Below are 57671 nucleotides of genomic sequence, written 5' to 3' on the forward strand. Positions count from 1 at the left end.
CATATTAGTTAGCTTTTCGCAAATCAAAATATTGAACTGTTTTACCATCTCGATCAATCTGCTTTTAAAGTTTTATTCATCTAAAGCCACCGTGTGACTTAGATACCGACAGCTAAACAGTTCGCCCTCTACTTGTAGAAACATATTTGAGACTGGTTGGACATAGATCTCGTATAACAAGCGAAGCTATGACACTGCAAGAAGGATTAGGGGTACAGTTGAATTATTTGTTGGAGGAGGAGATTTAAAAACGAATCCAGTCGTTGGTCTGGATGTAGCAAAACCTCCGGCATTGTTATCAGTATTAATAAAATCAAAAAGGCTCGGATTAAATACCAAGCCTTTTTTTGTAATGACATCGCAAATATAACGTTAATAGTTCTTTCTACATTAGAAGACTATATCTTCAAAATTATTAATAACGTGACCTATTTTAGTCATTTCGGTTCGCTCAATTGGATCATAATTTCGTAAGTTTCCAAAGTCAAGACCCGTTAAGCTTTCAATAGTCGCAATTCGAACTTGATATGTTTTATATTTTCCATATTCAAATTCCAAATCCTTTATTAAACTTTTTTGAGTCTGCAAATATGCTGTCGCAGATAATTTTCCGTCTTTCTTAGCTATGACAACGACCTTCCAAAATTCTGCAGGTATTTGAACATTTCGATATATTATATCGTCAGCCCGAAATACTGGACCAGTAAACACTGTTACTTTTAAATTAAATTTATCTGCGTTTTTTAAAATGTAATCTTCTAGCTCCAGCCATGTTTTTTGATTTAAGTCTTTATGTTGAGGAGAGGCATTCGTATAATAAAATGTATCTTTATTTGCCTCATTTGCGACTTCTCCCCAAACAGGGTCTCTTCTGCGTACCAGATGTCCTTTATCAATATCATTATCATCGTAAAGTTCTTTACCACATTGATATTCCTTACTAATGCGTGGGTCAAGCTGCCATTCGTTTTCACGACCAATACTCACTAGTTGGTTTCCGTCAATATTAACTGCAGTATAATAAGCAAGACGACGGGACTTACTCATAACAATTGAAAAGTGTGTATAATTTAACACGGAATTACCGTTACTCAGTGTTACTATGTCTTGTTTAAGGTCGGATCGAAATTTCGGATGGGGAACTTCATAGTTATCCCCAAGAAATTTAGTGTCATAACCAGTTGAACTTTCGCGCCATTCTTCGGATTTTGGATCAATAATTCCAAAATTCTTCACGATGCCATTAATTAAATTTTTCTTCTTATCACTTAAGTTTGAGCTTTGCTCCATAATAAATTTTAGGATACTACTTATTCGAATACCTTCGTTAGAAATGTACATAGTATTGTCATTTGGGTCTGGGACTCCGGCATGATGGAGAGCAACAACCATCCATTCATCGTTAAACACAGGAGAGCCAGATGATCCTGGTTGGGTATCTGTAGAGTAATGAATATAATCATCAAATATATCTGTAATTTTGTTTTCTCTAATGGCTACAGCTTTTGGTGCACCTGATGGATGTTGAATAACTGATCCATATTCACCAACTAAAACTTTCCCTCTCTGCGGTAGAAGCGGTAAAAATCCAAAATCACTTGATTTTGTTCCATCAGCTGACACTTCTTCTATCGCTACTAGTGTAAAATCCAATTCCTGATTAGTAATAAATAAACAATTTGGCTTAAATCGGAAGCTTTTAATCGGACGTTCCTTTCGATCTAGATCCAATTCATAGTTAAATTGTGCAACACTAAACAAAGCTGAATCTTCGTTTTCTAAGACATGATTATTTGTCAATAATAAAGAGGATGAAACAAGAAAACCTGTACCGTGTCCGAGAATTCGTCCTATGCTATCACGTACCTCAATTCTACAAATAGGTTTAGCTGCTTTAAGCCCTGCCTCAAGAAAAGAGATAGGAAATAAATCGTTCTTACCAATGAGACGTTCAAAAGCCAGCCCATCACGTGGATTAATGATTTTCGTTCGATAAGCAACTCGCTCTGGTGTAGCTATTTCTAAAGGATTTTTAGTTTGTAATTCATCAGCAATTCGTTCGCGTTCGCCAGAGCGTTCAATATAGCGTTTTAATGCTTGTTGTTGCTGCAAATCTACAAGCTCTCCATTCATGTTTTTAAACTCATCAAATCGTATAATTGACATGTTTACTCTCCTTAAAGTACGTAAATATATATTTTAGATTTATTTGTTATTGTAGACAGTTTTTTTCTATTACTAATGAGGATACATTTTTTGAATAAATTCCTTGTCCTTTTCGGAGAGTATTACACCTCCAACAACCTCATAGTCGCCAATTGTATGCTTGTTAGGAATAGTATAAAGCATAATAGATGTCGGATCAAAATCTGTAAAGCTAGTGATGTCTGTACTGTATCTAGCAAAAAGATTATTATCTACTTCTTCTTTACTCCAATTATTTGGAGGTCCCATATAGTAGTTATAAACAGCCTCTTTATCCCATGGTATATTTGCGGTAGGGTTTTGATGTTCATGGATACATCCTAATGCATGCCCAAATTCATGTAATACAACTCTTGAATATTCTGTGTCAGGAGTATTTGGATCTAACCATCCATAATTCATTGTAGCTTTATCAATATCAATTTCCTTGCAATATGTTCCAATATAAGACCAACTGCCGTCATTCTCATCAAAAGAAATACGTATTTCAGCATCAGGTTTATTACCAAATTTAAACTTAATGTTTGCGTATTCTTCCCATTTTTTTGCATATTTTTTAACCTTTTCTTGTACTTCAGGTATTCCTTCCAGGAAACGAACATGAATCGTTTGTCCTGGCTCCCATAAATATTTGTTTACTGCTGCTATTTCTTTATAGGATTCAGGAGAAAGTTTATCAATACAAACTTTTACTTTTTCAGGCATGAGACCAACCTCCTTATTAAATGACTTAAATATTTTATTACGTTATATAGAATGTTCAATATAATTAAAAATAAATTGGAGTATTTAGGGAAATGTTGTTCGCGTAATCATTTAGAAGATACAGAAAATAAGAAAGTAATGGGGTTTGTACAATGGGCTTTTGGTTTTGGAATAGCATCGATATTTTTGAACTTAATCGGGTGGACGGTGTCATTGATTATAAGAGCAACCTTATTATATTTTTAGTTTGATCTACATTTTTTCAACTGTGGGTGACAATCCTCATTTTGACTAAGAAGTTATTTGTCTGTACCGAATTGTTGATCTTGAACACGAACAAATCGGGTCGTATTACTTGTGCCACTTTGCCCAGCCCAAGTAATCTAGCTGCCAGTTGCAAAGTAGTGGGAGAGGATTTCATCAATGTCTGTATTTTCTTGTATCATAGGGCTGCATTCCTTTACTATGAATTCTATTGTGTTTGAAGATAGTCTATCATGTGATAAAACACATGACTACAATTAATAAAGGTGCCTGATACTTGTCGGAGGTGACTAAATTCGACTAGTGACACAGGTGCCTTTTTAAATGCGGATACATTTTTTCTATGATAATTTTCATAGAAAAGGATAATCTGAAGCTTTATATAAAAATATACAATATAGGAAATCTTTACCTTATAATCACAAAATAAACAAATTAAAATAGAAATAGTTAATTATTGGCTGCGGTTAATCCTATGAACAAAAAAAAGATCAAAGGAGCTAGACGATCATCTGCCAATTAAACTTGACCGAATAGCTCGTCTGATAAAAGATGGACGATTCAGCTTAACGCCACTTTTATAAGCACTAAGACAATAGAATGACACAGAGAAGCTGGCGCTATTTTCACCATCCTACCTAGAGTTGCTATTGGAGCACCGCTAGCCTTTGCTTTATGACTAGACCGAACTAAGGAATGTAGGCAAAGAGACATGGGAGGGTACGTCACCATAAGCTGCGCAGAGATCTATTGTGCATCACATACTGATCCACCCACCACAAACCAAGTTTATCCGATGGCGTTGGAGTAGCGTACATAGCTACTGTAATAGTTTCACAGATTTATAAAATACTGTTGATCAGGTGTCGAAAAATATTATTTTGACACCACTCCAACGTGGAAAACCGTTGATAGATTACTATTTATAGAGGGAGGTGATTTAATGCCATAATCTCAAGGATTTTGACAGTTTTTCTTCGGATGGGAACGACTATACCGTATGCTTCGATCATTAAACCAAATAAGTTTTATATGTATCCACCATAGTAAATGCATGCAGCTTCTCTCAATACAGTTATATTTTTATAGCTTAAATGAATATTTTAATAAAGGAGATTTTCATGTTGAAAAATAAAGTAAAAAGTATGGTGAATATTTTTTTGAGCTCTGCCATTGTTTTCGGCGGAATTGGGCAAACAGTGGTGGCCAAGGGTAATAACGATGCTAAGATTCCTAGTGAGGAAAATGTAAAACAGTGGTTAAGTGAATATGAATTCTATGAGGATACTAGAGATGGATTAATCTATGAGAAGGTAGCAATAAATGAATTAAAGCGTTTCGTAACAGTCATAAAAGAAAAGAATGCTAAGTTAGATTCTAATACACTAGATAATCTGACTGTGGAATTTGAGAAGACCGGAGACTTTAAGCAAACCGATATGAATGAACTTGAAATGTTTGAACAATTGATTAACCAATATGAACAAGCAGTTCAAGAGGAGTATATAAAAGAGGTTGTTCCAAAAAGTGATCTGCTCCTGAATATCAAACATAAGTTAACAATATATCTATGGGGCTATGCATCAAATAACGATTTTAATGAACCAACTGAAGTATTACTTGCAGATATACTCTTTAATTTTTATTTATCGGATAAAATTGTCAATAAAAATGCTATTGGCATCTTAAAGGATATCTCTGATCAATCGGATGAAAATGGAAATAAAATCAACGCTCATTTGGATAACGCTATGAAAATGTCTGAAAAAGGTAATGAGTTTCTAGAAAAAGATCTAGGTATCCCTGCAGCAAAGTCCTATCAAAATGCATATAAACAAGCGTTATTCGGACTTGAAAAAGCAGGCTATACATTTAACACAGAATTCTTTGAATCTACCTCTGACACGGACGGTGACACGATAACAGATGGAATAGAATTCCAAGAAGGAATGAATCCATTTAAAATGGATACAGATGGGGATGGATTAAAGGATAATATTGAATATGAGATTAAATCATCTATTTCACCAACAAAATATGATACAGATCAAAATGGCATAAGTGACGCAGATGAAGATAGCGATGGAGACGGCCTGATTAATAAAGATGAGCAGGTTTATCAAACAGCTTTGATGAAGAAAGATTCCGACCAAGATAGTTTAACGGACGGATTTGAAGTACAACAGTTTGATTCATTACCTAATAAGGATGATACAGATAGCGATGGATTAAGTGATGGAGATGAATTTGCTTTAAAGACAAATCCGAATGCTGCAGACAGTGATAATGACGAGACCACGGATTCACAAGAACTCCATAAACAATCTATTCATCAATCATTTAATCAGCCTGATAAATCAGAAATTACTAGTGTAGAAGTTAGTTTTAGTGCAAAGGATAATATTAATAAAACTACTAGAATTACAACAAACAAAGGCAATATGAAAACAGCTAATTTATACGGTCTCATTGGTTCTCCTGTAAGGATCAATACTCAATCAGAATTTGATAAAGCAAGCATTATCTTTACTTATGATGAAGCACAGCTAGGGGACACATCGGAACAAGATTTAGGCGTCATTTGGTATAATGATGAGAAGGAAATGTTTGAAAGCCTTACCTCTGTGTTAAATACAAGTAAGAATACAATCAGTATAGAAACTACTCAGCTTAGTGAATATATGATTGTTGATAAGAAAAAATGGCTGGAGCTTTGGAATAAGGAAACGGGCTCCTCCAATAAGCTTGATGTTAATAGAGATGATCCAGGTGATGGAGAGCTAGATTCAGATGGGGATGGATTATCCGATACTTATGAAATAGAAGGAATGAAAACACCATACGGAATCATCTACACGAATCCTGGCATGAAAGATACTGACGGAGATGGATTAACCGATGGGCAAGAAATGGGTCCATTCAGAACATTCACGTTTGAGTTTTTTGGAATTACGATTCATTTTGAAGGTTTCTTTCCAACCAGTTTACCTGACCAAAAAGATAGTGATGGAGATGGAATTTTTGATAATGAGGATTCAAGACCGTTGAACTCTGATTTATCCAATTTAGTCATTTTTCAATCAGATCGACCAGAAGGCTATGATGAAAATGGAAATGTAGCGAATGATATGACAACAAATGATTATACAGGAGATGAAATGACAGACATTAGCTGGATGTTCAATTTTCAATTACTAGAATCATATTTCCCAGGTATTCTCTTTGATGAGTTCGAGACCATGTCCACAAGCTTATTTTCTACGGGGGAAATGGAAGATGTTGTTTTAGATATGATTGATCATTTTGAGGAGGGAACTGGTACACCGTATAGTAATCAGACTTTAACTAAAAAAGCTAGAGAGCATGAGACAACAAAAGCCTATGTTGACTATGTCAAAAATGCTTTAGTTGATGAGCTAAAGAAAAATGGAGGAAATTTGGGAGCACTTCGGTTTGATAAAAGTACAAAAGCAACGAATACATTTTATCAAAATATACAGGATAATGCTTCTTACCCGACGTTTAGCAGCTGGGGTGATAGAATAGGCGGACTTACCATTACGGTAAATGATACGTGGGGGAATACGATATCCGTAAAAGATTTTTCAGTAGAGAACAATCACTTTGAAGGTGTCATGCATGTTCGTTTATATGATCATTTTGGGTTAGATCAGCCAGATGTAGAGAAAATGTATGTCAACTTAGCAGGATTTCGTTCTTGGTTTGTCTTACAGCATTATGAAGATTATGATGGAGAATATAAACCTTTTGTTAGTTTAATGGAAATGGATATACCATTCGAGGGGGAATTGAGCAATTAAAGTTAATTTAAAAATTCTAGTTTTGATTATTGGTATATTCTTCATTGTATTATACTTAATTGGATGTACAAAGAATGAGGAATCAAGCGGGGATACAAAGATTTTTGAAATTGCCAATACAGAACAGGTCGTTGGTAAAAAGGATGAAGAAGTGGTGACTCTTAGAAAGCATTACATGATTCTGAATCCACCAAAAGATTTAAAAGATTTGAAAGAATTAGTTGAAAAATACATTAAGAATCATCCAGTTGAAGGTGAAATGAAAGTAATAGAAGGAAAAAATAGATTTTTTTATATGTCCTTCTATAGGGAAAGTGACGATTTGCCAAGAGACTGGCAGCCTGATGAAAGTTACATGAATACGGATCGGATGGAACATCATAAACATGATCTCATTGCATCAATCATTTGGTCAGATGCTGAACCACAAAAAGAGTACAATGTTTATGATAAGAGTAAGGAAGGAAAGGTCCTGAAGCGGATGCATTTTATTGAGGATAAGCTTGTTGAATGATACACTATCCAACATATAAAACAGATATGCTAAACACAGACCACCGGTACTTTTGTACGATTTATCGGACTATAGCACGAGAATATGCCATAATAACAAGTGTTTTCTACTTCAGTAGAAGGCGCTTTTTTTTATTATTAATACGTTTATCGTACCAGGAGGTGGTGCTGTTTTATATGCGTTGTTTGAATACCGGCTTACCCTTGTTCAATAATAGGGGGCTTTTATTTAGGATGACACAAGCCCATTCGGATTGACAAGAATGTTGGATGCGTTAAGATCGCCGTGAATGAGTTGATGTGGTAATTGCTTTAACATGGGAAATTGCTCCATCAAGGTTACAAGCTGTTCGGAAATAACCCGTAATTCTGAAACACTACTGTGACAATAACCATTGTCATGATGCTATTTAAGTTGTTAAATTGGTTGCTAATTAAATATTGATTTTAACTTTTGGTTAGTAAATCAAAAAGTGGTTCAATTCTTATAAACAGAATTGAACCTTTTTTTGTGTTCTGTTAATGATCAAACTTGTGATTTTCCCTTTTTCATTTTAAATAGTAGGTGAAAGTAATGACCCATTCGATGGAACCCGAAATTTAAGTTTTAACATAATTGACATATATGTAATGTGAATGACATATAATCTAACAATCACGTAGGAAGGAGGGGGAAAGATGGATAATCGAATTTTTTTATTCCTTGCTGCAATTTTTTCAGGTTTTGCACTTATTAAAGCTCCTTTAGCTGATTCATTTCTTGAAAGCATTTCACCATTTACTAATATTCTTGGCTTACTTACTGTTCTAGTCTTCTCACTTGTTTTAATTTATAAGGGTGTAAGAGGTTTGTTTAGTAAGTAAAAAAATTATGGTACCAATTTAAAAGAGGTCCCAGGGAACAAATCCTGGGACTTCTTTTAATCTATAGTAAGATCATAGGGCCTTCGAATCTAATTTTATGTTTCCAAGTTAAATGCAAGATAGTTGATATTTTTTTCAGATGAGGCCAGTGCTCATGTCTAAAAGCTACACAGTTATAACATTTTGGTGTTTTTTATTAATGTAAGCGCATACATTGTTAGTATACAATGGAGGTGAAACCTTAGATGTATATTTATGGAAAAGATTATATCAAATATTTAAACGATGACAGTACTGGACTATTAACATACGACCAATGGAAAAATAAAAGCAGTCCACAGGGCTCCGATAAACAGATTTCATCCGAAAGGGTCGAAACAACTAGGTATGCTGAAGGATACTATTCTCCAAATGTTCAAAATAAAAATAAATAGTTTGATTGAATGACATGGCGGAGCACTCGTGATGATTGGAAAATCCATAGAAGAAAATGAGGTACTGAATAATATTGTACAAGCCGAGCCCATTCTGAATCAATCACTAATAGAAGTGATCAACGATTTAGAAGAATCGTTTTCCGATAGACTTCTCCGGTTTATTGACGAAAAGGGAATGACAGATGTTCAGACATACAAACGGGCCACTATCGATCGACGTTTGTTTTCTAAGATCCGTAATGAAGAGGGATATACTCCTAAAAAGAAAACCGTGATCGCTTTTACGATTTCCTTGAAGCTTAACGTGGATGTAACGAATGAATTGCTATCTGCTGGTGGTTACACTTTGTCCCACAGCAGCAAGTTTGATGTCATCATTGAATATTTTATTAAAGAAGGCAGCTACAGCATCCATGAAATTAATGAAGCATTGCTTACCTTTGAAAAGCACAAATTGAGCATGCATTAAAGCTCTTAAACCCTTTATATATAATCATTCGAAACCTCTGACAATCATAATGTCAGGGGTTTTTCTTGCTTTTTTGACGGGCAAACCACCCCTTTTTTATCACCAAAAAATTAGGTAAGAAAAAATTCTAGAGTGAGAAGAGGATAAACAGAAATTTAATAGGGAATTGTAAACTACGATTAAGGTGAGATAAAAGAATGGCATATACTTAATAATTAATCAAAAAGCAATGATTAACATGAAAAATAGTATAGGAGAGATAAAAGAAGATGGAAAAACAACGAAAAAAAACATTTAGCTTGTTACTCATTCTGGTAATGAACTTTGGTCTTTTTACTTTATCTAATTCAAGCGTTTCGAATGCGGCCCAAATTATTTCGATTACAGAAACCACTGCTAATAACAGTGGAACCTTAACGAGGGAAAGGGTTCAGGATATAAAAGCCTCTCCTGCTCCAGGAACAGTTGCACCCGGGACTGAAGTGACATTATCAACTGAGACCCCTGATATTATCATCTATTATACAACCGATGGCAGTACTCCAACGGAATCAAGTACAAAATATACCGGTCCAATAATTATAAAAGAAGCAGTACAAATTAAATCCATCGCTGTAAAAATGGGCCTAGAGAATAGTGAGATAGCTTCTTTTCATTACACCATTGAAAAGGATGTTATCAGCATTCATGACATTCAGGGGGAGGGGCATTACTCCCCATATGCAGGGCAAAATGTAACAAATATTGTTGGGCTAGTGACCTTTGTAGCAGATAACAATAACTTCTATATACAGGAATTAAAGCCTGATAAAAATGATAAAACAGCTGAAGGTATATTAGTTTATCAAATGCCTCATGGAGTTAAGGTTGGAGATGTCGTAAAAGTCAGCGGCCAGGTTAAGGAATGTATATTAGAGGGCTACGAGGATAAACTTAAAACCGATTTGCCTGTAACAAAAATTAATGCAAACGCCATACAAGTTACCACAAGCAACCAGAAGCTCCCCTTACCAGTTGTTATCGGGAAAGACCGTATCCCGCCTACAGAGGTAATCGATAATGACAGCTTCTCTGTTTTTGATCCTGATGAAGATGGGATTGACTTCTATGAGAGCTTAGAGGGGATGCTTGTCCAAATAGAAAATGCAAAAATTGTTGCGCCACAGAAGCACGGTGAAATTGTTGTTATTCCTGGAACAATGAAAACAAATACAAAGGCTGGGGGTCTGCGTATATCTGAAAATGACTTTAACCCCGAAAGAATCGCTATCAATATAAATGACAAAAGCTTTGTTACTAAAATGGGCGATCGCTTTGAAGGTCCGATAAAAGGAGTTATTAGCCATAGCTACAGTAACTTTAAAGTACTAAGTAAAAAAGAGGAATTACCTAAGCTTGTACAAGGTTCAAATGAAAGGGAAATAACGACAATTATTCCTGATCCTAAAAAAATAACTATTGCATCTTATAATGTAGAAAATTTTTCAACCCGATCCAAAGACTCAAAAGTCACAAGACTAGCAGAAGCTATTGTAAAGAACATGAAACAGCCAGATATTATCGGCCTGATTGAGGTACAAGATAATGATGGACCAACAGACAGCTGCACGACTGATGCAAGCAAGAGTGCAGCAGTATTGATAACTAAAATTAAGTCACTAGGTGGACACGAATACCTCTATACGGATATCGAACCAGAAGACAAAGCGGATGGTGGGGAGCCTGGAGGAAATATCCGTGTAGGATTTCTGTATAATCCAGACCGTGTATCGCTTATGAAAGGCACAAAAGGAACTGCGACACAAGCAATCGGCTTTGAAAACCATAGGCTGACTCTAAACCCTGGCCGTATCGACCCAACCAATTCAGCCTTCCATTCAAGTCGAAAACCATTAGCAGCTCAGTTCAAATTTAATGGGAAAGACGTTATTGTAGTTGCTAACCATTTTAACTCTAAGGGTGGGGACAATCCGTTATTTGGAAAAGTACAGCCTCCTGTATTTCATAGTGAAGAGCAGAGAATTAAAATGGCAAATGTCGTCAATAGCTTTGTAAAGGATATTCAGTCAAAGAAAAAAGATGCGAATATTGTTTTATTAGGGGATTTTAATGATTTCGAGTTCTCTAACCCTTTATTAACATTAAAAGGAAAAGAATTAATAAATATGATTGAGAAGGTTCCAGCAGAAGAGCGTTATACCTATAACCATGAGGGAAATGCACAGGTGCTTGACCATGTTCTTGTATCAAATAATATGGCGGCAAATACGCAGGTGGATATTATCCATATTAATTCAGGATTTATGGAGAAACATGGCCGTGCAAGCGACCATGACCCTGTTTTAATTCAAACTCTTGTGAAATAAGGAGATTGATTCCTGTTTAAAATAGCGAGGATTTAGGTTTGATAAAGGAAAAAAGCTTTTAGACATTGCCATATTGGCTCTATGTCGATAAGCTTTTTTTCCTTTCTTTGATTAGGATAGCTTTTTTTTAGGTGCTACTAGACTCGAGGTTCGTGAAATATATTCAAAAAATATCAAAGTGATTAGAACATCATTGGAAGTATAAATAATATCTGAAAGAAAAATGACACGAGTGACGTAGTTATGGGCATTGTGCGTTCTAGCACCAATCCCGCTAAATAGAGTAACAAACCTTCATCACGCAACGGACCAAAACCTGCCGTGATCACGAGCGCTGGCGGAAGTCCGCTTAAGTCTTCTGCCAATAATGGCGAAGCATACGGATTTCCATCAGGCAGTAAATGCTCTTAAGCAAGCTTTAATGCTGTAAACACTATATAGATAGAATATGAGTTTAGTAGGTTGACTCAAAAGCCGTTTCCAGTCAGGCAACGGCTTTTTGGTTTGAAGAACAGTTACTACAACTAAAGTTGTAGTAAGAATTCAATAAAATTATTGATGGGAAAATGTATTTAATTCAGTAAGATGTAATTACGAGCTAAAAGATATTTATTCATTTAAAAAAATTTGAATTTAAATACTGAATAGAAATGATCAAATTGAGGGAGGTGAACGGAGCCATGATGCTTAATATTTTCTATTTAACCATCACGGTCCAAAGACGTGAAATAAGCGCAGAAAAAGCTTTCCATCAAGAACAGGTTGAAAAACTTTATGAGCAAAACAAAGAATGGCAGGTTATGGTGCATCACTTATTATAAAATGGCTTGGTCCAATAATAATTTTCCTAACGTGTCTTCTGGAGACACTTATCATGGAGAGTGTGCAAATACTCACTAGACTTTAAACTCCCTAGTTATTCTGCTTACAATGTGACAGTTAATACTGACAGACATTAAGACTTTTTTTTAATAAGTATTTAATTGAAGGGTGGTTATTGAAAATGGAAAAGGAAGAATTTCAACAGACTGGAAAGAAATTAATGAGCATTTTGATGTTCACACTTGTCCTATCAGCGATGAGCGTATTGATGTTCAACTTCGACCTTCCCGAAATTAGTAAAGCTTTTGATCTTACTACTGCTCAAGTAAGCTGGGTCACTTCATCGTACGCTTTGATTTACGGAATAGGAACGGTCATATACGGGAAGCTGGCAGACCGATATAAGCTTAAAAATTTGCTAACGTTTGGATTGTTATTATTTGCTGTCGGTTCAATGATTGGCCTTGTATCCCAAACTTTCGGAATGGTGCTAGTTGGAAGGTGCATCCAGGCAGTAGGAGCTGCTGTTATCCCAGCAACAGCTATGATGATTCCATTGCGCTACTTTCCTCCTGAGCGGAGAGGTTCAGCTATGGGTACAGCGTTTGTAGGTTTGGCTCTCGGCAGCGCTCTTGGTCCGGTTATTTCTGCATTCATTGTAAGCTTTGCGCATTGGCGCTGGTTATTCTGTATTCCTCTCTTGATTTTAATTACATTGCCCTTTTATCGTAAAAATTTGGGGGATGAACAGGGGGAACCCGGAAAACTTGACTGGGTTGGCGGAGGTTTTCTGGCTGCTGCATTAACCTTGCTTCTTTTGAGCGTTACGACTGGTACCTGGTGGTTTACTATTGGCGGATTACTCGCTTTAGCGCTGTTCATCATACGGATTCGTTCGGTTTCCGAGCCGTTTATTAAACCTAAGCTTTTTACAAATAAGGACTATACTCTAAGACTTGCCATAACTTTTCTAATCAGTGGAATTGGATTTTCCCTTTATTTTCTAAGTCCATTGCTTTTAGCTCATGTGCATCATCTGTCATCTAGTTGGATCAGTTTTGCGATGGTTCCTGCTGCAGCAGCCTCAGCAATTCTTGGGAGAAAAGGTGGTAAACTGGCAGACTTGAAAGGGAATTCGTATCTCTACTTTGTTGCATCTGGATTGTTATTGACCTGTTTTATTTTGCTTTCGACCTTCACGGGAATATCTCCCGTATTCATTGCTATCTTTTTGATTTTCGGTAACGTTGGGCAAACCTTTATGATGATTGCGATGTCGAATTCAGTCTCCATGACCTTGCCAAAGGAACAGGCTGGAGTGGGAATGGGACTTTTATCCATGCTGAATTTCATTGCAGGGGGAATGGCTTCTGGGGTTTACGGTAAGGTGGTGGATTTTGGTTCCAATGAAAATTGGAACCCGGCAAATATCTATCCAAACGGTATCATTTACGGCAATATATTTCTCGTTCTTGCGGTATTGCATGTAGGCATACTGTTATTGTACTATTTCAAGTTTGGAAGAGCAGAGAGAAAAAGCATCCAGTTTGAAGGCTGAAGTTAGATTAAATTAGCTTCACTCTTACTCATTTTTGGAGGAGATTAAAATGACAACAATTTAACATTTGTTTTCGTTGGTAGCCATATCAATATAGAAATCTATTATTAATAATCATTTTAAATGTAGAAAGGTGAGGAGAAAGATGATACTTGATTCGTTAAGACAGGAGCTTCTTAGCTGGGAAGGTGTTAGCGAGCACGAGCATCGGTTTGGTGGAGTGGAATTTCGCTTTAAAAATAAAGAATTAGGTCATTTGCATGGTGAGAAGCTTGCTGACTTTCCTTTTCCTAAATCCGTTAGAGATGAACTCATTCAGGCAAAACTAGCAGAACCACATCATGTTCTTCCGAACTCTGGATGGGTAAGTTTTCGGATCAAAGGAGAGCAGGATATTCCTCATTTATTTAAATTGTTCAAAATGCAATATGACAGAATCGCAAATAAGGATGCTCGAACATGATGTTAAGAAGTAGAGTCATCGTTTAGATTTAACGACTCTTGTTTTATTTTTAAGTGGTGAAGTATTTTTACATTAAAAATTAGCTGTTTTTTATAACCCCGTCCTAACTTAGAACGGGGTTATGCTTGTTTGAGGTTTTAAATTTAATAGCATTATTGTCACTTTACACTAGTACCAAATAGTTACTGCTTTTTTATAGGCGTCACTATTAGGAATCGCGTGTATTCCCTGAGCTTGTGCTTTGCGCGGGTCTAAGTCATATACCATTGGTGTATAACATGAAGATGGCCCCTTGTTAACGACCCCATTTCCTCCTGACTATCAAAAAAGAGGGAGTGAGAAGGATGACTGAAAACAACAAACGTAATCGTGATGGTGGAGACCCTGGTGAAGCTGTAGGAACCGGGGTTGGTGCTGTTGCTGGTGCTGCCGCGGGTTCAGTTTTAGGTCCCATTGGCACCGCTGCAGGTGCTGTTGCTGGTGGTGCCGTGGGCAACAAGATCGGTGAGCGTGCCAACGACGACGACACGAACCGAACCAGATAGAACTAAGTATAGTTCCCTGTAACCTAAAGATTAGAAACGGTAATTTATAATTACCAATAGCAGCTAAAAAGCTTGAGGGAAATTTATCCTCAAGCTTTTTGGATTATGTCTATATAGGTTCACTTGTGGTTAATATAATCTTTGTTGAATTTAATTTCCTTGAATAATATTTCTGTTCCTCTTGTTAAAATTATCATCACAGCAGCAAAAGCATAGTTAACAAAAGTCCATGTGTAGCTTTAAAAAAAGGTCGGTAATTTATAAAAAAATTTGATCAAAAATCCTGTTTTGAAATGCAGGATTTTTTTGTTCAGTGATCGGGCCATTTTATTGCACAACACCTTTAAAGAAATTTGGTAATCTATGTTAAAGTTTAGAAGAGATTGTGAAGGTTTTGACATTCTATTATTCTCAAATAGATAGGTTTCACAGACAATGCTATGCATCAGCATTTTGTAAGTTTTAGTATATTAGACGATATTAATCCATCTCTGAAGAAAAGAATAATAAAATTAGCCTAACAATGGTAATTCAAAATCTTCGCCTCCCTAAATAGTTCATAAGAAGGTATATTTATGAATAATTGGAAAAATATAGGTAATAATTCCCGCCTCCTTTTTCAGCTTCTTAGTCTGATCTATTCATTTCCAAAAAAACGAGAGGAAACGGCGAAAAATTGTAGAATTCTCTCATTGCATTTACATAAAAAAGTGGGGGGAATTAGAATGAAAAAGGTTTGGAAAGTGTTAAGTTCAACGGCTTTGGCTGCATCTTTATTTGCAGTGCCGACAGTGGGTTCAGCTGATCCAGGGCCAAGTCCGCAGCAGGGGGAAAATCTATCGATTGAAGGCTTCATCAACTATGAGGAGCTCGGTAAGAAGCTAGAGCAGATTCAAAAATCGAGTCAAGGAAAAGTAAGTGTTGAAACAGCTGGGTATACGAATCAAGGTCGTGGAATTTATAAGGTGTCGGTTGGCCACGGCGAAAAGGTTGTGCTGATCCAGAGTGAAATTCATGGAAATGAGAAAACGGGTACGGTTGCGCTCTTAAACATTCTGCAAAATCTTGGATCCAGTAATTCTCCAGAAGCGAAAAAAATCTTAGACGAGCTTACAATTGTTTTCATTCCGATGATGAACGTGGATGGTTCTGAGCTGAGCCGCCGTGCGAATGATATGGATTGGGCGGAGGTAGTTGCTAAATTTCCTCAGCTTGCAAATGCCAAGCCTGCATGGAACTATTATTCCTATCCAGGAAGCTGGAATTATGATAAGAACCCTGGCTTTGACGTAAACCGTGATTTCAACCCAGATCTAAACTATGTTCCGAAGGCAGAGGATTTCCCGGGAGCATCCAATAAACATGGCTGGTATATTACGCCTGAAGCACAAACGGTAAGAGATGTGTACAAGGACTTGAAGGGACAATTCGGAAAGGTGGATGTATTCGTGGATCTCCACCACCAAGGATTCCCTTATGTAGAGGGAACTGATGATCGGGTGACAATGTCAATATCAGGAAAGTTCGTCACCAATCCAAACAGTCCTGGCGGTGAAAAATATGCTGCATACGCGGATAACTTCAATTACGACTTCTCACGCCAATTGAATTTAGCAGTCTATAATGCCTTACAAGCAAAGGGAAATTCGCTCTTTACAAATATTTCATTATATGATCAAACTATTGACCTGCCTGGCACTGCTCTAGGATCATTTGCATTAAATGGAAGTGGAACAGTCCTTTTTGAAGTAAGCGGCCAAACGCAAAACTTCGGGCAAAAGCAGAGAGGCCAGCTTGTAAAAACGGTTGAAACAGGTCTTATGGGCATTATTAACGGTGTGGCAGATGGATCTGTCAATCAATTAAATCCTGAAGATTATGAAGACATACCATTAAGTGTAAGGACTCCAGGTGGATTGTAAAACTGAGAACAGAGTGTAGATTGATCCGTCTGCAAAGAATGAATTCGGTGTACCATTACAACAAGTTCAATATTCTTTTAGTGATAGAGACCGTCAAACAGCTAACTTAGTTGCGCAAGGAAATAGTCAATCTGCAGATGCTATGGAAGTGACTCTTGATGAGTCTACTTTAGTTCTAAGACCGCCTGGCGCAGTTATGCATGAATCTTCCACATGCAGAATGGAGGATGACCCCGCAACTTCAGCGACAAATCGTCACGGTCAAATACATGGTGTTCAAGGTTTGTATGTAGCGGATAATAGTGTTCTTCCTACCCTGACAGCAGCTGGAGGTAAAAATGACCGTACAGTAGAGTACGGCCGAAAGGAAAAAGCAATTCTATTTTACTACTATAACAGCAGAGGAGTCTGATTTTTTTACGGGTAGGAGTTTATCGGAAACAACAAACAAAATGATAGCTCCACCTGCTATCATGAGACCGAGGTATGAAATAGAAGGGGAGGGGTAACCTTTTCACCTCATTATCTGTTATCCATGATGAGTGTGTGTGTGATATGGTAAAAAAAGAAGCAGAAATCCATTGATTTCTGTTTCTTTTTATGTTGGATATTAATAAATCACAACCGGATCGTATTGGCTGAGATTATTATAAATGGATGCCATCACACTGGGAGGGACGTTGACACAGCCGGCAGAACCTGATGATTGATAGGCATTACTTGCCCAATTTGTCCGCCAGCCGGCATCGTGGAACCCTTGGCCATCATTCGTAAACGGAGCCCAGTAATTTACCGGCTGTTCATAACTTCCTTTCCCAACTGCAGTGCCCCGAAGGATGGATGGCGATTTTTTATATAGGATGTACCAAACACCTGGATGTGTATCTTCTCCTGTACTTCGTTTACCTGTCACTACATTCGTTGTGACGGCCAATTTTCCATCTTTATAAATCCAAATCCGCTGTTCTGCAATCGATACTTCCGCATACGTGTCGCCAATGCCATTATTTGTAGTTCTTTCATATCCGATTTGCTCATAGTCCCAACCATTTCCATAAAGATTGGAAGCATCTATCGAGGTTTCTCCTTTTTCAAACGCTTCCTGAACACGTCCCGCTTCATTTTCAACTTTTAATGCCCAGCCAAAGCCTTTTCCTTTAACCGATATGACCGAACCTGAATGGGTTTTGAAGGTGAAATCTTTATTTAAAGTAGATTGGGTATTGTTAATTTCAGCAATCTTATTTTGTATAGAATTTGCTTCGATCGTAACCTGTAAGTCTTTTGACAAAGAGGCATTTTGAATCAGCTCGCTGGCTTTTAAAGAATATACTTTATCTTGTACTTTATAATCCACCGTTTGTTGAAGGAATTCCTGGAGTTTTTTCTCTTGATTTTTTACAACCGGACTGTCCTCTCTATTTGGCTGTATGTATACAGGATTCAAATGGATTTCGCTGCTATATATCTGTTTCCGATAATCCTCTAATAGACTATCGACATCATATTGTTCTCCATCCACGCTAGGGGAGAAGGCAATTTTTCCTTGTTCCAAACGGGCCTGTGCATCCTGGGGCTCTTTTAAACTCTTATTCATGGTAATTAGTTTTTCTTCTACCAGCTTTTGCAACGTTTGGTTTCGATATTGATCCATATCTTCCGCAATCAAAGAATATTTTTTCTCCTTTGAGGATGGAAAAAACGTCCACTGGCTTTTCAATAATTTCTTAACACGAGGCAGATCTTTATCTGTAAATCCCATTCGTGAATCTTTTTCATCTAAAAGTTGTTGTTCCCCGACAAAGACGGAATTTTTTAATTGGGATGCTTTTAATTTTTTTAATGCTTGTTCAGCACTCAACCCGCCGACTTTAACATTATTAATCATCACATGTGAATTAAATTGAGTTGCCTGAAAATAGCTAATGGCCCCAATAATAAGTACAATTGCAATGAAAATACTAATGGCAATAAATTTTGGATTTGACAGCAGTTTGAATGAGTTCCCGTATTTTTTATCCATTTCCTCCATTCTTGCATTTGCTGTGCTCATAAACATCCCCCTCCGGATTGGTAACCCATCAATCCATGTCTTTCAACATTAAAACTGATGCATTGCCACCTGAATTTTTGAATTTAATTGTCTATTTTTTTACAAATTTATTTTACTAAATTTTGGAGTGGAAAATTGTAAAAATTTGTATAAGAATAAAATATTTAATATGCTTTTGTCCTATATTCATGCTCACTTAAGAAAATTTAATAAAAGGTTCATATGCGCCTAGCCCGTTGTTCTTTTTGTCCCATTAGCACTTGCCATACAATCTTCTCTTATCGCCAACATTTTCTTGCTTCATTTTTTCGTCGATCATTCCTTACTTCCATTAGCCACTATACTTGTTATTGTTTATGGGTATATGTTGTTCTATTATAGAAATAACTTCTTAAGTATCTTTGAGAAAAAACCTTCACGTTAAATAAGAGTAATCAACTAATGTCCAAAGTGAAACAATTCATGAATAGGGAGGAAAACAGAAGTGCAAGAAAAGAAAGTTACATGGTTAGAGCTTTTTTATGATTTATTATTCGTGGCGTCTGTTTCGGTTGCTACCCATGTTTTACTTCATGTTGAAGACGGATATATACATGCAGAGTATTTAATAAAGTTTGGGTTGATTTTTATTCCAATCTGGTGGGCTTGGGTAGGGCAAACCATGTTTGTGAACAGGTTTGGACAAGATTTGTTTCATCAACGGCTATTTTTGATCCTACAAATGTTCTTTGTCCTAGTCATGACATCAAGCTTATCGGTTGATTTTGATACATATTATCTTTCTTTTTTAATTGGTTATATCGGATTGAGAGCCATAACGGCAATCCAATATCTTGTTGTCCGGCGCTTAGAAACGGGTTTTCGTAAAGAGGCAGCACAATATTTGGGAAGGTATTTTTGGATAGGAATCATTATTTCATTATGTTCACTGTTTTTTGATACTTGGGTCCGATATGTTTTATTATATTTTGGTATTTTTATTGATATTATGGTCCCAGTGTTTGGCAGAAGGTATTTAGTAAAAGTGCCCACTAATACGGCACATTTACTGGAGCGATTTGGTCTATTCACTATTATTCTATTTGGTGAGTCTCTTATCAGCACCCTTGCGGTCATTCAACCTACACAAGGAGATTGGAATTCAATCGGATTTGCGGTTATTTCCTTTATCCTAATCATAGCGATGTGGTGGCAGTATTTTGATAATGTAGAAAAGAAAGTAGACAAGTCGATCCAAACTGCAGGCCAGACCATTATATACGGTCATTTGTTTATTTTAATGTCGTTGAGCATGATCGCAGCATCCATTAGACTATTGTTATTACATGAGGTCCACTATTTATTTATCCAATATTTCGTTTATGGCTCTGTATTACTTTATTTCTTCTCCACTACTTTTGTTTTCCATCAATATAGACATCAGCACCACAGATTGAAAATATATCATTTAGGATTATTTTTAGGGATCTTAGCTTTCTTTTTTATTATTAATCTGATTTTTTCAGTACCAAATATTATAGTCATAGGGGAAATAACCTTGTTTTTTATCGTTTATGCTAAATTAACTACAACTTAACTAAGGCTTTATTTTAGTGATACTCAAGCGGTGTAAGAGGGTGAGGATATTCGTTGCTCCTTAATAAACAAGCCGTCACAATTTGGTGTATTAAAGGCATAAAGATCAGATTCTTAGAAGTCCTCAGTCCTCTTGGTGAATTGAGGGCTTTTTTTATTCTCTTACGAACCTGAATTGCCTACGGTTACTATAAAGGTGGGGAGAAACTTGGCTATTTTTTAAAAAAAATTTGTATTGCATAGAATGGAAATACCCTGTTATATTTAGTGTAATATTACACTATTGGGGTTGATTTGTTGAAGCCATCACTAATAAATAACAATAAACAGGTAATACATAAAAATCCATGGTTTCTTGGATTTGTAGTATGTATTTTTGTTGTCTTCGTGTCATTAAATATCCCTATCGAAAAAAGAAAATATGGCCTCTCACAGAGCAATTTGACAACAGATTATGCAGGTCTGCTTCCAGAACGGATCGAAAGAATCGTAAAAGTAGGAGATCGGACCGAATTACAAAAAATGGTGAAGGAAGCGAATGAAAAGGGCCATCATATTTCCATAGCTGGACTGCAGCATTCCCAAGGCGGACATACCTATTACAAGGATAGCGTAGTATTGGATATGAAGACATTCAATAAAGTCCTGGAAATAGATAAACAGCATAAAACAATAAAAGTAGAAAGTGGAGCTACGTGGGAAGATGTTCAGGAAGCGATTCAACCATATGGGCTAGCTTTAAAAGTCACACAGTCACAATCGATTTTCACCATAGGAGGATCACTCTCTGTTAATGCTCATGGGCGGGATATTCGCTCTGGCCCAATGGCTGGAACAGTCAGGGGAATGACCATCTTGACTCCGACAGGGGAGATTAAAACAGTAACTCGGAATGACTCTGAGGAATGGATGAAGTATGTGTTTGGCGGCTATGGCTTATTCGGTGTCATTTTAGATGTCACTTTAGAATTAACGGAAAATGACGTTTACATAATCCATACAGAAGAACTTAAAACAAATGAGTATGAAGCCTATTTTGAAAAACTGTTAAGAAATGATGATGCATCTATGCATTATGCAAGAGTAAGTGTTGCTCCGAATTCCTTTTTGAACGAAATGTATGTAATAGATTACTTAAATACGGGAAAAAAGGATCATCAAACGCCGCTTAAAAAAGAGCGCGGTGCCCGGATTGGTAAACTGGCACTGGATATAGGCCGGCAAGGCGGGGTGTTAGAGGATCTTTTCTGGGAAAATCAAAAGCTGCTGATTAAGTCACTCGACGGAGACAAAATTACTCGAAATAACGCAATGCGTGGGAATTCTGTATTTATGGAATTTACTAAACCTGGTCGGGTAGAAGTTCTGCAAGAGTTCTTCATCCCAGTGGAGCAGTATGAAGAATATATTAGTGATTTAAAAAGATTTCTCCCAGCTAATGATAACAATGATGATTTTAAAATTCATAATATTACTGTTCGTTATGCTGCAAAGGACGACTACACTTATTTGAATTATGCCAAAGAAGATATGTTTGGACTCGTCATTTTAATCCAACATGGCTTAAAAGAAAAAGAGATTAATAATGCGAAAGCAATTATTCAAGGATGGACGGATTTGACACTCAAGCACGGTGGGGTATATTACCTCCCGTATTATCCTTATCAAACAAAAGAACAATTTAGAAAGAGTTATCCAAAGTGGGAGAAGTTTCATGAAGAAAAATTAAAAAGAGATCCAAAAGTTGTTTTTCAAAACATCTTTTATGAATATTATTTTTAATAAAGGAGCCTCGGATGAAGAGTTTGAGTGAACGCTATGTCCCTTTGGTTGTATCGGTCGGTCAGGTTGTCATTTTTCCATACTATATCCTTTGGTTAAAAGAAGCCTCACTGACATTTACCTTATTTACCTGGTTTTTTGCCTCTTTTTCTTTTAGTGCTGCCATGGGATATCGTCTTTTCCAAGCTGGAAAAAAGCCTGCCAATTCGTATATCCCTTATATTTACCTGGGGGTGGGTTGTGTTTATATACTAGTAGGGAATATAAGAAGTTCATTTGAAGTTCTTCCTTATATGGCTCTATTATTTCAGGTTATTTTGGGATTCTTACAAGGTTACCATCACGCGTGGCATATCGAGCAGAATGCCTATCGTTTACACGCCATTAATCACTATCTCCTAGTTGGGGTGATTATGGTTGGGCTTTCCTTTGTAAAAATAATCTCCCCGATCATCTTCATTACTACCTTTGGGGCTATTTTATTCATTTGCGGGATAGGGTTAATATTCATGAAAAAAGAGGACAGAGCTGTTTCAAATTGAGGTACTACGAAAATCAAATCTGATATTATTTAGAATTTGCAGTTTGCGTTGCTAGGTTACATTTCATAATAGACCCAAAATTTTAATATAGAAGACTTCTTAAATAATACCTCCTTCCAGTTTATGAATGGAAGGAGGTATTATTTTAGCCAATTTAAATCATTCACAAATGTTGTTTTATCAATGTTTGTTAATGGTTTTTATTTTGGTAAAAGAGTACATCATATCATTTATAACTAAACAGGTAAGTGATAGGTAACAGGGAATTATTTTGTCATGAAATCTTAACATTTTTACAAAAAACCATATGACTGTTTTCTTCTTTTAAATCTATATAGAAAATGAAAGGAATTTAATTAGAAGAAGGGACAGTGGTTGAAGATGGCAAAATATCGAATGGTGAATTAGATAAAATTAATCAATTAAAGATGAATGATCACAAGTCCTTACAGCAGGCGTTGTCAGATATCTATGAGGCATCATGGGAGGATCAAATAACACTGAGAAGTGCAACAACGGGCATTAAAAAGCTCGACGAAGTGACGGGAGGCTTTCAGGATGGAGAAGTGACGATCTTTGCAGCAAGACCAACGATGGGAAAAACTGACGTGATGCTTCATTTTGCAAAAATATCAGGTTGGGCAGGTTTCCTGCCACTCGTCTTTTCCCTAGAAATGCCTGTAAAGCTTATAACCTCCCGATTAATGGCTTCGACAGGGGGCTTTAACCGTGCAAAAATGCGGGGTCCGAAAAGAATGCTAAATTGAGGATCAAGAAGAAAAGGGTCTTATCCTTGCATAACCTTCCATAAGTCCTTTAAAGGACTAAAATCCAGGACGAATAAATCTAATAGCGAGGTGTTATTGCATGTTTGTGAAAGATGTTTACCTGGATTGCTTACGTTTTGAAGATTCTTCATTGGACCATTACATCCACCATTTACTTGCAGTGAAGAAAATTAAATTAGATGACGACATATCCAAAATAGACTTAGAACAAGCAGACCATCAGAAAGTAAAGGAATTGGTTCAAATCAATGTATTAGGTTTTCAAAAGTTGGCATCTACTCATTGAAGATGAACCAGAAGGTTTTTGTCTTTATCTTTGCAGTCAGCAAGCAAGAAGCAATCCTATTCTATACCAAAACATTTCATCATATCCCATAGAACTGTCACGTATATTCGCTAGATTTCGAGCTCGCTAGAAGAAATGATGTGAATTCGTTTCGGGACATGAGAAAGGAATTCAGGAGTTTTCCAGCAATAGAGGGGTATTTTAAGAGGGTTGGATGAAAGTGGAAGAGATGGAACAAACCCATATCTAGTTTAAAGACGCCGAAGACTAAATTATCCTAGGGAAGGTGAATACAGAACTGGCTCGACCCCGACCACCGGTATCTGATTCTTACGAAAAAAACGAGAATGTTCTTCATATCAAGTTTATAAGATTTCCTGCTACGGTGAGGCTCTTTTTTTGTTGTCCTAAAAACCGTCAACGAATTAGTTCTAATATTACGCACCTGTTAATACACAGTGGAGGTATGAGAGACGATGGCCAGGAGCAAGAACGCGTTGGATGAACGGAAAATCCGGATTATGATTATTACTATTCATATAAAAAAACAGAGTGGTCCACTCTGTTTTTTACATGGTATCTCGTGTAAGTTCCTGGAGCTCATCTGTAAATAACAACTTACAAAGTTTAACGCTAAGCTTAATAGATTTATTAGTATCTAATTCCGCTGCGGATTCAGGACCTAATAGCGTAATCCCATCTACATTAGACTTTAATAATACTATTCAATCTAATTAATTATGAGCAGGAATGAGAAAATTTAAATTAGAAGATTTTAAAATAAGAGTCTGAGGTAATTGTAGTAGGTGGATCAAGAGCAAATTCTTGTGAAAAGATTACCAAATAGGATAGTTTTGCCCCTTTACAGCCCAAATGCAACAAGGAGACTGACATGATCATGCTTGTATACAAAATGTTTTTTCATTCAGTTAAATACAGAGAAAATCTATTTAATACGATAAAAAGAATGGGTTGATTTTTTACGGATAACAATGAATACATTGAGTATTAAAATTAAATGATAAATTATTTGTACATGTGTATTCATTTTTCTTTAAGAATTGTCACTGAATAACTCGAGAATACTTTTTGTACGTCTGCTTGTGCAACTCCGAAGAAAAATCCAAAATCTCCTAAAAGTGTACTGTCAACACTTGACTTTACAAAAACGGTGTAAACCAATTGTTGATTTGATAAAACAATAATACTTGAGTCAGTTGCCTGAACATTAATTACTTCTGGATTTTCGAGTTCAAATTCTTGCGAATGAACAACAGCATCAGTTGGGCTTGTCCCTCTAACGATTAAAACAGTGACATTTGTTACCTTTTGAACTGGGGGATCAATCATAAGCACCGCAGCTAAGTGTACTTTTTGATATCGAGCATTTGATACCTGAAATGTAAGGTCTGCAAAGAATTGATAATCGCCCTGTAAGAAAGATGGTTTAACGACGTCTTTGGAAATCTCTCTTAATTGAATAGTTGGCATTTTTTTCTTCATCCTTTCAATTTTATTTGGAGTGTATTGAACTAAACCAAAACGCGTTTGTACAAAGTAATACAATACCTTCCAATTGTTCCTGCATCACCAAAAAGAATGAAAAAGGAACTAGGAAAATTGTTTGCAGAGATAGAAGTTGAGTCTCCATCGTTAACAGCTGGAGAAAATACAAAGCCGTTTTGTGTGAATACAGCAATTTGTGCTATACCAGTTGTAACAGAAATTTCAAATGTCCCTTGGAAATAATCATCAACTGGACCAGCCCAATATAAATTATTTCTTGCGTCGAAAATTCCACAAATTTCTTCAGTTATGATTTGGGCTTGAGGACAGCAACAGCAATTTCCATTTCCTGAATTACACATATCATTTCTCTCCTTTTCAAAATTATGAATTGACTAAATATAATTTTAAACCAAAACACGCTTATAAAGAGTAATACACCATTTTCCTATGTCACTATCGTCTATTCCATTGATAGTAAATGAAGTAGGGTTACGAACTGCGCCGGCAATTGATTCGCCAGATAAAGTTAAAGGAAAAGGTACATCAACACCCGAAGTGGTTATATTACCAGTCACTCCATTACCTTGTTGAAGAGTAATTTGAAAGGTCCCTTCAAAATAATCATTATCTACTGCAGGTGCTCGCCAAACTGTAAGGCTAGTTACTGAAAATAATAATGGTGCTTGAAAAGTCCCACAAATTTTCTCAACTCTAATTTGGGCTGGAGGACAGCAACAGCAACCTCCACCAGTTCCATGTGAACCACACATTAAACATCTCTCCTTTCATTGTCTCAAGCATATATGCTTGACTCTATTATTTAATGCTAGTTTAGAAGTTTTTGCTTATTACAAATGCGGAGATAGAAATAATATTTATTTGATAACAATATAACTATTAAATAGAAATTTGTCTGGTGCGAAATTAGTAAAAACCCTCCTAAAACCATGCGTAGCATTGATTATTGGAGACAAAAAGGATAATCATTTTATACAATTAATTAGTATCTTTGGAAAATTATTATGGCATGGGACTTGTCTAATTTACTGAATCTCAAAATGGTTACAGAACACAGGACTAAATACTTTTTCAACCCTGAACACCGGTATCTTTAGATTAAATTGAGCCCGATTTAATAAAGGTAGAATCCTCCTAAATGTTGCTACATCAACGTTTGTGAGGATTTTTTTGTTTTTGGAAAATGATTGTGATTGTGATCTATCGTGTTATTTTGTTGCTTCAAAAACGCATGAGGAGGCATTTGTCCTCTAGACTGTTCCTGAACTACATTTGAGAAAAGAGCCTTTATAAAAAACTCCTATCTTTCCTTTCAAGGTGAGGTAGGAGTTTTTTTAATTTGGCATCATTCAATATTACTGTAAACAAATGACAGAAATATAAGGGACTCTTTCATAGGAGTTCTTGAGGTGAGACTATTACCCAAGTCTAAAGGCAACACTTTTTTAACATTATGGTGTATTATAATGATGAAAGCGCATACATTTTTGAGTGGAGGTGATACAATGTATATTTATGGTAATGATTTTATCAAATATTTAAACGATGACAGAAATAGACCATTAACGTATGACCAATGGAAACATAAAAACAGTCAACAGGATTCTGTTAAACGAATTACATCCGAAAGAGGCGAAACAATCAGATATACTAATGGATATTTTTCTCCAGGCGTTATGAATAAAAATTAATAGTTTAGTTGAATGATATGGGGAGCACCGGTGATGATTGGCAAATTCATGGAAGTAATACAAAGTAAGAAGAAAAAGAATTCAGAACATGATAGTTTCGTAACTTTAAATTTAATAGGACATTAAAGACACCGTTAAATGGATGAACAGCGGTGTTTTTTTATGTTCTAAAATGATAATTTTTATGAATAAAAAGTACTACTCCTAGTCATCTTACAATTTCTGTAAGGATTTATTTACTTTGAATATATTAGCATTATTTTTACAGAATTTACAAAGAATATGTTTAACACATATCAAGGGGTTCAGTGATGAAATATATGGGGTTTAGGAAAAAAGGGGAGGATACTCCACATATACAATTAAATGAATCGATGAATTCATTTCCGGAAATTCCTCTAAATCGAAGATTATATAAAAATATAGACATACTGAAATCTGCCTATAAAGATTGCTCAGACGTGGTATTTCGTGACTTTAGTATTGGCAGCGAGATCAATGCTGTTCTTCTTTACATAGAAGGCCTGTCAAATATCGAAGAAGTCGACCAGCACGTGCTTAGGCCGCTTATCCAGCTGAAAAGCCCGGAAAACGGTCCTATATTTGAGCGAGCGAAAAAGGAAATATCGGTATCAGATATTAAGGAAATCTACACGATTCCTGATATTTTCAAACAGATTTCCATTGGCAACCCAATCATTTTAATTGAAAAACAAACAAAGGGAATTTCGGTTGGCCTGCCGAAGTGGGAAAAACGCAGTATTAAGGAACCTGACGCGGAATCCGTCATTCGCGGCCCCAGGGAAGGTTTTATTGAAACAATACGAGTTAACACCTCCCTATTACGCAGGAAAATTCGTCATCCATTATTAAAAATGAAACAAATAAATATTGGGGGCTACACCGAAACGCAAGTTATCGTGGCGTATATCGAAGGATTAGCCGATAACGCTTTAGTCGATGAGGTTACTCATCGACTAAAGCGAATTAAGATTGATGGAATTTTAGAAAGCGGATATATTGAGGAAATGATTCAAGATTGCCCATTTTCTCCTTTCCCGCAGCTATTAAACACAGAACGTCCGGATGTCGCCGCGTCCTGTTTATTAGAAGGTCGTATTATTATTTTGATTGACGGCACTCCTATTACCCTTATTGCTCCCTGTACGTTTGCAAGTTTATTACAGGCACCTGAAGATTACTATAATCCATTTTACATCAGTACGTTTATCCGTTGGCTGCGCTATATATTCTTTTTCATCGCTTTGCTTGCACCCTCAGCGTACGTGGCGATTTTAACGTTTCATCAAGAAATGCTTCCAACCTCACTGCTTTTAACCATCGCTGAAAATCGTGAACAAATCCCCTTTCCAGCTTTGGTTGAGGCGTTTATGATGGAAATCACTTTTGAGGCCCTGCGAGAAGCAGGTGTGAGATTACCGAAACAAGTTGGAGCTGCTGTTAGTATTGTCGGTGCGCTTGTCATCGGACAAGCAGCGACTGCGGCGGGTTTGGTTTCACCACCGATGGTTATGGTGGTCGCCATTACAGGTATCGCCTCATTTCTAATGCCAAGATATGCGACTGGCATCTCGATTCGACTACTCCGTTTTCCGATCATGATTTTATCCGGAATGTTGGGACTATTGGGCGTCATGCTTGGAATTACCACAATTGTTGCGCACCTGTGTACGATTAAATCCTTTGGTGTACCCTATCTCAATTCGGCAGCAATACTAAAGCTTAGTAATTTAAAGGATGTCTTGGTTCGTGCCCCGTGGTGGGCCATGGATACACGTCCAGAATTTTATTCAAAAGATACTACTAACCTAAGACGTGAAGCCGAGAATCAAAGGCCCAGTCCAAGCAAAGGTGATGGTGGAAGTTGATGTGTAAGATTCGAGCTATAAAGAGGACTTTCACTTTATTCCTTCTGATTTGCCTAACCTCGATAGTCCTTACAGGATGTTGGGATCGAACCGAAATAAATGACTTAGCTCTTATTCTCGCTGCAGGTATGGATAAAGGGAAGAAAAATAATATCGAACTCTCAGTCCTTATCTTTATTCCGCACCCCCAGCAAAGTGGACAAGGATCTGAGATGTCAGGTGGAAAAAGCAGCGGCCAATCCTTTGTGAGATCAGCTGAAGGAGAAACCGTTGCAGATGCGATGGCACGGCTTCAGGAAGCACTCACAAGGAAGGTTTTTTGGGGGCAAAATGAAGTGCTCCTTATTGGAGATAAATTAGCCAAGAAAGGAATAAGCGAACAAATTGATTTTTGGATGCGGCACTCGGAACCTCGGATACGTGCCGATGTTTTTGTTTCGAAAGGAAATGCAAAGACTGTTTTGAAGACCATGCCGGAATTGGAAAAAGACGCCTCAAAACAACTACGTAAAATAGTCAAAACACATATTGGGGTAAAAGTAACGGTGAAGGATTTATTGCAAATGCTATCCAGTGAATCCAATGCAGCCGTACTGCCATGGGTTGAAAACCTATCCCCATCACAAATGGATAGTAAAAAGGCCATTCCAACCATTAACGGAGCAGCGATTTTTAAGGATGGAAAAATGGTAGGAAGATTAAGTGATAAAGAAACAAGGGGAATTCTTTGGCCAAGAAATGAGATTAAATCCGGTGTGTTTACGATTTCTTTTAAAGATGAAACAGGGTACATTTCCTTAAATCTGTTAAGGAGCCATAATGAATTGATTCCATCCATTAGAAACGGCAAATGGAGCATGCACATCAAAACGAACGCAGAGCTAGAAGTCATTCAAAATACGACAAAATTCAACTTATTCGATCCAAACGTCATAAAAAAAGCTGAGCAAAAGGTTGAGTATGAAATTGATCAAAGGGAACGGTTCGTTTTTACGGAAGTACAGAGAAAGTTAAAAGCTGATATTTTCGGCTTTGCGGATGAATTCGAGAAAAATTATCCACAAATATGGAAACAAAAAAGAGACCAATGGAATGAAATTTTTCCGGAGGTAGCCGTTTCTTTTGAAACGAAGGTAAATATCCAAAGAACCGGTTTAGCAGATGGAAAACCTAAACGAGGTGCCGAGCGATGAAGGTTGTTGGAATCTTAGTGGTAACTGTTATACTCGTGTTTATTTTTTTGATCCAGCGGCGGGGGTTGGCGAGAAGTGAAAAAAGGGTAAAGAGGGCATTTTTTTCGATAATGATGGTTAATTGGGTCTTTGCTGTTTTACTTGTGATTTTTCCAGAAATGCCGGGCCCTGGGCAAATGATTGATTTCATCTATAAGTCATTTGAGCCGTTTTGGTAAAGAAACTCCTGTTAGTAAAGGAAGGAACAAACATGATTGAAAAAGGTAGAATTTCATGTCTAGAGCTTGCCCTCATTATGTATGCAACAGTTGCCACAACAGCCATTCTTTATATTCCATATGTCACAGCACAGCATGCAAAGCGTGATTTGTGGCTGTCTCCTATATGGGGTTCTTTGAGCGGCTTTCTTATTGTCGTAATAATTGTAATACTCTCTAGGTTTTTTCCAGGGAAAACACTAATCGAATATTGTGAACTTATACTTGGTCGGACCATTGGAAAGATTATCGCGTTCCTTTACCTATTTTTTCTTTTACATGATACAGCCATTGCATTTAGAGAGTACGGTGAGTTTGTCGAAAGTGCTTTTTTGCATAAAACACCTATGCTTTTCGTGACCGGAAGTATAGCTATATCTTGCGCCATTGCTGTCCATGGGGGCATTCAAACGATTGGACGATGCGCTTTGCTTTTTTTGCCGATTGTTTTAGCTTCCTATGTACTGATATATATCTTTCTTATTCCTGATTTGAATGTGAAAAATATGCTACCGGTTATGGCAGATGGAGTAATGCCCTCCATTAAAGGGTCACTGGCACCACACGCCTGGTTAAGTCAATTTTCATTGATGTCGTTTCTGCTGCCGTTTTTAACGAATCAACAAAAGGTGATGAAATGGGGAATGTTTTCAGTCATGGCGAGTGTTTTGACGATGGTCCTTATTAACCTTGGAAATCTTTTTTTATTTGGGGATATTATTATCAATCTACAATTCCCGGTGTTTGAGGCTGCAAGATTTGTTAGTATCGGTTCTTTTTTTGAACATATTGAGTCCATCATCATCGCTGTGTGGGTTCTTGGCGGCTTCATTCAGCTGTCCGCCTTTTTTTATATGCTCGTTCTTGGTACTTCACAATGGCTGAAATTGCCAAGCTATAAACCATTTGTTTTACCAATTGGTTTTTTAATTATTCTATTTTCAGCCTGGACAATCCCTTCATTTGAGGACATGATTCGAGGAATGGGTACAACTGTGCCTTTTTATTTCTTAACAGTTCAGCTGCTCATTCCCATTTTACTCCTATGTGTTGCGGTCATACGTTGGAAGAAACCGAAATCATTCTTGCAGTAAGTTTTATGCAAGGGGAGATGAGGAAAATATACCTTTACCTATTTATAGCTTAATATTCACTTTGGTTAGGTGTTGATGGTGGTTCTCCCCAATTTTCATCGAATCAACACGGCTTTATTTAACATATCTTGTAAAAGTAAGTATTTTACAATATAATAAAATTAAGATTATTTGAATTTTGAAATAAATTAGTGTAGGAGGTTATTTTATGTCAATCATCGCTTACATTTTTTGGGGAATTTTATTAGCATTTGTACTGTTTGGTGTAATCTTCGATAAAGTATTTCAAAATAGAGCGAAATTTATAGATCAAGAACATATCAGATCCACTAATCAACAATTAAACGAAAATGCTTCTTTGAACAATAAGAGTACAAATGAAATAGGTGCAACTTTTATTCCTTGATTAAATATTGTTCCATTCAAGATAGAGATAGTATTATTGAAGCTTTAATTGAAGGTGATACAAATTTCTGTATCACCTTTTTAGGTGATAAAATTTAAAGAATATATTTTGAACGGTTCTTTTCGTACTCAATTTGGGCATATGAATGGAATTGGAAGTGATGACGAGTTCCTAGGGACGGTTCTCATGGCTCCAACTTTAGATAACAAGGAGACCAAAAGAACCGTCCCATTGGTCTGGAAGGAGATAACATGGCGTCAAAAAGTTATTATTATTTAGGCTTGATTTTTGTATCCATTGTTTGGGGAATCAATTTTGGGATTTCGCGGTGGGCAATGGAAGTCTTTCCCGCAGAGGTGTTTGTATTTCTTAGATTTGGACTAGCATTGCCTGTATTATTCCTTATGTTAAAGTGGAAAGAAGGCAGTGTAAAAGTGGAGAAACAGGATTTGCTAAAACTAGCCTTTATTGGTTTAATAGGCATCACTGCGTTAGAAATCATGGTTATGTACTCGATCAAGTATACAACACTTGCTAATGCTTCATTATTAAATGTTGCTCCATGGCCAATTTTTGCTGCTCTTTTTGCACCGTTATTTATTCGTGAAAAAATAACGGCTAGAGTAGCAACGGGAGGATTAATCGCTTTAGTAGGGGTAACAATGATCATCCTTGGCGGAAAGGATGGTTTTGATCTCGGTTCTGAGTATATGATAGGAAACTACATTGCTCTATCCATTAGTTTAATCGGTGCCATATTTAATTTGGCCACCATGCCGCTGATGGAAAAATACTCTCCACTTCGCGTTACCACCTGGTTTATTTTTTTCGGTTCACTATTTTTATTTCCAATTACAGTAGATAAATGGAGCACGATCCAGTGGGACAATCTATCAATCGTCACATGGGGAGCCGTTGCCTACAATGTCCTGATGTGCACTGTCATTGCCATTGTTATTTGGAATATATCGATGAAACAAGTTGGTGCAGCAAAAGCGAATTTCTTCCGTTATTTCGTTCCAGCTTCAGCCACAGTGGCCGGGGCATTGTTCTTTAATGAACCTATTTGGGCAGCTCAGATAGTTGGTGGAGTCGTCATTGTTCTTGGATTAGTTTGGATTGGAACGGAGAGAAAACAGCAAATTCCACCGTTGATCAAAATCTCTAACTCTAATAGATAGCTAAATGAATAGTTTGATCAAAAAAGTACATTTTCCAATGGTGAGATGTTTTGCCGTAATGTATTGGTATACTAACTATATCATCTGAATCAAAGGAATGGAGATTTATATGAAAAAACAGCGTAACATTATTTTATACATTGGTACTTCAATTGATGGCTATATTGCAAATGATGATGGTACATTAGAATGGTTAGAATCAACAGAAGTAGAAGGAGATTCTGGCTACCATTCACTTCTAGAAAGAATTGATACTGTTGTGATGGGAAAAGGAACGTATGATGTCGTTCGTGGATTTGATATGGACTACCTTTATAGGGATTATAAAAATTATGTATTTTCTAAATCTGTTAGTGGATCAGATGAATACGCTTCATTTATTGATGAAGATGTCAAAACTTTCATTAAAAAAATAAAACAAGAGCCTGGTAAAGATATATGGTTAATTGGTGGAGGAAATTTAGCTCGGGAATTTTTCAAAGATAATTTAATTGATGAATTCCAACTAGCCATTGCACCTATTGTTATAGGGAAAGGAATCTCCCTATATAATGGAGACGTTATTACTGTAAAATATACATTAACGAAAGTAGAAAAATTAGGTCAACTTGCTATGCTTCATTATATAAAAAAATAATTTTCATCAACTTTCCCTTTTTTAGGAGGGGAAGTTTTTTTCTTTAACACTACATTTTTTACTGAAAACCGTAAATAGATATTTATATATATTGATTCCTTAGTGCAATTAGGAGGAATGCCGATAGCTGTAATTAAAGGCGAAACCTTGCAAAGTGAAATTAGGAGGATAAACCAAAGGTTGTGGAAAACTATTAAAGCTATAAAGGTTGCTAGACTGTGAACCATTTTTCCGTTCGGTTTCATAGATGGTGAGGATTCCTAAATCCTTAGCTTTGATGATCATCCGTTTAAAAGTGGAGCGGGAGATTCCATTACCATGATACTCTTCATTAATCGCCTTTAGCAGCGTTCCAATTTTTGCATTACAAACCCCAGGGACCTTTGCAGAAAAACGAACCAGACGTTTTAATCCGACGAGCTCGCCCTTCGAGAACTCATGCTTCTTCACAGCTAACCACATCTCTATATGCGTATTAAACTCCTTCACACTCTTAAACTGAGAATATCCTTCAAACCCTTCAATTCTGCCAGATTTCAAATTCATAAAAATGTACCACCCTTTCTACCCTCTATATAGGAAACCAGGGGTCAAAAGGACATGGAGATTTGCAATAAGTTGTTACAGTATTGTGAACTGTTATTGAGTCCTAGAAATACCCCTTTGATGAAAAACGGGAAGAGTGCAGTAAGTGGGGATCAACTTTTTATCATTTAGGTCGTTTTCATTTCAGTTCAACTGGCGATAATGATAAAAAGTATGATCAATGTTGGCTCTACCTCAAGATGGATGAGGCCAACAGCTAGGAGAAGAAATGATGTATGAAATTACCGTAAGACTCCCAATAAAAAAGATCGAGAGAATCATACCCCATTTATACCAGAAAGGTTATTACCAAGCCTTTTATGAAGTACCTTTAGATGTAGTGACAGATGCCAACGGCTATGCCTTTGTTGAGAAGAGGAATGAAACAACAGAACTTAATATCTATATAAACGATTATATCGAAGCAAAGGAACGAGGTCAGTTATTAGAATTATTAGCCATTGATGAGTCCAGTCTTTTGGTTAAGGAAGTAAATGAGCTGAATTACCAGCAAACGTTTGATGATATTTTCCTTGAGAATGGCTGGGTCATCACGACACCGGATAGAAGATATCATTACGACAAAGAAAGGCGGATTGTACTAGACTCCCAAGGGAATTTTGGGACAGGCTATCATGAAACCACAAGAGATTGTTTGCACTTTATATTAAATCATGATTTTACAGGATTTTGTGTTGCTGACATTGGAGCAGGGTCAGGGGTGTTAAGTGTTGCTGCCGCCCTCAGGGGAGCAGACTCTATCGATACATTTGACATTCAACCGGTTGAGCGGGAAATTCTGTATCAATGTCAATTAAATGATGTGAAACCGGTGAATGTGTTTCAAAGTGACTTAATACAGAATGAAAATCAAATCAACAAAGAATATGATTGGATCTTTCTTAATATCGGAACGCAGGAAAATATTGATATTCTTAAGGCCCAAGGACTTTTAGATTGCCATGGCACTACATTTATATTGTCAGGAATGCTTGAATGGAATGCTCAGCGAGTAGTGAATGTATTTAAAAAGGCTGGATTCTTGTTGGAGGAAAGGAAACAAAGTAACGAATGGGTGACATGTCTTTTCAAGGCAAAATAAATAGAAATGGACTCAGTTCGCTTAACTGAATCCATTAATAATCTTTGATTGTATTAAGTTGAAGGATCCAGATTCAGGGAGGGGGGGATGAACGACGCAATTCGGATTATTTATATTAATTTGTTTTTCGTAAATCTAAATATTGAACAGTCTTTCCATCTCGATCAATCTGAACGATTAATTGGTTTTTATTAAATCGATAAATGATTTGTTCACATGTGCCACTTTCATAGCAGCTGACTATTTTAACTTCATTTGGGTTTCCATAAGCATTGAGAATTTTATTTTTCTCAGTTGGAATGGAAGTTGTTTTCAAAAATTCTGGGTACACTTGCAACTGTTCAATGGAATTATTGGCTGGATTGATTGTTACACGAACTCCGGCACCTTCATTTTTATAATAAAGAGACCTGGTATTCTTGTCATCCTCTGTTTTAAGTGGTTGCCCGAATTTTTGAACTAGCTGATTGTAAGATGCCCCTACTGTGATTCCATTAATATGAAGAGGCTTCTCAGTTAAAAAGAAAGCATCTTTTATCCCGTTATTCTTTAACTTCTTGACCATTTTCTCCGCTTTGGATTTACTCGAAAAGGCTCCAGCCTGAACACGATAATACGTTTTACCATTTATCACTTTTTTAACGACAATTGCTTCAATCCCATTCTTTTTCAATAAAGCGACTCGCTTTTCTGCATTACTTTTCTTGCTAAAAGAACCAGCGAGAGCAACATACATTGGTTTGGTTTGTTCAAAATCTGGAATCATTAACTTTTGACCAGCAATAATCTTATTGCTTTTTAATTGGTTGTATTCCTTTAAATCTTCAATGGAAATATTGTATTTCTTTGAGATGCTATATAATGTATCACCTCTCTTTATAGTAATATATTGATCCTCGGCAAATGCCTTCCCATTACCGAAATAAAATACCGACCCCATCAACACTGTACAGAGAACAACTTGCATGAAACGTTTAAATTTTTTCATGTTATCTTATCACCTCATGTATTTTGACGAAGTAAATACCGTTTCGATTCTAATAAATAAGCCCAATTTTTGTTTTAAAACAAAAAAGGGCGGATTCTTCTCGTTTTTTACTTTGTGTGGACAATAAAGTACAATAATGGTACTCATAAATGGAAGAATGAGAGGATACCTAATGACATTTTTAGAAAAAATTAAACCACACTTGATTAGCGATGATATTTTAATCCAAGAGGTAGTTCTGCATGCTCTGCATGATTATCCGAATGTCCCAGAAGAATGGACCAATGAATTATTAAAAGAAGCATTTAGAAATAAAGACAAACAAGCTTCGATCTTGATCTATGTTGAAAATCAAACCTTCAATGAAGAGGCTGTTAAGATATTAATTGAAAATATTCCATCAATGGAACCGTCCGAACGCCATTTAGCGGTGAAATTGGTCCACCGCATCGAACCGGAACTTGCTCTTAAATATAAGGAACAGCTTCAAGAATATATACCCAAGGGTACATGGTCCTTATATGAGTTATTGTTACATGGTACGGAAGAAGAAGTGTACTCGGAATATGGTCAAATCTTAAATGACCTTGAGCGGGCTGGTTCAGAGCAGCATGATTTCTACATAAAAGCAAAAAAATTGGCAGCCTGTTTGGTGAAAAAGGGCTGGGTTACAGAAATAGAAATAGACCAAGTACTAGAAGATGAGGTAAAGGAAAACTGGTTTTCAGTTAATGGAATCTTGACGGTCTATATGATTGGATTGTTAAAATTAGAAAGATATATTCCTTTATTGGTTAGCTTATTGGATCGTGATGAGGACAGTTTGTTAGAAGAACTGTCCGTAACGTTAACCAGTTTCCAATCGGATGAGGTGGTAAAGGAAGTAGCACCCTATCTTAGAAAAGATAATTCCATTATTTATGCCGCTTCCATCGTTGAAAACATTAAATCAGACTTTGCGGTCAAGGTTCTAAGAGAAGCCTATCGTTCTGCAAAAGAACTGGATCATCAAGATATTCTAATCGAAGCACTTTGTCACCAGCTTTCTGAGGAAGCTCTTCCTGAAATTAACGAACATATGAAGCTAGATTATTCTTCTGGCCTTGTTGATATTGAACAGACCGTCTATAGCTATTTTTCGATTTTGGGGTTAAAACATCGTGAACTAGCTGATTGGAGACAAGTAGCACTGGAAAGAGAACTGGACTTTAGACAAAAGGGGCATGATCTCCCACTTGCTCCAGTCCGAAACGAAAATAAAGTCGGCCGAAATGATCCATGCCTTTGTGGAAGCGGCAAAAAATATAAAAAATGCTGCGGGAAATAAAATTTTTTATTCCATATTAAATTGGGTTGGTTATACGAGAATAAAGACAATTAGGGCCTCCTCAGGAGGTCTTTTTTTAACCATTAGGAGTAAGGTTAAAAACCATTACAAGGTAAATAATGTTTTTCAGCTTTATTTAAGCGGACGGGGGAAAGGTTTTTACCTATACCACGTCTATCTTTAAACCAGATAATAATCTGTTGTTTTTTCCAATATAAAAGTGCAGCCCAAATTATGATTCAGTGTGTAGCCAATCATAGGACATGACATCGCCTGTTTTGAGTACATAGCGAATCGGCTTACTTTCACTAACTTTAGTTAATTGATTGAGAATGAGTTCTTTTAATTTGTTGGTTACAATTCCGTAAAAGAAGGCAATTGGTTTTAATACGGATTTAGTAGATTTCAGTTTACGAATCAGCTGCTTAAAGGACTGAATCGCGATACTAAGAATGTCATCTGAATTTTGATCATATTCAAATCGAAAAGCAGCGATTTGGGCCAAATGCCAGTATTCTTCAATCGTTTTAGCATCAGAAAAGAAGTATTTTACGGTTTGAACAAAGTTTTGAGGAACTTTATCACTAACAAAAGTGTGATCGAGTTCAATACGGTTTTCGTTACGTTTATTATTCTTTTGAATATTTGTTTTAAAAAGATTATTAGTTTCTTTAGGCTGGTCCAATTTTTTCGCTTTAGGTGGTTCACTTTGTGGGAAACGATTAAAGCTATAAAGGTTGCTAGACTGTGAACCATTTTTCCGTTCTGTTTCATAGATGGTGAGGATTCCTAAATCCTTAGTTTTGATGATCATCCGTTTAAAAGTAGAGCGGGAGATTCCATTACCATGATACTCTTCATTAATCGCCTTTAGCATAGTTCCAATTTTTGCATTACAAACCCCAGGGACCTTCGCAGAAAAACGAACCAGACGTTTAAATCCGACGAGCTCGCCCTTAGAGAACTCATGCTTCTTCACCGCTAACCACATCTCTATATGCGTATTAAACTCCTTCACACTCTTAAACTGAGAATACACTTCAAACCCTTCAATTCTGCCAGATTTCAAATTCATAAAAATGCACCACCCTTTCTACCCTCTATATAGGAAATTAGGGGGTAAAAGGACATGGTGATTTGCAAGTAGTTGTTACAGTATTGTGAACGGTTAAACAATAGTAGATGACCATGGGGACGGTTCTTATCGACAAAATTATTAATGCTATAATGGGACTTTTTAATTAAAAACCGTGAAAGATGAGGATTTTTGAAAGAATAAGGAGGATTTTTAATATTCAAAAAGGAATATATTATATACAATTCCGATTCAATGGCTCATAGAAATTATTTCTTCAGATTGCAAGAAAAACTGCGCTGTATTAAGAATGATTAGGTCACCTGGATGTTTTTTTCATAATGTAAATAGCTGCAGATAGAAAAAAGATCAAGCCATTTTATTCATCCATTCTATCAACGTACGAAAGAAGGTATATGATATGATTGAAAATTTCTTTGCTGACTATAAAAACTATATAGTTGTACCGGAAGATGAAAAGCAAGTTGTTAATGAAGTAATTGACCCCAAAAATTATGCTGCCTATTATATACTAACACTGTCGATTTTTGATTCCCGTTTAACGACATGGAAAGATGCCAGTAAATTTGAAATAGATATTGAAAAAAGTATCAAAACGGTCCTGAGGGATTTCAATCAAATGCACCGTGAGAAGTACCATCTACAATTACTAGAATTAGATAAGTTTAAAAACTATTTTATCTTGGCCCTTTCTTCGAAAACAAAATTTAATGCAGGGGAAGAAAAGGAGCGCATTGATAATATCATTGATAAAATACTGACTAATCCATTTTATGTTGGGCAAAACTGGTTCAACCTAATTGGTGATAAAGGAAGAGTTGCCCGTAAACTGTTTTGCTGCTCCTTTAAGGAATATGTAGTGGAGGAACTAAATCATTCAAAAAAGGAAGGGAAATATGAAAACATCAGTGAAATAATCCCTAAAAATGGAGAAATTAAGCTGATCAAAAGTCCATTGAAAAGGGATATTCGCTAAATGCATAGTTTAACTGGTAAAGTTGCCTTAGCGGGTCAGCTGAAATTAGAGGGTGGACTAATAAGGGGTTGTAGCATTTTTTCTAAAGTAGAAAAGGATATAAAATGACAACTTTATTATTTATAGCGAAAAGGAAGGAGCCAACGGGATTTATTGGCACAACGAATTGATTATTACAATGTGGCGCCAGAAGCACTTAAAATAATGATGGAAATGGAGAAATATACGAAAACTACAGGTATAGACCGTAAACTTCGTGAACTTATCAAAATTAGTTTTTTTAAACGACCTTGGTGCAGATAATAGTAAAAGAGAAAGAACTCTTTATTGAGTTCTTCCTCTAGACATTTCTCCCTTTAGCCACCCTACAACAGTTCTTCAACATCTGTGGTTAACGGAAAATTTTCATTCCCTAGTTAAATTGATTGGAATCCTTATGAAAAATAGCTACTTATTTATAGAGTTAGTATTATTGCTCACATCATGATTATTGGAAGCTATATTATTATCTGCATCAGCTGTCTCCACCATCTGGTTACCAATAAGACCGCCCGTGACACCGCCTATAACAGTACCAAATAGTCCAAATGGAGCACCTATCATAGCACCCGCAACGGCATCAGTTAAAGTTCCTGCTGTTTCACCAGTGTCACTGGTATCCTGATTAGCATCACTACCAGCTAGGTTGTTACCACTTTCTTCTACATTTCCATCAAAGTTATTGTGTTCGTTACTGTGTTTCATCTATTCACTTCCTCATTGATTGATAGGAAATATGCTAAATATGAACGTACATCATCCTAAACATATACTACCCAGTTGAAATAGTTTTACTCACTATATTTAGGAAGCACGCTTTATCCTCATTAGAGAACGGTAAATGAAAGAGCAGCCTTTTTTACTTGAGAGGGAAATATCAATATTTTACATGTTAATACTCTTGGGGCTATGTGAATATCACTTTTATTGATAACTGTCTTTTTCCACGGAACAGTTGAATTGTAAAGGGGCTGCAAGATCAACGCTACACGTTTAACCGCCTTTCCTGCCTGTTTTGCTATTTATTTGATTAAGGTCAAGTAGATTAACAGCGCAATGTGGTAAACTGCTTACTATTGTAAAGACTTACTCAAAGGTCTTTATTTTCTAAAGGAATTTCTTTACATGCTTGTAAATAATAAATTATAATTTGAATGGATAATTAAGATAATTTAAAAATTTCAGGAATAGGAGGTGTAAGGAAATGCTTAATGGTTTACGTTTTATGGTTAATTGGTTAGTAGAAGTTCGTTCCATCACATATGTATTTATGTCTAACGGGAGCAGTGTACACTTTTTTAATTATAAAGCGATGGATCAACCATAAGTTTTCCTTACCCAGTCTTTATTTAAATTAAAAGCCGTGGGCAGGTTTAACTTGCTCACGGCTTTTTTGCACTGGTAAAAGCATAATCTTTCTTTCTAGCAAATGGCTTAGACAATGGCTGGCAATCGCCGATTATTTCTTAAAAGATAAGAAGTTATCTATAAACTGCAGACCAGCCCCAAGGAATCACATCCACGCTGAACAAAAAAATCGTATTTTACTCGCGGGTGGTTGTAGTTGCCTGGTGAGACTGTCGGGCTTGTGCTTTTCTAATGCGTTGAAAAAAGACTGACAAAATTGATGTCAAAGAGAAATGAGGAAAAAGAAATGAAAATGAGTTTACAGTCTTATCGAAACATGGATCGTAATATTTGGATTCGTTTTATCGGCGAATCGATTAATGGTATTGCGATGATGATGTTAATGCCCTTTTTCGCCTTATATATGAGTGATAAGGTGGATCATTTTTGGCAAGTTGGTGTTGTTATGGCGATGGGGCCAATTGCCGGAGTGCTTGGTTCTTTAATAGGTGGAAAGCTTGCGGATCAATATGGAAGGAAGCCTATTATGATTGTTTCAATGGTTGGAAATGGACTGGTTATGCTTGGTTTTATTTTTTTCGATGGCTTCTATCCTTTCTTATTGATATCGAGTTTTTTTGGTTTGTTTAATTCCCTTTTTCATCCTGCGGCATCTGCCATGGTCGCTGATGTGACGGATGAAGAGGGAAGAACGGAAGCATTTGGATTGCTTCGAATGGGACACAATATTGGAGCAGCAATCGGTCCATTGCTTGGAGCATCCATTGTGTTTTTATCAAAATCAGTTATTTTTATCATTGCTGCTTCATCCGTTTTTATTTATTCTCTTTTTTTAGCGCTCTTGCTTTCAGAAACACTTCCGAAAAATGAACGGAAAAAGGATACGAAAGATCTTGATAAAGAAGAGAAACTGCCATCCATTTTTACGGTGCTCGTCAAAGATAAAATTTTATTTTTCTATATTATCACAGGAATTGTTATTTCAATGGGATTCTCACAAACGGAAGGGATGCTTCCACTGCATTTTGATCAACAAATGCCGTCACTTTCCGATGCCCAAAATCCATATCCTTATTTAATGGCTTTTAACGGAGCTCTGGTCGTTTTCTTCCAATTTGCAATATCGAGATGGGCAAGTAAGCGCAAACTTGGAAAGGTCATGCTATATGGTTCCGTTTTATTTGGTTTTGGGCTGCTTGCAGTAGGATGGCTGCCAATATTTTTTACAAAGTTCCAGTTTTCCTATTGGAGTATCCTTTTATTCCTTATCATTATCTATGGAATATACACACTAGGGGAAATGCTCTTATCCCCGGTACAAATGACATTTGTAGCGAATATTGCACCTGAACATTTACGTGGTACTTATATGGGGGCAGCAAGTCTTCAGTGGATTCTTGGTAGTGCAGTTGGTCCCATTTTTGCAGGTTTTTTGCTTGATGTTCATCTTGGTCAGGTTCTTTTTACGGTTCTAGGAATAGGTAGTATCGTTGCAGGTATTATTTATTTATCACTTGATAAATGGGTATCCGAAGCAAAGGAAAAGAATCAGACCCTTCATGTTAAAAAGGAAGTTACAGCAAGTAGAACGAAATTAACATAGCATTATAAAGATGGTACAGAGAGAAAAGCACCACCAGCGATCGAGTTCTCAAACTATACGAGATAGTTTAAGAATTTGATAGCGAGAGAGGGAAGTTTACCGTCTTTTGGATTATGCAATTGTTTTTGAATTGGGATTTAATGGCACCATTTAGAGGAATCGCATAGGCGGTTCCTTTTTGTATAGCAATGAATGTGACAGTATAGTTTTATATAAAAATCTGTAGTATTATGGAAAAAAATAGTAGGAGAAACATGGCAGGTTCTTATAGAATAACCTTATTAATCCCTTAACTAAATAAGATTTTTGATATAGGGGATGAATAGCACAATGCAGATTCGTGAAATGGAAGAAAGAAACAATCAAACAATGGAGCAAATTATTAAACACTCACTGGAATCATTTAACTTAGACATTCTAGGAACAGCTTATTTTAATCCCCAACTAAGCAATATAGCACAATTTTTCAAAGAACAATTAAATGCAAAGTATTGGGTTGCCGTGAATGAGCTAGATGAAGTGGTAGGTGGTGTGGGTATTGCACCATTTGGTCAGACGACGGGGGGTGTGAGTTGCAAAGGCTGTATATTTGACCCGAATCTCAAGGTATGGGCTTGTCAAAGGAACTGATGAAAGTAGCACTCGACTTTGCAAAGGAACATTATACATACTGTTACCTAGAAACAATGGAGAAACTCCAAACAGCTAATCTCCTTTACAGTAAATTAGGTTTACAACAACTTGATAAACCAATAGAAGGGTCAGAACATAATGTTATGGATGTTTGGTATACAAAAGAATTATGATAAAGGTAATAATTTCTATTGATGCTAATTACTAAAAAATTGGTAAACTCGATTGCTAATTAGTAGACTCAGCAATAATATTCATCAACATAGCTTTTCAATGCAAATAAAAATGAAGAAGGTAGTAGATGAAGCAATACCAGATTATGATAAAATATTTTCAGAATCAAGGAATCGAAAAACTTGAAGAACTTTCAAAATATTGTTTCGCTTTTTCCGATGATTTATACTATTGATAGGATTATAGGAAAATATAGGGAAGGTGAATCTAAAATGGTAGATATGTTTCAAATTGAAGGGCACTTTGCAAACTTCATTAACCAAATTATTAAAAATAATTTCGAAAATGGTAAAGCAGGGCAAGTAAACAAGCCAGATGTTATAGAAGACTTAAAAGAAGTCTATACATTTGCATATCAATATGGAGACTCTTATACAAATGGAGAAAAAGTCAATTTTTCTGAGATTGGAAGCCAAAAAAGAGAAATGTTGAGTATCGTACATGATTCATATGGCGAAGAAGTCCATCAAGTTGCCGTTTCTGCTTTTAATGAAGCATTTCAAAGAGCATGTAATCATGGTCAAGATGTAAAAAAGGAAGAACCAATTAGAAACGTTACTTATTATGTTTATAGCTATGAACCGAAGTGGTATTCAATGTTGGATTGGCAAAACAAACCTATCGAATGTTTTAAAGATTGGTCAAACATGAAATTTTCTAATGTTTTAAAAGAAACAAATAAAAAATGGGTACTCGAAAAAATAGCAAATGAAATTCCAGACAAAGATAAATTTATTGAATTTGTGCAAAATATATCTTGGAACCGTCGGTTTGTACAATATTGTTATGGAGCATTCATCCAAGCTTTATATATATATAGATTACCTTCTTTTTATAGATACAGTAGCATGGATACAGTTAAGGCAGAAAAAGAATATAAAAAAATAATTGCAGAACTCGAAAAAGAATTGAACTCATTTGGTCTTGACAAAAAAGTAATTGAGTTTCATTTAGAATTTATTTTTCAGTGTGCAAATAAAGCAGAATTAATTTCTAGAGAAGAAGAATGTTCTGTTTTAGAAATGATTGTTAATAAAACAAACAGTTATAATGATAATGGATTATTAAATTTAGAAATGTTTATCAGTGCTAATGAGCAAGGCTAAGTTAACTTAGTATTCCTTATCATTCAATAAACAAAAAGACCAATTCGGTCTGTTTTATTTCTTCAATTAGACTACGAAAAAGCTTGATTTATGTTAATACGCTTGTCCAGTGAGCCATTTAATGTTATTTTGAAACTGGAGTAGCACTAATAATAGTGCCAGGCCCCATCCGAATTTTTGGTTGTTACCTGTCACTTTTTTCTCATAATGCCGGAACGGCAGGAAGCGTATTTGATTTACATGCATTTTCTCGCTTTGCAGAAGTAGGGGCAGATGTCATTCTTTTCCCCGCTCCAGGAACAGTCCCTGGTGTTCGGGAGGAAACTCTTGCTCATGCAATAGAAAACGTTAAAAATAAAGGGGCATTAACCCTTGCTGCAATTGGCACCAGTCAAGAAGGCGCAGATGAAGAAACAATCCGTGCAATCGCTTTGAGCTCTAAAAGAGCAGGAGTTTATATTTTTCATATTGGGGATGCTGGGTATTCTGGTATGGCACTACCTGAAAATATTCAAACCCTTTCGATTACGGTGAGAGGTAAAAGACATACATATATAAGAATGGCCGCTTCTGCCTTAAGATAATATCGAGCAATTATCGCTTTCTATACCTTTTTTCAGAGCTAGTTTTCTATTGTTTGCTTAATTTTTGTGTAAAATAGAATTGAAAATAAAAAAGAATAGGTGAGAACATGAGTCAATTATCTGAATTTGTATCCAAGCATCACCATCAAAATGTTGAGGAATTAAAAGAATTACTGCGTATTCCAAGCATAAGTTCCTTATCTGAGCATAAAGAGGACATGCAAAAAGCAGCTTCCTGGATTGCCAATAAGTTAAAAAACATTGGTATGGAACACGTTGAAATCGTACAAACAAAAGGTCATCCGATTATTTATGCAGACTGGCTTCATCAGGAAAATACGCCGACTGTATTAGTATACGGTCATTATGACGTACAGCCCGTTGACCCAATTGACTTATGGGAAACGCCTCCGTTTGAACCAGACATCCGGGATGAAAAAATCTTTGCCAGAGGGGCAACAGACGACAAAGGGCAAACATTCTTACATATCAAAGCTGTCGAATCACTACTGAAAGTAGAAAATAAATTACCGGTAAACCTAAAATTTTGCATCGAAGGAGAAGAAGAGATCGGAAGTCCTCATCTTCCACAGTTTTTATCCGAAAATAAAGAAAAACTATCCTGCGATGTGGTGGTCATATCCGATTCTGATATGTGGGATCGAGGAGTTCCTGCAATTACATATTCGTTAAGAGGTCTGTGTGCTCTTGAGGTTTCCCTTAAAACGGCGAATACGGATTTGCATTCAGGCATGTTCGGCGGGGGAGTTCAGAACGCTAACCATTTATTAGTGAAGCTGCTTTCTACTCTTCATGATGAAAACGGAAAGGTAAATGTGGATCAGTTCTTTGATGATGTGTTAGATTTGACCGAATTTGAAAAGGAACAAATTAAAGCACTGGGCTTTGATGAAGAAAAGCTAAAAAAGACATTAGGCTTGACGGAATTAACGGGTGGAGAAAATAATTATCCATATCCTGAGAAAATTAGTTCTCGACCAACATTAGAATTAAACGGCATATGGGGCGGATTTCAGGGGGAAGGTACTAAAACCGTCATTCCGAACCAGGCACATGCCAAAATCACCTGCCGTCTAGTCAATAATCAAAATCCAGAAAAAATCCAGGGCTTAATCAAAAAGCATTTAGAAGAACATGCACCAAAAGGATGTACGATAAAAGTAACACTTCAGGATACGGGCAATCCATTCTTAACCCCAATCGATCATCCGATGATTCAAAAAGCGGCTGAAGCCTATGAACAGGTATATGGAAAGGCACCGGTTTATAAAAGAGAAGGGGGATCGATTCCGATTGTATCGGATTTCAACCATACCCTAAATTCTCCTGTTGTCTTAATGGGATTCGGGTTGCCGGATGAAAATCTCCATGCTCCGAATGAACATTTTAACTTGGAAAACTTTGATAAAGGTATTTTGACGATCTGTTTCTTTTTAGAATTAATCTGAAGGGATATGTAAAGGAGGGACGCATAGCATCCCTCCTTTAATTTGTAGATAAAAGTTCCAGGTACCTTCCAAATTGCTTCAATATTTGCTGTTCACAAATTGATCCGAGTGGGTGGCATATAAAGCTAAGTAATAAAACTACCAAAAGGATGCACAGTAAAAGTAACACTTCAAGATACAGGTAATCCATTCTTAACTCCAGTCGATCATCCAATCATTCAAAAAGCAACTGATGTCTATGAACAGGTTTATGGGAGAGCACCTGTTTATAGAAGAGAAGGGGGTTCCATTCCGATTGTATCGGATTTCAACCAAGTCCTTAAATCTCCTGTTATCTTAATGGGATTCGAATTGCCAGATGAAAATCTCCATGCTCCGAATAAACATTTTAATTCAGAAACCTTTGATAACCCCCACCGGCACACTCGTGGCTTCAGTCGTGAGTTTGGACGATTTTTTATAATTTAAATTCAGATAGCAAGACAAACTAATGTTCTATTTGGTAAAATAATACTATATCGGATTTAGGAGGTGTTCATAATGGCAAAAAGAAAAACTACTGTACAAAAAAATAAAGAATTAGCTCAAGACGGCTTAAAATTGCGCCATTATGGGCTTCGACTTCGTTTGGTTCCAACCGATATACAAAAAAGCAAGATTCATAGTTTTTGCGGCTCTTCTCGTTTCACTTACAATTTTTATTTAGGTGAACGGATGGAGGTTTATAAAAATACAGGTGAGACACTTAACTCTGGGGAATTTAAGAAGTCATTTAATGTTTTCAAAGAACACCCAATGTTCAATTGGTTGAAAGAAGCGGATAAATTTGCGTTAGAGACCGCTATTGAAGCCGTGGATGAAGCTTATGACCGATTTTTCAAAGGTCAAAACAAATTCCCTAAGTTTAAATCCAAACGAAAATCAGAACAAAAATACACAACTAAATTTACCAATAACAATATCGAATTAGATGTTAAGCGACAAATGGTTAAGGTGCCAAAACTAGGTTGGGTGAAAGTTAGATTTTCTAAGGAACATCGCAAGATCTTCCAGGATAAAGGATTTAATGCGAAAATTAAATCAGCCACAGTAAAATACCATAGTAGCGGTCAATACTATGTTTCTTTAAAGTACGAAGAAATAATCAAACTTGAAAATGAAATCAATTGGTCATTGGTTTCTCTTGACCAAATAATTGGACTAGATTTGGGTTTGACTTTTTTTTACATCGATTCAAATGGAAATAAAGTGGAAAATCTAAAGTTCCTTAAAAACTGTTTAAAAAAATTAGCTAAATTACAACGTCAGTTAAAAAACAAAGAAATCGGTTCATCTAATTACAAAAAATCACAAAAGAAAATAAGCAAATTACATCTTCATATAGCCAATATGCGTAAAGACTTTTTACATAAAGAATCTCGTAAACTCGTCAACGAAAACCAAGTTATCGTGTTGGAAGATTTAAATGTAAAAGGCATGATTAAAAATAAAAAGTTATCACGTAGTATTGCAGATGTAAGTTGGGGTATATTTAAAACTTTTGTTTCATACAAATCTGAATGGAATAATAAAAAAGTGGTCATAATCGACCGTTTCTATCCTTCTTCAAAAGAATGTAACGGATGTCATGAGAAGAACACTTTGTTATCTCTTTCAGACAGGGAATGGGTCTGTCCAAAGTGTAGTACAGTTCATGACCGTGACATAAACGCAGCTAAGAATATTAAAGAAGAGGGTATTCGTATTTTAAAAAAACTATATCCAAGTTTATATGTAGCCTAATTTTAATTTGAAATAGATTTTTACCGCAGGAACTGCGGGGTGTGCCTGACAGTATCCAAGATACTGTTTACACAGCAACATCGTGTAATGGAGAGAGTGTAAGACGCTCTATATCAGAGTGCAGTTCTCGATGAAGCAGGAATCACGTGACTTTAGTCATGAGAGGTTCAAAAAGGGATCTTAACGATCTATTCGTTTTTAGAACTCACCTGAATAGGTAGGTAAAGGAAGGGATCCTTTAGCATCCCTCCTTTTTTAATGCGATGCCATTAAAATGTTGTCATTAAAGAAACATATGACATTCAACTGGTGGAGCAGGAAATTCCGAATCAATAATAAATTAAATAACGATGCGAAGGAAGAACAGCAGTACCTGATCAATTTTACTTGTAGTATCTAAACACCAAGAAGAACAAGATATTTTTGAAAAAGAAATAGGTCAAGATGCATTAGATGTAATCAAGCGGATATATGATAAGACTTTTAAAGATTTGGTGGATAGATGAGAAATATTTATCTACTGAAATTGCTACTGTGATCAATAAAAGGATGATTGAGACATATAGTCAAGGTGAGATAAATCGTTAATACATGAGGGTAGTAATATTTATGAAAGAACTTTAGAGGGTGAGAAATATGTTAATCCAGTGTACGAAATCCTTGCTTGATCAGCTTGGAATAAAGAATAGTGAACTGAATCCTCCAGAAGGACATGAGCAGTTCCCTAATAGCTTCATGGCATGGCATGCTAATTTTGTCACGATTGATAGGAAAAAAGCGATTGTTTTGATGAATAATGAAACAAGGTATTCGATCGTTATCTACAGACCAAGTAAAAAGGATTTTTCCAAAATAAATGAATTAATTCGTGAGGCAATCATTACGGCTTTACGAATGGAAGGTGTCCGTAAAGAGGTCATAGAAGCATATATGGAAAAAGCAGGTGAAATTACATTTTCGAAAACGGCAAGTAGAAGCATGGTAGCAAAGATGAATAATGCGGTGCGTGAAATTGAGTTCATGCAAGAATATTTAGATGAAAAGATAAGAATTCAACGATATATTAACATTATAACCGCTAGATTTATCCAATTGTCTGGAAACGATCCTGGGTTTTATCCAATTGAAAAAATGCTCAAATGCCTCAGCATTATTTTTGGTCTGGAAGATCATGAAGTTGTGGAAGATGTGCTTGAAATCGACCTGTATCAACTGAAAATAAAAATCAATCTAGAGGGTCATGAAATTTGGCGAAGGGTTTTAGTGCCTTACACTTATTCCTTTAGACATCTACACAATATTATTCAAACCGTTTTTGATTGGCATAACGCTCATTTACATGAATTTGTTGTAGAAAGTGCGGAAAGGAAGGACCTCAAAATTGTGATGGATGACGACCCTGAGACGATGGAATATTTGGATTTTGATACATTTGAGATTCGTCAGGAGCGATTTGTTGCCCTTGAAGAAATTTTTCCAACCTATGGTAAAGTCATATATGAATACGATTTTGGAGATTCCTGGGAACATACGATAACATTGGAAAAAGTCGTAAAATCAAATGAGTTTCGTGCAACATTTATTGAAGGAATCGGAGAGAGACCTCCTGAAGATGTGGGAGGAGAAGGGGGCTATGATGAATATCTGCGAATTATAGCAGATGCAAACCACCCAGAACATGAGGACATGAATACATGGGCTGATAATCAAAAGGAAAGAAACATAAGCCAGGAAAAGATTAATCATAGACTTAAACAAGTAATCAAAGGCTATCGTTATTCGTATTTTTTGTGAATTGATTGAACAAGTTCTTGTTCGGATGAGCCTTAGAATAAAAGTCTATACCCAATGATGTTAAACTAACATATATTGCAGAAATTAAACAGTATCCCAATTGTATCGTGGCAAAAGAGCAGAAGTTGGAAGTACTTTATCAGTATCTGAATGGGGTTATTAAATAAATTTAAAGGATTGTATAAATATGATTCATGTTTTATTCGGGGCATCCGCTGCAGGAAGTTTTAAATTCACGTTAAAGGAAATGGGTCTTGATAAAAAGGAAAAGGTTATCTCTTTCTGGGACATGTTCTCTATTGGGCCAATTTGGCAACTACATGAGGATATTGGAGTAAAATCCAGATTCGAGTGGATGAAAGGGTGTATAGGTGACGAATTTGTAGAATACCTCGATTATACACAGAGGTTCGAAAAGACAATCCAACAACTTAAATCCATTCCACAAGAATCTCATATCTTTATCTGGTCTTCTGAAAGTGCTCATGAACAGACAGGATTGCGATATATCATCTATCTTTTGAAAGGGAATAAGATGGACTTTACCGTTATCAATACGACTAAAGCATATGAAGAGCTTCTAAGAGTGAAAAAGCTGAAATATACACCACTTCATACAGGAGAAATTCCTCCGGAGAAGCTACAGATTATATATGAACAGGACTATGGAAAGTTCCTATCAGATCATGATAAAGAGGACTTAGAAAAAGAATGGCTCACCATATCAGAAAGTCAGGAAACATTAAGGATTTGGAGAAATGGAAGAATACATGGTGTTTCGGAAGACTATTATGACGAATTTATTATAAAGAAAGCAAAAAAGCTACATAGTAAACAAAAGTCAACAGAATTCATGAAATCTGCAAGATTAATTGGTGAAGTGATAGGGCATTTGGACGAATATGTGGGGGATACTTTTATTGAATATCGGCTTAAAAAGTTAATTGAAGCAGGTGTCTTTGAAGTTGAAGGCAACCTTGAAGCCATGCGTTTTTATAGTGTTCGATATTCGAAAACTAATAGTACGAACCAATAGAGAAAATGATCAACGGAGAAGTAGGATAACGTTTAGCAGAATTGTTATTTAAAAATTTGTATAGCATCACGTTTTAAATGTGCCAGGTAACATCCAAAAACTGGATGGTGCCTGGGAATTTTATTTATTGACCATTCCATGCTTGAGGTTATCTTTGACATGGAGCTTTTACCATGCAAAAATGGTGGAATGAAAAAATACTCCTCTCTTTCACAATATTCATTCATTGGTTATCATGAAGGAAAAAGGTTCTTAGTTTATAAGGGAAGGGGTATTTACCATGCCACTCGAAATTGTCCGTCATGATATAACGAAAATGAACGTAGACGCGATTGTCAATGCTGCGAATCCACAGTTGAAAATGGGTGGGGGAGTGTGTGGGGCCATTTTCAAAGCGGCAGGCAGTCAGAAACTCCAACAAGCATGTGAACAGATCGGTCAATGCCCTGTTGGTCAAGCTGTAATCACGGAAGGATTTCAACTTCCTGCCAAGTATATTCTCCATACACCGGGTCCGATTTGGGAGGGTGGTTCTTACCAGGAAGCGGAGCTACTAAAGAATTCGTACAAGAATTCTTTAGAGCTGGCTAAACGGTATCAGTGTGAATCGATTGCTTTTCCACTCATTTCGACTGGCATATATGGCTATCCAAAGGAAGAGGCTTTGCAGATTGCGGTATCAACGATTAGCCAATTCCTGATGGGGTCAGACATGCAGGTCTATCTAGTTGTGTTTGATAAAAAATCATTTGGTGTAAGTCAAAAGCTGTTTGCGTCCATTAATGAATATATTGATGAACATTATGTTGAGGAAACAGAAATCCTCTTTAACCGTAGATTTGGAGAAATCGAGGATCTGAAGATTTTTAATGAAGCTGAACCTATAATGAATCAATCATTAATAGACGTGATCAATGATTTAGATGAGTCATTTTCCGTAAGATTATTAAGATTCATTGATGAAAAGGGAATGACCGATGTAGAGACATACAAACGTGCCAATATCGACAGACGTTTATTTTCAAAGATTCGAAATGAAGTAGGGTATACACCGAAAAAGAAAACCGTGCTCGCCTTTGCGATTGCTTTGAAGCTTGACGTGGAGGAAACAAATGAATTGCTGTCAGCTGCTGGCTACACCTTATCACGTAGCAGCAAATTTGATGTCATTATTGAATACTTCATTAAGGAACGAAGCTACAACATCCACGAAATTAACGAAGTTTTGTTTAGCTTTGATCAGCCGTTGATGGGGGCATGAAAATGTCGCTTGCCAAGAGACCAAATCATTTCCCTTGCTTGTTATCCTAAGGATGTAAATAATATAAGCGGAGGAAAATGAGCGATGAAAAAAGATTTAACGGAATTAGTGTTTATTTTGGATAAGAGTGGTTCGATGGCAGGCCTTGAAGCAGATACAATCGGCGGGTACAATTCAATTTTAAAGAAACAGCAGAATGGTAAAGGGGAAGTCAATGTCACGACGGTGTTGTTTGATAACAACATTAAATTATTACATGATCGAATCAATATCAAAGGAATTTCACCGATAACCGAAAGAGATTATGAAGTGGGAGGGACCACGGCATTATTGGATGCAATAGGCGTGGCGATTCAAAAAATTGTGAACGTGCAAAGAAAAACAAAAGAAGAAGAGCAAGCTGAAAAAGTGCTCTTTGTGATAACAACGGACGGAATGGAAAATGCAAGCAGAGAATTCACTGCACGTAAAATCAAAACCATGATTCAATATCAAAAAGAGAAATATGGCTGGGAATTCATGTTTCTAGGGGCGAATATCGATGCAGTTTCCACAGCTGCTCAATTTGGGATAGACGAGGATTATGCCGTGAATTATCATGCTGACAAGCTAGGCACTCAATTAAACTACGAAGTATTAAACGAGGCAGTCATGAACTTTCGAAATGAAAAGAAAATCGATCGAAGCTGGAAACAGGGGATTGAAAAGGATTATAAGAGCAGAGGTAATCATAGGAATCAACGGGCAGGGTCTCGTGGATCCAATTAATAGAAGTCAAGGGGTACGGTGAGAACCGTCCCCCTTGGCCTCTAAATAGTCGTCTGTTCTGCGTATTTTTTGAAATTGTCTAGAATGGCCTGCCAGCCTTGTTGTTGAAACTCTACTGGATTCTCTGATTCAGCATCAAAAATTTCAATTACTTCGGTTACGTTCTCATTGCCATTAAATGTAATTTCTACTTTTCTGCCATCTTCCATGGTATAAGCAATAACCTCATGTAATTGCACCTCATCATAAATTCCACCAAAATCAAAACCAAAGCTACCATCCTTGGCTTCCATTCTGGAAAGGAACTTTCCACCAGCCCTTAGATCATTCTCTGCAAATGGCGTATGCCAGTCTTCGGAGGGAGTGTTCCATTTTGTAATATGAGCGGGCTCCGTCCAACATTTCCAAACATGCTCAACTGGTGCTTGAACCTTTGTTTCAACTGTTAATTTTGTCATTTTTTCTAACCTCACTTAATTAGGAATATTAACATAGTGAGTTTCTACTACGGTGACTATGTAAATTATAGATGATTCTGAATACTAATGCTACTTTTATAAAAAATCAGCTTAATGGTAAAGGTACATGTAGTGATCATTATGGATAATCCTATGCTGGTTAATACTAGAATTTACATAAAGGGCAGTATTTTTTTGAAACGTTCATGGTGATATAATATCAAAAGAAAAAGAACCCATTATGAGCTCTTCCTCCAGACATTTCACCCGGTAGCCACCCGTACGGAGTTCTTCAACATTTGAGGTTAACGGAAAAATTATTACATTTAATTGTTAAATGGATTTGAACCTTTATGAAAAAATGGCTACTTATCACGATATTTGGAAGCTGTATTGTTATCTTCTTCAGCCCCCTCCACCATCTGGTTGCCAATAACACCGCCTGAAACACCGCCTATTACAGTACCGATTAGTCCAAATGGAGAACCTATCATAGCACCCGCAACGGCATCAGTAATAGTTCCTGCTGCTTCACTAAAGTTGCTGGTACCTTGATTATCATTACTAACAGCTTGATTAATGCCACTTTCTGCTACATTCCCATCAAAGTTATTGCGTTCGTTACTCTGAGTCATCTATTCACTTCCTTGTTTATTTATGGGGGATTAGCTAATTAGGAAAGCACATCACCCAAACATATACTACCCACCTGAAGTAGTTTTACTCATCATATGTTTAGTGGGAGATTTCTAAATTCAATTACTAGGTTGTACCAATAAAAAAGGGTGCTTTTTTGTTTATAAGCAAACGTCGATAAAGTTTTAATTGTAAAACCAAAACATAAATACAGGAATTCTACTTTTATATATTGAATTTACTAAGCGTTGTAAATCCGCATTTCCTGACGCTACCCCTATATGGGGATAAATCTTTCATCATGTTTAAAAATTATTAATAAATGGAAAATAAAGAAGGGAGGGATGAGTATGAAAGTACTTATTATTGGTGGAGATGCAGCAGGGATGAGTGCTGCAATGCAAATTGTACGAAATAGTTCTAATCATGAAATCACTGTTTTAGAAAAGGGTGGGGTATATTCGTACGGACAATGTGGCCTACCTTATGTGATCAGTGGGAAGATTGAGTCAACAGATAAGCTAATAGCACGTACACAGTCTACTTTTAAAGAGAAATATGGCATTGATGCACGAGTATATCATGAAGTCCAAAAGGTAGACACGGAAAATAAAATGGTAAGTGGAATAAACCATAGTAATGGTGAAACGTTTAGCTTTCCGTATGACCGCCTTCTTATTGCAACCGGCGTAGGCCCGGTCATTCCAAAGTGGGAGGGTGTTAACCTTCCAGGTGTTTTCACAATAAAAGCAATTCCTGATGCAAAGACAATCATGGATTATCTGGAGAAAGATATAAAAAATGTGACAGTTATTGGTGGTGGATACATTGGACTCGAAATGGCTGAAAGTTTTGCGGAGCTCGGCAAGAAGGTAACGATTATTGAAAGAAATGAGCAATTAGCAAAAATATTTGATAAAGAAATGGCAGAACTTATCCATGAAGAAGCAGTGAAGCAAAACATTGTGTTAAAAATGGGTGAATCTGTTGAAGCATTCCGTGGTAGTGAGCATGTTGAATATGTGAAAACCGATAAAGGGAAGTATAAAACAGATTTAGTTTTAGTCGCTGTAGGTGTGAAGCCAAATATTTTATTTTTAGAAGGGACTGGAATCAAAACAAGTGTTAATGGTTCTATTCAAGTAAATGCGTATATGCAAACAAGTATTAAAGATATCTATGCTGCAGGAGATTGTGCAACACAATATCATCGAGTAAAAGAAATGGATGATCATGTCCCACTGGGAACACATGCCAATAAGCAAGGTCAAATTGCCGGATTAAACATCGTTAATATACATAAAACATTTAAAGGTGTTGTAGGCACTTCAATCATAAAATTTTTCGATTTAACTTTAGGGAGAACAGGAATAACAGAAACAGAGGCAAAAATGCTGAACATCCCATGTGGTTCTGTAACAATTACATCAACAGATATCGCTGGTTATTATCCTAATAATAAAAAAATGAATTTGAAACTTGTCTATCATAAAGAAACATATAAAGTTCTTGGTGGGCAAATTATTGGGGAAAATGGGATCGACAAACGAATCGATGTTCTAGCAACTGCAATATTCCATTCGATGACAACCGATGAGCTGCTTGATTTAGATCTTGCGTACGCACCTCCATATAATGGTGTATGGGATCCTATTCAGCAAGCAGCTAGAAGAGTAAAGTAGCTTTAATACTATCTATTAACTATATAATGTACTATCGGGGTGCTTCTCCTTAATAACAATCTTCAGCAATCAGGCGCATTTCCTAAAAAGGAATGTGTCTCTTTTTTCAGATTTAGAGGAAATTAAGTAGACCAGGAAGAACTACGACTAGAATTTGTGAAATATTATACTTAAAGTAACTGGGTTAAAACGAAAAAAATGATTTGACATTTCTACCTAAAGTGTTAAAATCATCCATGTGAGTTGATCATTACAAATGAATATATGAAGCAATTCCGCTAGAGGTGCCTTTTAAAGGGCTGAGATTGAAGTGTTACTTCGGGACTCTATGAACCTGATCTGGATCATACCAGCGTAGGGAAGTGGAGACTGAGATGCTTGAGGTACGGATATTTCAATTTTCAGATTTCTCAACCACTTTCTTACAAAAAGAAAGTGGTTTTTTGTTTTGTGTAAAAAAAGCGAGCTTTGCAAAAAGGGGAGTGCTTGTATTTTCAATAGGGTGAAAGATAAACAGTTACATATAATTTCCAATGGCAAGATGGCGATTGAGCAATTCTGTGACATTGCCACAGAGATTCATCCCTTTGTGACGGCGATTCACATAAGGGAAAAGCAAAAAACAGCAAGGGAACTTTTTCAAGCAGTTCAACTTTTAATAGAGAAAAACATCCCCTTATCCAAAATTATATTGAATGATCGAGTGGATGTTGCTTTCGCGACAAGGGTCAGAGGAGTTCAATTGACCTTTCACAGCCTAGAGGTAGCAATTGTGAAAGCAGACTTTCCTCAGCTGCAGCTAGGATGTTCGGTCCATTCCTATAAGGAAGGGCAAAAAGCAAAAATGAATGGTGCTGATTATCTGTTATACGGGCATGTTTTCTCGTCACAATCAAAACCTGGATTGCCACCGAAAGGGCTTGAGGAATTAGCAAAGCTCACAGAGCTGAATATCCCAGTCATTGCGATTGGCGGCATCACACCTGAGAATACAAGGTTAGTTCTAGAGGCAGGGGCAAGCGGGATTGCAGTCATGTCAGGGGTATTAGAGGCAGATGATCCTATAGCGGCAGTTAAGTCGTATGTAAAAGAATTCAATAATGGAGAGGGTTAAAGTGGATAATTTATTTGATGTTGCCATCATCGGAGGTGGCATAAACGGAACTTCCATTGCTTACCAGCTCGCAAAAATGGGAAAAAAAGTAGTTTTACTGGAGAAGAACCATATCGCTTGCGAAGCATCAAGTGCGGCTGCTGGAATGCTGGCAGCACAAGCAGAATTGGAACAA

Annotated in this window: 56 protein-coding genes, 2 pseudogenes and 1 riboswitch (1 of these 59 cut by a window edge); of the genes and pseudogenes, 45 read left to right on the plus strand and 13 right to left on the minus strand. The window is 36.5% G+C overall.

Annotated elements, in window-relative coordinates; translation table 11 throughout:
• Positions 1-390: 390 nt before the first annotated feature.
• Positions 391-2166: a DNA/RNA non-specific endonuclease gene (locus TR08_RS18045; protein ID WP_045520541.1), complete on the minus strand. Its 1776-nt coding sequence runs from the start codon at positions 2164-2166 to the stop codon at positions 391-393.
• 72 nt (positions 2167-2238) lie between these two features.
• Positions 2239-2910 carry a M12 family metallopeptidase gene (locus TR08_RS18050; RefSeq protein ID WP_045520542.1) on the minus strand — a complete coding sequence of 224 codons (672 nt, stop codon included), beginning with the start codon at positions 2908-2910 and terminating at the stop codon, positions 2239-2241.
• 1385 nt (positions 2911-4295) lie between these two features.
• Between TR08_RS18050 and TR08_RS18055 the strand changes: the two genes are divergently transcribed.
• The 6 genes from TR08_RS18055 to TR08_RS18080 all read left to right on the plus strand — a co-directional run bounded on the left by TR08_RS18055 (position 4296) and on the right by TR08_RS18080 (position 11644).
• Positions 4296-6995: a DUF3289 family protein gene (locus TR08_RS18055; RefSeq protein ID WP_045520543.1), complete on the plus strand. Its 2700-nt coding sequence runs from the start codon at positions 4296-4298 to the stop codon at positions 6993-6995.
• Between the two features lie 22 nt (positions 6996-7017).
• The gene (locus TR08_RS18060) at positions 7018-7509 is read left to right on the plus strand and encodes a hypothetical protein (RefSeq protein ID WP_045520545.1); all 492 of its coding nucleotides are present in this window, start codon (positions 7018-7020) and stop codon (positions 7507-7509) included.
• A 677-nt stretch (positions 7510-8186) separates the two neighbouring features.
• Positions 8187-8372 carry a hypothetical protein gene (locus TR08_RS18065; protein WP_045520547.1) on the plus strand — a complete coding sequence of 62 codons (186 nt, stop codon included), beginning with the start codon at positions 8187-8189 and terminating at the stop codon, positions 8370-8372.
• 245 nt (positions 8373-8617) lie between these two features.
• Positions 8618-8806, plus strand: coding sequence for a hypothetical protein (locus tag TR08_RS18070; RefSeq protein ID WP_045520549.1), 189 nt, complete (start codon positions 8618-8620; stop codon positions 8804-8806).
• 28 nt (positions 8807-8834) lie between these two features.
• Positions 8835-9278 carry a hypothetical protein gene (locus TR08_RS18075; protein ID WP_238579174.1) on the plus strand — a complete coding sequence of 148 codons (444 nt, stop codon included), beginning with the start codon at positions 8835-8837 and terminating at the stop codon, positions 9276-9278.
• 269 nt (positions 9279-9547) lie between these two features.
• Positions 9548-11644, plus strand: a complete 2097-nt coding sequence (locus tag TR08_RS18080; protein WP_052427512.1) for a chitobiase/beta-hexosaminidase C-terminal domain-containing protein — start codon at positions 9548-9550, stop codon at positions 11642-11644.
• 290 nt (positions 11645-11934) lie between these two features.
• On the opposite strand, the pseudogene TR08_RS33260 reads toward TR08_RS18080, so the two are convergent.
• Positions 11935-12030, minus strand: a pseudogene (locus tag TR08_RS33260) (alpha/beta hydrolase fold domain-containing protein); the annotation flags it as partial.
• 294 nt (positions 12031-12324) lie between these two features.
• Here TR08_RS33260 and TR08_RS31190 point away from each other — a divergent pair.
• From TR08_RS31190 to TR08_RS33265, 6 genes are all read left to right on the plus strand, one after another.
• On the plus strand, positions 12325-12465 hold the full coding sequence (locus TR08_RS31190; RefSeq protein WP_081954545.1) for a YrzI family small protein: 141 nt from the start codon (positions 12325-12327) through the stop codon (positions 12463-12465).
• 182 nt (positions 12466-12647) lie between these two features.
• The gene (locus TR08_RS18085) at positions 12648-14024 is read left to right on the plus strand and encodes an MFS transporter (protein ID WP_045520550.1); all 1377 of its coding nucleotides are present in this window, start codon (positions 12648-12650) and stop codon (positions 14022-14024) included.
• 145 nt (positions 14025-14169) lie between these two features.
• Positions 14170-14487, plus strand: coding sequence for a luciferase domain-containing protein (locus tag TR08_RS18090; RefSeq protein WP_045520551.1), 318 nt, complete (start codon positions 14170-14172; stop codon positions 14485-14487).
• A 344-nt stretch (positions 14488-14831) separates the two neighbouring features.
• On the plus strand, positions 14832-15032 hold the full coding sequence (locus TR08_RS18095) for a glycine zipper domain-containing protein (protein ID WP_045520556.1): 201 nt from the start codon (positions 14832-14834) through the stop codon (positions 15030-15032).
• A gap of 725 nt (positions 15033-15757) precedes the next feature.
• Positions 15758-16954 carry a M14 family zinc carboxypeptidase gene (locus tag TR08_RS18100; protein WP_193747783.1) on the plus strand — a complete coding sequence of 399 codons (1197 nt, stop codon included), beginning with the start codon at positions 15758-15760 and terminating at the stop codon, positions 16952-16954.
• Between the two features lie 19 nt (positions 16955-16973).
• Entirely contained in the window at positions 16974-17366 is a 393-nt protein-coding gene (locus TR08_RS33265; RefSeq protein ID WP_274521026.1) for a GMC oxidoreductase, read from the plus strand.
• 198 nt (positions 17367-17564) lie between these two features.
• Here TR08_RS33265 and TR08_RS18110 read toward each other — a convergent pair whose 3' ends face one another.
• The gene (locus TR08_RS18110) at positions 17565-19013 is read right to left on the minus strand and encodes a L,D-transpeptidase family protein (RefSeq protein ID WP_045520560.1); all 1449 of its coding nucleotides are present in this window, start codon (positions 19011-19013) and stop codon (positions 17565-17567) included.
• A gap of 478 nt (positions 19014-19491) precedes the next feature.
• Between TR08_RS18110 and TR08_RS18115 the strand changes: the two genes are divergently transcribed.
• The 5 genes from TR08_RS18115 to TR08_RS33270 all read left to right on the plus strand — a co-directional run bounded on the left by TR08_RS18115 (position 19492) and on the right by TR08_RS33270 (position 23980).
• Complete coding sequence (locus TR08_RS18115) at positions 19492-20583, plus strand: low temperature requirement protein A (RefSeq protein WP_045520567.1); 1092 nt, start codon at positions 19492-19494, stop codon at positions 20581-20583.
• A gap of 296 nt (positions 20584-20879) precedes the next feature.
• Complete coding sequence (locus TR08_RS18120) at positions 20880-22364, plus strand: FAD-binding oxidoreductase (RefSeq protein WP_152597456.1); 1485 nt, start codon at positions 20880-20882, stop codon at positions 22362-22364.
• Between the two features lie 14 nt (positions 22365-22378).
• Positions 22379-22906 carry a hypothetical protein gene (locus TR08_RS18125; protein ID WP_045520569.1) on the plus strand — a complete coding sequence of 176 codons (528 nt, stop codon included), beginning with the start codon at positions 22379-22381 and terminating at the stop codon, positions 22904-22906.
• A gap of 371 nt (positions 22907-23277) precedes the next feature.
• On the plus strand, positions 23278-23673 hold the full coding sequence (locus TR08_RS18130; RefSeq protein WP_045520570.1) for a DnaB-like helicase C-terminal domain-containing protein: 396 nt from the start codon (positions 23278-23280) through the stop codon (positions 23671-23673).
• Between the two features lie 100 nt (positions 23674-23773).
• Positions 23774-23980 carry a hypothetical protein gene (locus TR08_RS33270; protein WP_045520571.1) on the plus strand — a complete coding sequence of 69 codons (207 nt, stop codon included), beginning with the start codon at positions 23774-23776 and terminating at the stop codon, positions 23978-23980.
• Between the two features lie 1044 nt (positions 23981-25024).
• Here TR08_RS33270 and TR08_RS18140 read toward each other — a convergent pair.
• From TR08_RS18140 to TR08_RS18150, 3 genes are read right to left on the minus strand one after another with little or no spacing between them, the layout of a single operon-like run.
• Positions 25025-25471: a hypothetical protein gene (locus tag TR08_RS18140; RefSeq protein WP_045520572.1), complete on the minus strand. Its 447-nt coding sequence runs from the start codon at positions 25469-25471 to the stop codon at positions 25025-25027.
• Between the two features lie 41 nt (positions 25472-25512).
• Positions 25513-25848 (minus strand): S-Ena type endospore appendage, encoded by a 336-nt coding sequence (locus TR08_RS18145; RefSeq protein ID WP_045520574.1) that lies wholly within the window; start codon positions 25846-25848, stop codon positions 25513-25515.
• 45 nt (positions 25849-25893) lie between these two features.
• Positions 25894-26259: an S-Ena type endospore appendage gene (locus TR08_RS18150; protein WP_045520575.1), complete on the minus strand. Its 366-nt coding sequence runs from the start codon at positions 26257-26259 to the stop codon at positions 25894-25896.
• Positions 26260-27012: 753 nt separating this feature from the next.
• Between TR08_RS18150 and TR08_RS18155 the strand changes: the two genes are divergently transcribed.
• From TR08_RS18155 to TR08_RS18195, 8 genes are all read left to right on the plus strand, one after another.
• Entirely contained in the window at positions 27013-27198 is a 186-nt protein-coding gene (locus TR08_RS18155) for a hypothetical protein (protein ID WP_045520577.1), read from the plus strand.
• Between the two features lie 311 nt (positions 27199-27509).
• Positions 27510-29087, plus strand: a complete 1578-nt coding sequence (locus tag TR08_RS18160; RefSeq protein ID WP_045520578.1) for a spore germination protein — start codon at positions 27510-27512, stop codon at positions 29085-29087.
• Positions 29087-30280, plus strand: a complete 1194-nt coding sequence (locus TR08_RS18165; RefSeq protein WP_045520579.1) for a Ger(x)C family spore germination protein — start codon at positions 29087-29089, stop codon at positions 30278-30280. The genes TR08_RS18160 and TR08_RS18165 overlap by 1 nt, the downstream gene beginning before the upstream one ends.
• Entirely contained in the window at positions 30277-30498 is a 222-nt protein-coding gene (locus TR08_RS18170) for a hypothetical protein (protein ID WP_045520580.1), read from the plus strand. Before TR08_RS18165 ends, TR08_RS18170 begins: the two co-directional genes overlap by 4 nt.
• Positions 30499-30530: 32 nt before the next feature.
• Positions 30531-31631, plus strand: coding sequence for a GerAB/ArcD/ProY family transporter (locus TR08_RS18175; RefSeq protein WP_081954546.1), 1101 nt, complete (start codon positions 30531-30533; stop codon positions 31629-31631).
• 208 nt (positions 31632-31839) lie between these two features.
• The gene (locus tag TR08_RS18180; RefSeq protein ID WP_045520582.1) at positions 31840-32037 is read left to right on the plus strand and encodes a hypothetical protein; all 198 of its coding nucleotides are present in this window, start codon (positions 31840-31842) and stop codon (positions 32035-32037) included.
• A gap of 251 nt (positions 32038-32288) precedes the next feature.
• Complete coding sequence (locus TR08_RS18190; RefSeq protein ID WP_045520587.1) at positions 32289-33218, plus strand: DMT family transporter; 930 nt, start codon at positions 32289-32291, stop codon at positions 33216-33218.
• A 109-nt stretch (positions 33219-33327) separates the two neighbouring features.
• Entirely contained in the window at positions 33328-33855 is a 528-nt protein-coding gene (locus tag TR08_RS18195; protein ID WP_052427513.1) for a dihydrofolate reductase family protein, read from the plus strand.
• A gap of 108 nt (positions 33856-33963) precedes the next feature.
• On the opposite strand, the gene TR08_RS18200 is transcribed toward TR08_RS18195, so the two are convergent.
• A complete protein-coding gene (locus TR08_RS18200; RefSeq protein WP_238579176.1) occupies positions 33964-34401 on the minus strand; it encodes a hypothetical protein in 438 nt (145 codons plus the stop codon).
• A 271-nt stretch (positions 34402-34672) separates the two neighbouring features.
• On the opposite strand from TR08_RS18200, the gene TR08_RS18205 reads away from it, so the two are divergent.
• Positions 34673-35542, plus strand: coding sequence for a 50S ribosomal protein L11 methyltransferase (locus TR08_RS18205; RefSeq protein ID WP_045520593.1), 870 nt, complete (start codon positions 34673-34675; stop codon positions 35540-35542).
• A 115-nt stretch (positions 35543-35657) separates the two neighbouring features.
• Here TR08_RS18205 and TR08_RS18210 read toward each other — a convergent pair whose 3' ends face one another.
• Positions 35658-36530 carry a LysM peptidoglycan-binding domain-containing protein gene (locus TR08_RS18210; protein WP_045520594.1) on the minus strand — a complete coding sequence of 291 codons (873 nt, stop codon included), beginning with the start codon at positions 36528-36530 and terminating at the stop codon, positions 35658-35660.
• A gap of 172 nt (positions 36531-36702) precedes the next feature.
• Here TR08_RS18210 and TR08_RS18215 point away from each other — a divergent pair, with 172 nt between their 5' ends.
• A complete protein-coding gene (locus tag TR08_RS18215; protein WP_045520596.1) occupies positions 36703-37857 on the plus strand; it encodes an SEC-C metal-binding domain-containing protein in 1155 nt (384 codons plus the stop codon).
• 232 nt (positions 37858-38089) lie between these two features.
• Here TR08_RS18215 and TR08_RS18220 read toward each other — a convergent pair whose 3' ends face one another.
• A complete protein-coding gene (locus TR08_RS18220) occupies positions 38090-38932 on the minus strand; it encodes a hypothetical protein (protein ID WP_238579177.1) in 843 nt (280 codons plus the stop codon).
• A 421-nt stretch (positions 38933-39353) separates the two neighbouring features.
• Here TR08_RS18220 and TR08_RS18225 point away from each other — a divergent pair, with 421 nt between their 5' ends.
• Both TR08_RS18225 and TR08_RS32065 read left to right on the plus strand, forming a co-directional pair.
• Positions 39354-39929, plus strand: a complete 576-nt coding sequence (locus TR08_RS18225) for a hypothetical protein (RefSeq protein WP_045520598.1) — start codon at positions 39354-39356, stop codon at positions 39927-39929.
• Positions 39930-40082: 153 nt separating this feature from the next.
• A pseudogene (locus TR08_RS32065) lies at positions 40083-40202 on the plus strand (carboxymuconolactone decarboxylase family protein); the annotation flags it as partial.
• A gap of 174 nt (positions 40203-40376) precedes the next feature.
• Here the strand turns inward: TR08_RS32065 and TR08_RS18230 are convergent.
• On the minus strand, positions 40377-40673 hold the full coding sequence (locus tag TR08_RS18230; protein WP_045520599.1) for a hypothetical protein: 297 nt from the start codon (positions 40671-40673) through the stop codon (positions 40377-40379).
• A 499-nt stretch (positions 40674-41172) separates the two neighbouring features.
• Between TR08_RS18230 and TR08_RS33650 the strand changes: the two genes are divergently transcribed.
• From TR08_RS33650 to TR08_RS18280, 13 genes are all read left to right on the plus strand, one after another.
• On the plus strand, positions 41173-41295 hold the full coding sequence (locus TR08_RS33650; RefSeq protein WP_274521024.1) for a hypothetical protein: 123 nt from the start codon (positions 41173-41175) through the stop codon (positions 41293-41295).
• A 327-nt stretch (positions 41296-41622) separates the two neighbouring features.
• The gene (locus TR08_RS18235) at positions 41623-42939 is read left to right on the plus strand and encodes an MDR family MFS transporter (RefSeq protein WP_045520600.1); all 1317 of its coding nucleotides are present in this window, start codon (positions 41623-41625) and stop codon (positions 42937-42939) included.
• A gap of 330 nt (positions 42940-43269) precedes the next feature.
• Entirely contained in the window at positions 43270-43569 is a 300-nt protein-coding gene (locus TR08_RS33995; protein ID WP_370576350.1) for a hypothetical protein, read from the plus strand.
• A complete protein-coding gene (locus tag TR08_RS34000; RefSeq protein WP_370576351.1) occupies positions 43554-43745 on the plus strand; it encodes a hypothetical protein in 192 nt (63 codons plus the stop codon). Before TR08_RS33995 ends, TR08_RS34000 begins: the two co-directional genes overlap by 16 nt.
• A gap of 183 nt (positions 43746-43928) precedes the next feature.
• Positions 43929-44912 (plus strand): hypothetical protein, encoded by a 984-nt coding sequence (locus TR08_RS18245; protein WP_045520601.1) that lies wholly within the window; start codon positions 43929-43931, stop codon positions 44910-44912.
• A gap of 155 nt (positions 44913-45067) precedes the next feature.
• Positions 45068-45496, plus strand: a complete 429-nt coding sequence (locus TR08_RS18250; RefSeq protein ID WP_193747784.1) for a DUF7916 family protein — start codon at positions 45068-45070, stop codon at positions 45494-45496.
• A 107-nt stretch (positions 45497-45603) separates the two neighbouring features.
• The gene (locus TR08_RS18255) at positions 45604-46965 is read left to right on the plus strand and encodes a dipeptidase (RefSeq protein ID WP_045520603.1); all 1362 of its coding nucleotides are present in this window, start codon (positions 45604-45606) and stop codon (positions 46963-46965) included.
• Between the two features lie 132 nt (positions 46966-47097).
• Positions 47098-47433 carry a M20/M25/M40 family metallo-hydrolase gene (locus TR08_RS31210; protein ID WP_081954548.1) on the plus strand — a complete coding sequence of 112 codons (336 nt, stop codon included), beginning with the start codon at positions 47098-47100 and terminating at the stop codon, positions 47431-47433.
• 72 nt (positions 47434-47505) lie between these two features.
• Positions 47506-48747 (plus strand): RNA-guided endonuclease TnpB family protein, encoded by a 1242-nt coding sequence (locus TR08_RS18260; protein ID WP_052427514.1) that lies wholly within the window; start codon positions 47506-47508, stop codon positions 48745-48747.
• A gap of 636 nt (positions 48748-49383) precedes the next feature.
• Positions 49384-50541 carry a plasmid pRiA4b ORF-3 family protein gene (locus TR08_RS30375; RefSeq protein WP_052427515.1) on the plus strand — a complete coding sequence of 386 codons (1158 nt, stop codon included), beginning with the start codon at positions 49384-49386 and terminating at the stop codon, positions 50539-50541.
• 187 nt (positions 50542-50728) lie between these two features.
• Complete coding sequence (locus tag TR08_RS18270) at positions 50729-51577, plus strand: DUF1835 domain-containing protein (RefSeq protein WP_045520605.1); 849 nt, start codon at positions 50729-50731, stop codon at positions 51575-51577.
• Between the two features lie 280 nt (positions 51578-51857).
• Positions 51858-52838, plus strand: a complete 981-nt coding sequence (locus TR08_RS18275) for a macro domain-containing protein (protein WP_045520606.1) — start codon at positions 51858-51860, stop codon at positions 52836-52838.
• Between the two features lie 84 nt (positions 52839-52922).
• Positions 52923-53606: a vWA domain-containing protein gene (locus TR08_RS18280; RefSeq protein WP_045520607.1), complete on the plus strand. Its 684-nt coding sequence runs from the start codon at positions 52923-52925 to the stop codon at positions 53604-53606.
• A gap of 41 nt (positions 53607-53647) precedes the next feature.
• Here TR08_RS18280 and TR08_RS18285 read toward each other — a convergent pair whose 3' ends face one another.
• Positions 53648-54064, minus strand: a complete 417-nt coding sequence (locus TR08_RS18285; RefSeq protein WP_045520608.1) for an SRPBCC family protein — start codon at positions 54062-54064, stop codon at positions 53648-53650.
• 365 nt (positions 54065-54429) lie between these two features.
• On the minus strand, positions 54430-54699 hold the full coding sequence (locus TR08_RS18290; protein ID WP_238579178.1) for a hypothetical protein: 270 nt from the start codon (positions 54697-54699) through the stop codon (positions 54430-54432).
• A 351-nt stretch (positions 54700-55050) separates the two neighbouring features.
• Here TR08_RS18290 and TR08_RS18295 point away from each other — a divergent pair, with 351 nt between their 5' ends.
• From TR08_RS18295 to thiO, 3 genes are all read left to right on the plus strand, one after another.
• The gene (locus TR08_RS18295) at positions 55051-56382 is read left to right on the plus strand and encodes a CoA-disulfide reductase (protein WP_045520610.1); all 1332 of its coding nucleotides are present in this window, start codon (positions 55051-55053) and stop codon (positions 56380-56382) included.
• A 270-nt stretch (positions 56383-56652) separates the two neighbouring features.
• A riboswitch (TPP riboswitch) is annotated at positions 56653-56760 on the plus strand.
• 70 nt (positions 56761-56830) lie between these two features.
• Positions 56831-57496: a thiazole tautomerase TenI gene (gene tenI, locus TR08_RS18300; protein WP_274521025.1), complete on the plus strand. Its 666-nt coding sequence runs from the start codon at positions 56831-56833 to the stop codon at positions 57494-57496.
• A gap of 1 nt (position 57497) precedes the next feature.
• On the plus strand, positions 57498-57671 hold the start of the coding sequence (gene thiO, locus TR08_RS18305) for a glycine oxidase ThiO (protein WP_052427516.1). 960 nt of this gene lie beyond the right edge of the window; 174 of the gene's 1134 nt are visible here — the first part of the coding sequence; its start codon is at positions 57498-57500; its stop codon lies off the right edge, out of view.

Source organism: Neobacillus niacini (assembly GCF_000759675.1).
GTDB classification, from domain to species: Bacteria; Bacillota; Bacilli; order Bacillales; family Cytobacillaceae; genus Neobacillus; species Neobacillus niacini_A.

Bases quoted from the DNA above. Each gene is read 5' to 3' on its own strand.
- TR08_RS18055 (WP_045520543.1), top strand. From the start codon at position 4,296: ATGTTGAAAAATAAAGTAAAAAGTATGGTGAATATTTTTTTGAGCTCT.
- TR08_RS18220 (WP_238579177.1), bottom strand. From the start codon at position 38,932: ATGAATTTGAAATCTGGCAGAATTGAAGGGTTTGAAGTGTATTCTCAG.
- TR08_RS18290 (WP_238579178.1), bottom strand. From the start codon at position 54,699: ATGACTCAGAGTAACGAACGCAATAACTTTGATGGGAATGTAGCAGAA.
- TR08_RS18140 (WP_045520572.1), bottom strand. From the start codon at position 25,471: ATGCCAACTATTCAATTAAGAGAGATTTCCAAAGACGTCGTTAAACCA.
- TR08_RS18280 (WP_045520607.1), top strand. From the start codon at position 52,923: ATGAAAAAAGATTTAACGGAATTAGTGTTTATTTTGGATAAGAGTGGT.
- TR08_RS18090 (WP_045520551.1), top strand. From the start codon at position 14,170: ATGATACTTGATTCGTTAAGACAGGAGCTTCTTAGCTGGGAAGGTGTT.
- TR08_RS18085 (WP_045520550.1), top strand. From the start codon at position 12,648: ATGGAAAAGGAAGAATTTCAACAGACTGGAAAGAAATTAATGAGCATT.
- TR08_RS18110 (WP_045520560.1), bottom strand. From the start codon at position 19,013: ATGTTTATGAGCACAGCAAATGCAAGAATGGAGGAAATGGATAAAAAA.
- TR08_RS18200 (WP_238579176.1), bottom strand. From the start codon at position 34,401: ATGAATTTGAAATCTGGCAGAATTGAAGGGTTTGAAGGATATTCTCAG.
- TR08_RS18230 (WP_045520599.1), bottom strand. From the start codon at position 40,673: ATGAAACACAGTAACGAACACAATAACTTTGATGGAAATGTAGAAGAA.
- TR08_RS18100 (WP_193747783.1), top strand. From the start codon at position 15,758: ATGAAAAAGGTTTGGAAAGTGTTAAGTTCAACGGCTTTGGCTGCATCT.
- TR08_RS33270 (WP_045520571.1), top strand. From the start codon at position 23,774: ATGTTTGTGAAAGATGTTTACCTGGATTGCTTACGTTTTGAAGATTCT.
- TR08_RS18275 (WP_045520606.1), top strand. From the start codon at position 51,858: ATGCCACTCGAAATTGTCCGTCATGATATAACGAAAATGAACGTAGAC.
- TR08_RS18160 (WP_045520578.1), top strand. From the start codon at position 27,510: ATGAAATATATGGGGTTTAGGAAAAAAGGGGAGGATACTCCACATATA.
- TR08_RS18225 (WP_045520598.1), top strand. From the start codon at position 39,354: ATGATTGAAAATTTCTTTGCTGACTATAAAAACTATATAGTTGTACCG.
- TR08_RS18080 (WP_052427512.1), top strand. From the start codon at position 9,548: ATGGAAAAACAACGAAAAAAAACATTTAGCTTGTTACTCATTCTGGTA.
- TR08_RS18125 (WP_045520569.1), top strand. From the start codon at position 22,379: ATGAAGAGTTTGAGTGAACGCTATGTCCCTTTGGTTGTATCGGTCGGT.
- TR08_RS18210 (WP_045520594.1), bottom strand. From the start codon at position 36,530: ATGAAAAAATTTAAACGTTTCATGCAAGTTGTTCTCTGTACAGTGTTG.
- TR08_RS18170 (WP_045520580.1), top strand. From the start codon at position 30,277: ATGAAGGTTGTTGGAATCTTAGTGGTAACTGTTATACTCGTGTTTATT.
- TR08_RS18270 (WP_045520605.1), top strand. From the start codon at position 50,729: ATGATTCATGTTTTATTCGGGGCATCCGCTGCAGGAAGTTTTAAATTC.
- TR08_RS18195 (WP_052427513.1), top strand. From the start codon at position 33,328: ATGAAAAAACAGCGTAACATTATTTTATACATTGGTACTTCAATTGAT.
- TR08_RS18095 (WP_045520556.1), top strand. From the start codon at position 14,832: ATGACTGAAAACAACAAACGTAATCGTGATGGTGGAGACCCTGGTGAA.
- TR08_RS18190 (WP_045520587.1), top strand. From the start codon at position 32,289: ATGGCGTCAAAAAGTTATTATTATTTAGGCTTGATTTTTGTATCCATT.
- TR08_RS30375 (WP_052427515.1), top strand. From the start codon at position 49,384: ATGTTAATCCAGTGTACGAAATCCTTGCTTGATCAGCTTGGAATAAAG.
- TR08_RS18050 (WP_045520542.1), bottom strand. From the start codon at position 2,910: ATGCCTGAAAAAGTAAAAGTTTGTATTGATAAACTTTCTCCTGAATCC.
- TR08_RS18180 (WP_045520582.1), top strand. From the start codon at position 31,840: ATGTCAATCATCGCTTACATTTTTTGGGGAATTTTATTAGCATTTGTA.
- TR08_RS18065 (WP_045520547.1), top strand. From the start codon at position 8,187: ATGGATAATCGAATTTTTTTATTCCTTGCTGCAATTTTTTCAGGTTTT.
- TR08_RS18145 (WP_045520574.1), bottom strand. From the start codon at position 25,848: ATGTGTAATTCAGGAAATGGAAATTGCTGTTGCTGTCCTCAAGCCCAA.
- TR08_RS33650 (WP_274521024.1), top strand. From the start codon at position 41,173: ATGCTTAATGGTTTACGTTTTATGGTTAATTGGTTAGTAGAAGTTCGT.
- TR08_RS18235 (WP_045520600.1), top strand. From the start codon at position 41,623: ATGAAAATGAGTTTACAGTCTTATCGAAACATGGATCGTAATATTTGG.
- TR08_RS18155 (WP_045520577.1), top strand. From the start codon at position 27,013: ATGTATATTTATGGTAATGATTTTATCAAATATTTAAACGATGACAGA.
- TR08_RS18260 (WP_052427514.1), top strand. From the start codon at position 47,506: ATGGCAAAAAGAAAAACTACTGTACAAAAAAATAAAGAATTAGCTCAA.
- TR08_RS33995 (WP_370576350.1), top strand. From the start codon at position 43,270: ATGCAGATTCGTGAAATGGAAGAAAGAAACAATCAAACAATGGAGCAA.
- TR08_RS31190 (WP_081954545.1), top strand. From the start codon at position 12,325: ATGATGCTTAATATTTTCTATTTAACCATCACGGTCCAAAGACGTGAA.
- TR08_RS18150 (WP_045520575.1), bottom strand. From the start codon at position 26,259: ATGTGTGGTTCACATGGAACTGGTGGAGGTTGCTGTTGCTGTCCTCCA.
- TR08_RS18255 (WP_045520603.1), top strand. From the start codon at position 45,604: ATGAGTCAATTATCTGAATTTGTATCCAAGCATCACCATCAAAATGTT.
- TR08_RS18285 (WP_045520608.1), bottom strand. From the start codon at position 54,064: ATGACAAAATTAACAGTTGAAACAAAGGTTCAAGCACCAGTTGAGCAT.
- TR08_RS18215 (WP_045520596.1), top strand. From the start codon at position 36,703: ATGACATTTTTAGAAAAAATTAAACCACACTTGATTAGCGATGATATT.
- TR08_RS18070 (WP_045520549.1), top strand. From the start codon at position 8,618: ATGTATATTTATGGAAAAGATTATATCAAATATTTAAACGATGACAGT.
- TR08_RS18165 (WP_045520579.1), top strand. From the start codon at position 29,087: ATGTGTAAGATTCGAGCTATAAAGAGGACTTTCACTTTATTCCTTCTG.
- TR08_RS18045 (WP_045520541.1), bottom strand. From the start codon at position 2,166: ATGTCAATTATACGATTTGATGAGTTTAAAAACATGAATGGAGAGCTT.
- TR08_RS18295 (WP_045520610.1), top strand. From the start codon at position 55,051: ATGAAAGTACTTATTATTGGTGGAGATGCAGCAGGGATGAGTGCTGCA.
- TR08_RS18175 (WP_081954546.1), top strand. From the start codon at position 30,531: ATGATTGAAAAAGGTAGAATTTCATGTCTAGAGCTTGCCCTCATTATG.
- TR08_RS18205 (WP_045520593.1), top strand. From the start codon at position 34,673: ATGTATGAAATTACCGTAAGACTCCCAATAAAAAAGATCGAGAGAATC.